At 65.0% G+C, this 55,260-nt stretch carries 53 protein-coding genes and 1 pseudogene (2 of these 54 cut by a window edge); 22 read left to right on the forward strand and 32 right to left on the reverse strand.

The annotated features are described in order from the left end of the window. Positions 1–768 carry the 5' portion of a lysophospholipid acyltransferase family protein gene (locus ACO2Q9_RS05825; protein ID WP_423309213.1) on the reverse strand. 96 nt of this gene lie to the left of the window's left edge, so 768 of the gene's 864 nt are visible here — the first part of the coding sequence; the start codon lies at positions 766–768; its stop codon lies beyond the left edge, outside the window. 178 nt (positions 769–946) lie between these two features. On the opposite strand from ACO2Q9_RS05825, the gene metK reads away from it, so the two are divergent. Continuing rightward, positions 947–2,131, forward strand: coding sequence for a methionine adenosyltransferase (gene metK / locus ACO2Q9_RS05830; RefSeq protein WP_423309215.1), 1,185 nt, complete (start codon positions 947–949; stop codon positions 2,129–2,131). 7 nt (positions 2,132–2,138) lie between these two features. On the opposite strand, the gene ACO2Q9_RS05835 is transcribed toward metK, so the two are convergent. Further along, entirely contained in the window at positions 2,139–3,077 is a 939-nt protein-coding gene (locus tag ACO2Q9_RS05835; protein WP_423309217.1) for a LysR family transcriptional regulator, read from the reverse strand. 107 nt (positions 3,078–3,184) lie between these two features. Here ACO2Q9_RS05835 and ACO2Q9_RS05840 point away from each other — a divergent pair, with 107 nt between their 5' ends. The 4 genes from ACO2Q9_RS05840 to ACO2Q9_RS05855 all read left to right on the forward strand — a co-directional run bounded on the left by ACO2Q9_RS05840 (position 3,185) and on the right by ACO2Q9_RS05855 (position 8,000). Then, on the forward strand, positions 3,185–4,420 hold the full coding sequence (locus ACO2Q9_RS05840) for an NAD(P)/FAD-dependent oxidoreductase (protein ID WP_423309219.1): 1,236 nt from the start codon (positions 3,185–3,187) through the stop codon (positions 4,418–4,420). Between the two features lie 5 nt (positions 4,421–4,425). Further along, positions 4,426–6,450: a hydantoinase B/oxoprolinase family protein gene (locus ACO2Q9_RS05845; protein WP_423309221.1), complete on the forward strand. Its 2,025-nt coding sequence runs from the start codon at positions 4,426–4,428 to the stop codon at positions 6,448–6,450. Positions 6,451–6,559: 109 nt separating this feature from the next. Further along, positions 6,560–7,570 (forward strand): Bug family tripartite tricarboxylate transporter substrate binding protein, encoded by a 1,011-nt coding sequence (locus ACO2Q9_RS05850; protein WP_423309223.1) that lies wholly within the window; start codon positions 6,560–6,562, stop codon positions 7,568–7,570. Positions 7,571–7,580: 10 nt separating this feature from the next. After that, positions 7,581–8,000, forward strand: a complete 420-nt coding sequence (locus ACO2Q9_RS05855; protein WP_423309225.1) for a RidA family protein — start codon at positions 7,581–7,583, stop codon at positions 7,998–8,000. Here ACO2Q9_RS05855 and ACO2Q9_RS05860 read toward each other — a convergent pair. Both ACO2Q9_RS05860 and ACO2Q9_RS05865 read right to left on the reverse strand, forming a co-directional pair. After that, entirely contained in the window at positions 7,988–8,614 is a 627-nt protein-coding gene (locus ACO2Q9_RS05860) for a porin family protein (protein ID WP_423309227.1), read from the reverse strand. The two genes, ACO2Q9_RS05855 and ACO2Q9_RS05860, sit on opposite strands and share 13 nt — an antisense overlap. 91 nt (positions 8,615–8,705) lie before the next feature. Next, positions 8,706–9,002 carry a hypothetical protein gene (locus tag ACO2Q9_RS05865; RefSeq protein ID WP_423309229.1) on the reverse strand — a complete coding sequence of 99 codons (297 nt, stop codon included), beginning with the start codon at positions 9,000–9,002 and terminating at the stop codon, positions 8,706–8,708. Here ACO2Q9_RS05865 and ACO2Q9_RS05870 point away from each other — a divergent pair. The 5 genes from ACO2Q9_RS05870 to ACO2Q9_RS05890 are packed head-to-tail and all read left to right on the forward strand — an operon-like array spanning position 9,001 to position 13,511. After that, positions 9,001–10,185, forward strand: a complete 1,185-nt coding sequence (locus ACO2Q9_RS05870; RefSeq protein ID WP_423309231.1) for an ABC transporter substrate-binding protein — start codon at positions 9,001–9,003, stop codon at positions 10,183–10,185. The two genes, ACO2Q9_RS05865 and ACO2Q9_RS05870, sit on opposite strands and share 2 nt — an antisense overlap. A 13-nt stretch (positions 10,186–10,198) precedes the next feature. After that, positions 10,199–11,059 (forward strand): branched-chain amino acid ABC transporter permease, encoded by an 861-nt coding sequence (locus ACO2Q9_RS05875; RefSeq protein ID WP_423309233.1) that lies wholly within the window; start codon positions 10,199–10,201, stop codon positions 11,057–11,059. A 16-nt stretch (positions 11,060–11,075) separates the two neighbouring features. Then, positions 11,076–12,041, forward strand: a complete 966-nt coding sequence (locus tag ACO2Q9_RS05880) for a branched-chain amino acid ABC transporter permease (RefSeq protein WP_423309235.1) — start codon at positions 11,076–11,078, stop codon at positions 12,039–12,041. Then, positions 12,038–12,802: an ABC transporter ATP-binding protein gene (locus ACO2Q9_RS05885; protein WP_423309237.1), complete on the forward strand. Its 765-nt coding sequence runs from the start codon at positions 12,038–12,040 to the stop codon at positions 12,800–12,802. Before ACO2Q9_RS05880 ends, ACO2Q9_RS05885 begins: the two co-directional genes overlap by 4 nt. Continuing rightward, positions 12,795–13,511: an ABC transporter ATP-binding protein gene (locus ACO2Q9_RS05890; protein WP_423309239.1), complete on the forward strand. Its 717-nt coding sequence runs from the start codon at positions 12,795–12,797 to the stop codon at positions 13,509–13,511. The genes ACO2Q9_RS05885 and ACO2Q9_RS05890 overlap by 8 nt, the downstream gene beginning before the upstream one ends. A gap of 20 nt (positions 13,512–13,531) precedes the next feature. Here ACO2Q9_RS05890 and kdsA read toward each other — a convergent pair whose 3' ends face one another. Both kdsA and ACO2Q9_RS05900 read right to left on the reverse strand, forming a co-directional pair. Further along, on the reverse strand, positions 13,532–14,380 hold the full coding sequence (kdsA, locus tag ACO2Q9_RS05895; protein WP_423309241.1) for a 3-deoxy-8-phosphooctulonate synthase: 849 nt from the start codon (positions 14,378–14,380) through the stop codon (positions 13,532–13,534). Between the two features lie 38 nt (positions 14,381–14,418). Continuing rightward, positions 14,419–14,994 (reverse strand): hypothetical protein, encoded by a 576-nt coding sequence (locus tag ACO2Q9_RS05900; protein ID WP_423309243.1) that lies wholly within the window; start codon positions 14,992–14,994, stop codon positions 14,419–14,421. A 302-nt stretch (positions 14,995–15,296) separates the two neighbouring features. On the opposite strand from ACO2Q9_RS05900, the gene groES reads away from it, so the two are divergent. Both groES and groL read left to right on the forward strand, forming a co-directional pair. Beyond that, on the forward strand, positions 15,297–15,587 hold the full coding sequence (groES, locus tag ACO2Q9_RS05905; protein WP_423309245.1) for a co-chaperone GroES: 291 nt from the start codon (positions 15,297–15,299) through the stop codon (positions 15,585–15,587). Positions 15,588–15,641: 54 nt separating this feature from the next. Beyond that, positions 15,642–17,279: a chaperonin GroEL gene (groL, locus tag ACO2Q9_RS05910; protein WP_423309247.1), complete on the forward strand. Its 1,638-nt coding sequence runs from the start codon at positions 15,642–15,644 to the stop codon at positions 17,277–17,279. A 99-nt stretch (positions 17,280–17,378) separates the two neighbouring features. Here the strand turns inward: groL and ACO2Q9_RS05915 are convergent, their stop codons facing one another. Genes ACO2Q9_RS05915 through tal form a run of 3 tightly spaced genes read right to left on the reverse strand, consistent with a single transcriptional unit; the run spans position 17,379 to position 20,538 of the window. After that, entirely contained in the window at positions 17,379–18,008 is a 630-nt protein-coding gene (locus ACO2Q9_RS05915; RefSeq protein WP_423309249.1) for an HAD family hydrolase, read from the reverse strand. A gap of 25 nt (positions 18,009–18,033) precedes the next feature. Beyond that, positions 18,034–19,581, reverse strand: coding sequence for a glucose-6-phosphate isomerase (gene pgi / locus ACO2Q9_RS05920; protein WP_423309251.1), 1,548 nt, complete (start codon positions 19,579–19,581; stop codon positions 18,034–18,036). Between the two features lie 9 nt (positions 19,582–19,590). Continuing rightward, the gene (gene tal / locus ACO2Q9_RS05925; protein ID WP_423309253.1) at positions 19,591–20,538 is read right to left on the reverse strand and encodes a transaldolase; all 948 of its coding nucleotides are present in this window, start codon (positions 20,536–20,538) and stop codon (positions 19,591–19,593) included. Positions 20,539–20,588: 50 nt separating this feature from the next. Between tal and ACO2Q9_RS05930 the strand changes: the two genes are divergently transcribed. Further along, entirely contained in the window at positions 20,589–21,248 is a 660-nt protein-coding gene (locus ACO2Q9_RS05930) for a lipocalin family protein (RefSeq protein WP_423309255.1), read from the forward strand. Between the two features lie 25 nt (positions 21,249–21,273). Here the strand turns inward: ACO2Q9_RS05930 and ACO2Q9_RS05935 are convergent, their stop codons facing one another. The 3 genes from ACO2Q9_RS05935 to ACO2Q9_RS05945 are packed head-to-tail and all read right to left on the reverse strand — an operon-like array spanning position 21,274 to position 25,579. Continuing rightward, a complete protein-coding gene (locus ACO2Q9_RS05935) occupies positions 21,274–22,341 on the reverse strand; it encodes an ABC transporter ATP-binding protein (protein ID WP_423309257.1) in 1,068 nt (355 codons plus the stop codon). Continuing rightward, entirely contained in the window at positions 22,338–24,560 is a 2,223-nt protein-coding gene (locus ACO2Q9_RS05940; RefSeq protein WP_423309259.1) for an ABC transporter permease, read from the reverse strand. Before ACO2Q9_RS05940 ends, ACO2Q9_RS05935 begins: the two co-directional genes overlap by 4 nt. Beyond that, on the reverse strand, positions 24,557–25,579 hold the full coding sequence (locus ACO2Q9_RS05945; protein WP_423309261.1) for an ABC transporter substrate-binding protein: 1,023 nt from the start codon (positions 25,577–25,579) through the stop codon (positions 24,557–24,559). Before ACO2Q9_RS05945 ends, ACO2Q9_RS05940 begins: the two co-directional genes overlap by 4 nt. Positions 25,580–25,759: 180 nt before the next feature. Here ACO2Q9_RS05945 and zwf point away from each other — a divergent pair, with 180 nt between their 5' ends. Together zwf and ACO2Q9_RS05955 are read left to right on the forward strand one after the other, a co-directional pair. Then, positions 25,760–27,214 (forward strand): glucose-6-phosphate dehydrogenase, encoded by a 1,455-nt coding sequence (gene zwf, locus ACO2Q9_RS05950; RefSeq protein ID WP_423309263.1) that lies wholly within the window; start codon positions 25,760–25,762, stop codon positions 27,212–27,214. 15 nt (positions 27,215–27,229) lie between these two features. Then, a complete protein-coding gene (locus tag ACO2Q9_RS05955; protein WP_423309265.1) occupies positions 27,230–28,075 on the forward strand; it encodes a MurR/RpiR family transcriptional regulator in 846 nt (281 codons plus the stop codon). 24 nt (positions 28,076–28,099) lie between these two features. On the opposite strand, the gene ACO2Q9_RS05960 is transcribed toward ACO2Q9_RS05955, so the two are convergent. The 9 genes from ACO2Q9_RS05960 to ACO2Q9_RS06000 form a co-directional block, all read right to left on the reverse strand. Further along, a complete protein-coding gene (locus ACO2Q9_RS05960; protein WP_423309267.1) occupies positions 28,100–29,140 on the reverse strand; it encodes an ABC transporter ATP-binding protein in 1,041 nt (346 codons plus the stop codon). Further along, positions 29,137–30,147, reverse strand: coding sequence for an ABC transporter ATP-binding protein (locus tag ACO2Q9_RS05965; protein ID WP_423309269.1), 1,011 nt, complete (start codon positions 30,145–30,147; stop codon positions 29,137–29,139). The genes ACO2Q9_RS05960 and ACO2Q9_RS05965 overlap by 4 nt, the downstream gene beginning before the upstream one ends. Positions 30,148–30,164: 17 nt before the next feature. Next, positions 30,165–31,076 (reverse strand): ABC transporter permease, encoded by a 912-nt coding sequence (locus tag ACO2Q9_RS05970; RefSeq protein WP_423309271.1) that lies wholly within the window; start codon positions 31,074–31,076, stop codon positions 30,165–30,167. 75 nt (positions 31,077–31,151) lie between these two features. Next, complete coding sequence (locus tag ACO2Q9_RS05975; RefSeq protein WP_423309273.1) at positions 31,152–32,735, reverse strand: ABC transporter substrate-binding protein; 1,584 nt, start codon at positions 32,733–32,735, stop codon at positions 31,152–31,154. A 34-nt stretch (positions 32,736–32,769) separates the two neighbouring features. Next, positions 32,770–33,984: a M20 aminoacylase family protein gene (locus tag ACO2Q9_RS05980; protein ID WP_423309275.1), complete on the reverse strand. Its 1,215-nt coding sequence runs from the start codon at positions 33,982–33,984 to the stop codon at positions 32,770–32,772. Then, positions 33,984–34,964, reverse strand: coding sequence for an ABC transporter permease (locus ACO2Q9_RS05985; protein ID WP_423309277.1), 981 nt, complete (start codon positions 34,962–34,964; stop codon positions 33,984–33,986). Before ACO2Q9_RS05985 ends, ACO2Q9_RS05980 begins: the two co-directional genes overlap by 1 nt. 68 nt (positions 34,965–35,032) lie before the next feature. After that, positions 35,033–36,610, reverse strand: coding sequence for an ABC transporter substrate-binding protein (locus ACO2Q9_RS05990; protein ID WP_423309279.1), 1,578 nt, complete (start codon positions 36,608–36,610; stop codon positions 35,033–35,035). Between the two features lie 121 nt (positions 36,611–36,731). After that, positions 36,732–37,505 carry a DUF3047 domain-containing protein gene (locus ACO2Q9_RS05995; protein ID WP_423309281.1) on the reverse strand — a complete coding sequence of 258 codons (774 nt, stop codon included), beginning with the start codon at positions 37,503–37,505 and terminating at the stop codon, positions 36,732–36,734. Positions 37,506–37,603: 98 nt separating this feature from the next. After that, positions 37,604–38,704: a porin gene (locus tag ACO2Q9_RS06000; RefSeq protein ID WP_423309283.1), complete on the reverse strand. Its 1,101-nt coding sequence runs from the start codon at positions 38,702–38,704 to the stop codon at positions 37,604–37,606. Between the two features lie 335 nt (positions 38,705–39,039). Here ACO2Q9_RS06000 and coq7 point away from each other — a divergent pair, with 335 nt between their 5' ends. Then, complete coding sequence (gene coq7 / locus ACO2Q9_RS06005) at positions 39,040–39,657, forward strand: 2-polyprenyl-3-methyl-6-methoxy-1,4-benzoquinone monooxygenase (protein ID WP_423309285.1); 618 nt, start codon at positions 39,040–39,042, stop codon at positions 39,655–39,657. A 35-nt stretch (positions 39,658–39,692) separates the two neighbouring features. On the opposite strand, the gene ACO2Q9_RS06010 is transcribed toward coq7, so the two are convergent. Then, positions 39,693–40,142: an OsmC family protein gene (locus ACO2Q9_RS06010; protein ID WP_423309950.1), complete on the reverse strand. Its 450-nt coding sequence runs from the start codon at positions 40,140–40,142 to the stop codon at positions 39,693–39,695. 239 nt (positions 40,143–40,381) lie between these two features. Here ACO2Q9_RS06010 and ilvA point away from each other — a divergent pair, with 239 nt between their 5' ends. The 3 genes from ilvA (at position 40,382) to ACO2Q9_RS06025 (ending at position 44,722) form a co-directional block, all read left to right on the forward strand. After that, a complete protein-coding gene (gene ilvA, locus ACO2Q9_RS06015; RefSeq protein WP_423309287.1) occupies positions 40,382–41,926 on the forward strand; it encodes a threonine ammonia-lyase, biosynthetic in 1,545 nt (514 codons plus the stop codon). Between the two features lie 12 nt (positions 41,927–41,938). After that, a complete protein-coding gene (locus ACO2Q9_RS06020) occupies positions 41,939–42,838 on the forward strand; it encodes a 5'-nucleotidase (protein ID WP_423309289.1) in 900 nt (299 codons plus the stop codon). A gap of 105 nt (positions 42,839–42,943) precedes the next feature. After that, positions 42,944–44,722, forward strand: a complete 1,779-nt coding sequence (locus ACO2Q9_RS06025) for an ABC transporter ATP-binding protein/permease (protein WP_423309291.1) — start codon at positions 42,944–42,946, stop codon at positions 44,720–44,722. Positions 44,723–44,724: 2 nt separating this feature from the next. Here the strand turns inward: ACO2Q9_RS06025 and queC are convergent, their stop codons facing one another. Together queC and glmS are read right to left on the reverse strand one after the other, a co-directional pair. Next, positions 44,725–45,426 carry a 7-cyano-7-deazaguanine synthase QueC gene (gene queC, locus ACO2Q9_RS06030; RefSeq protein ID WP_423309293.1) on the reverse strand — a complete coding sequence of 234 codons (702 nt, stop codon included), beginning with the start codon at positions 45,424–45,426 and terminating at the stop codon, positions 44,725–44,727. A 48-nt stretch (positions 45,427–45,474) separates the two neighbouring features. Further along, positions 45,475–47,340 (reverse strand): glutamine--fructose-6-phosphate transaminase (isomerizing), encoded by a 1,866-nt coding sequence (gene glmS, locus ACO2Q9_RS06035; protein ID WP_423309952.1) that lies wholly within the window; start codon positions 47,338–47,340, stop codon positions 45,475–45,477. 123 nt (positions 47,341–47,463) lie between these two features. Between glmS and ACO2Q9_RS06040 the strand changes: the two genes are divergently transcribed. Continuing rightward, positions 47,464–47,964 (forward strand): Lrp/AsnC family transcriptional regulator, encoded by a 501-nt coding sequence (locus ACO2Q9_RS06040; protein WP_423309295.1) that lies wholly within the window; start codon positions 47,464–47,466, stop codon positions 47,962–47,964. A gap of 12 nt (positions 47,965–47,976) precedes the next feature. Here ACO2Q9_RS06040 and glmU read toward each other — a convergent pair whose 3' ends face one another. Further along, positions 47,977–49,371: a bifunctional UDP-N-acetylglucosamine diphosphorylase/glucosamine-1-phosphate N-acetyltransferase GlmU gene (glmU, locus tag ACO2Q9_RS06045; RefSeq protein WP_423309297.1), complete on the reverse strand. Its 1,395-nt coding sequence runs from the start codon at positions 49,369–49,371 to the stop codon at positions 47,977–47,979. On the opposite strand from glmU, the gene ACO2Q9_RS06050 reads away from it, so the two are divergent. Further along, positions 49,370–50,311 carry a DUF6279 family lipoprotein gene (locus ACO2Q9_RS06050; RefSeq protein ID WP_423309299.1) on the forward strand — a complete coding sequence of 314 codons (942 nt, stop codon included), beginning with the start codon at positions 49,370–49,372 and terminating at the stop codon, positions 50,309–50,311. The genes glmU and ACO2Q9_RS06050 overlap by 2 nt on opposite strands. An 8-nt stretch (positions 50,312–50,319) precedes the next feature. On the opposite strand, the gene ACO2Q9_RS06055 is transcribed toward ACO2Q9_RS06050, so the two are convergent. The 6 genes from ACO2Q9_RS06055 to ACO2Q9_RS06080 form a co-directional block, all read right to left on the reverse strand. After that, a complete protein-coding gene (locus ACO2Q9_RS06055; protein WP_423309301.1) occupies positions 50,320–50,823 on the reverse strand; it encodes a pyridoxamine 5'-phosphate oxidase family protein in 504 nt (167 codons plus the stop codon). Between the two features lie 14 nt (positions 50,824–50,837). Further along, positions 50,838–51,044 (reverse strand): hypothetical protein, encoded by a 207-nt coding sequence (locus ACO2Q9_RS06060; protein WP_423309303.1) that lies wholly within the window; start codon positions 51,042–51,044, stop codon positions 50,838–50,840. 111 nt (positions 51,045–51,155) lie between these two features. After that, positions 51,156–51,836: a Crp/Fnr family transcriptional regulator gene (locus ACO2Q9_RS06065; RefSeq protein ID WP_423309305.1), complete on the reverse strand. Its 681-nt coding sequence runs from the start codon at positions 51,834–51,836 to the stop codon at positions 51,156–51,158. 194 nt (positions 51,837–52,030) lie between these two features. Beyond that, positions 52,031–53,020, reverse strand: coding sequence for an MBL fold metallo-hydrolase (locus ACO2Q9_RS06070; protein ID WP_423309307.1), 990 nt, complete (start codon positions 53,018–53,020; stop codon positions 52,031–52,033). A 119-nt stretch (positions 53,021–53,139) separates the two neighbouring features. Further along, positions 53,140–53,661 carry a gluconokinase gene (locus tag ACO2Q9_RS06075; RefSeq protein ID WP_423309309.1) on the reverse strand — a complete coding sequence of 174 codons (522 nt, stop codon included), beginning with the start codon at positions 53,659–53,661 and terminating at the stop codon, positions 53,140–53,142. After that, positions 53,658–54,257: a TetR/AcrR family transcriptional regulator gene (locus tag ACO2Q9_RS06080; protein ID WP_423309311.1), complete on the reverse strand. Its 600-nt coding sequence runs from the start codon at positions 54,255–54,257 to the stop codon at positions 53,658–53,660. Before ACO2Q9_RS06080 ends, ACO2Q9_RS06075 begins: the two co-directional genes overlap by 4 nt. Positions 54,258–54,468: 211 nt before the next feature. Between ACO2Q9_RS06080 and ACO2Q9_RS06085 the strand changes: the two genes are divergently transcribed. Continuing rightward, positions 54,469–54,861, forward strand: a complete 393-nt coding sequence (locus ACO2Q9_RS06085; RefSeq protein ID WP_423309954.1) for a TfoX/Sxy family protein — start codon at positions 54,469–54,471, stop codon at positions 54,859–54,861. Positions 54,862–54,959: 98 nt separating this feature from the next. Here ACO2Q9_RS06085 and ACO2Q9_RS06090 read toward each other — a convergent pair. Next, a pseudogene (locus tag ACO2Q9_RS06090) lies at positions 54,960–55,260 on the reverse strand (DUF2917 domain-containing protein); its annotated part runs 50 nt beyond the window's last position; the annotation flags it as partial.

Below are 55,260 nucleotides of genomic sequence, written 5' to 3' on the forward strand. Positions count from 1 at the left end.
GCGGATCAGGCGCTCCATTTCCGCATTCACCTGGGCCGCAGCCTGCGTCGCGTCCTCGGCCAGCGGTTCACGCAATGCGCGCAGGTGCACGACGTAGCCGCGCCCACCGGGCAGCCGCTCGCCCCACGCCAGCAGCACCGCCGTGCCCGGTTGCCGCGCCAGACGGGCGGACAGCGTCATCGTGTACGCATCCCGCCCGAAAAACGGCGCCCAGACACCGAGCCCCGAGGGCGGCACCTGGTCAGGCAACAAGCCGACCGCCTGACCGGCCTTCAGCGCCTTGAGCATCTGCTTGACACCTGCCAGTGTGGTGGGCGCCGTCTCCAGGCCGGGCCGCCCGCGTGCGCTGTCGAGCAATGGACGGAGCCAGGCCTTGCGTGCCGGGCGATAGAGCACGGTGATGGGCCCACGTGCATCGCCATACCGCCGCGCGTAGCCTTGCGCAGTGATCTCGAAGCAACCCAGATGCGGCGTGAGGAAGACGATGCCCGCTCCGACTGCATGCGCCGCGTCGATCAGCTCCGCGCCGTCCCAGTGGATGGGCACTTCGCGCCCCAGCCAGAGCCGGGGCAGCTCGGCCACCAGCCGGCCGGTCTGCCCGATGGCGGCGCGCGCATCCGCGCGGTCGCAACCGGCCTGCGCGGCATTCGCCTGAAAGCGCCGCCGATAGGTCGGCGACAGCAGCCATGCCAGCCAGCCCAGCACGCTGCCTGCGGCATGCAGCAGCGCAAGCGGAAAGACACTGGCGAGGCGAAAAAGAAGAGTCACGAAAGGTTTAGAATCGCGCGTGTCGCCGAGTTACAGGACTACTTGCAGGGCGACACGCACGACACCGCGTCAACAAGACAGCGATTGTGCCTTGCCCGAAACGGCAATCTGCTAAAGCGTTCGCCAGGCCGTGGGGTCCGGGCAGCGCGCCCGAAGACACCCCAAGGAGCTCAAGCACATGGCGAACGACTTTCTCTTCACATCGGAATCCGTCTCCGAAGGCCACCCCGACAAGGTGGCCGACCAGATTTCCGATGCCATCCTCGACGCAATCTTCGCGCAGGACCCGCGCAGCCGCGTGGCCGCCGAGACGCTGACCAACACCGGCCTGGTCGTGCTCGCGGGAGAGATCACCACCAACGCGCACGTCGACTACATCCAGGTCGCGCGCGACACCATCAAGCGCATCGGTTACGACAACACCGACTACGGCATCGACTACAAGGGCTGCGCCGTGATGGTCTGCTACGACAAGCAGTCCAACGACATCGCCCAGGGCGTGGACCATGCGAGCGACGACCACCTGAACACCGGCGCGGGCGACCAGGGCCTGATGTTCGGCTACGCCTGCGACGAAACGCCCGAGCTGATGCCCGCGCCGATTTACTACGCGCACCGCCTCGTGGAACGCCAGGCCCAACTGCGCAAGGACGGCCGCCTGCCGTTCCTGCGCCCCGACGCGAAGTCGCAGGTCACCATGCGTTATGTCGACGGCAAGCCGCACAGTATCGACACCGTGGTGCTGTCGACGCAGCACAGCCCCGACCAGAGCGAGACGCCTACCAAGATGAAGGCCTCGTTCAACGAAGCCATCATCGAGGAGATCATCAAGCCGGTTCTGCCCAAGGAATGGATCAAGGACACGCGTTACCTCATCAACCCGACCGGCCGCTTCGTCATCGGCGGCCCGCAAGGCGACTGCGGCCTGACCGGCCGCAAGATCATCGTGGACACCTACGGCGGCGCGTGCCCGCATGGCGGCGGCGCGTTCTCGGGCAAGGACCCGTCCAAGGTGGACCGCTCGGCAGCCTATGCGGCGCGCTACGTGGCCAAGAACATCGTGGCCGCCGGTCTGGCCAAGCAGTGCCAGATCCAGGTGGCCTACGCCATCGGCGTGGCCAAGCCGATGAACGTGACGGTGTACACCGAGGGCACGGGCGTGATTTCCGACGAGAAGATCGCCGCGCTGGTGAATGATCTCTTCGACCTGCGCCCCAAGGGCATCATCCAGATGCTCGACCTGCTGCGCCCGATCTACAGCAAGACGGCGGCCTACGGTCACTTCGGCCGCGAAGAGCCCGAGTTCACCTGGGAACGCACGGACAAAGCGGCTGCGCTGCGCGCAGCAGCTGGCCTGAAGTAATCGATCTTCAGTTTCCGGCCGGGGTGGTGCCGATGTCGGCGGCCACCTCGGCCGTTCCTTTTCTGGCGCTCTGTTTCATCAGTTGCGTGAAGGCGTCTGCCGCCGGTGACAGCGCCATGCCCCGGCGCTGGTAGACGAAGAACTCACGCTCGATGGCCGGTGCGCGCAGCGGCACGAAGCGCAGGTTGAAGTTGCCCGCGAAGCTGTACGCATAGTCGGGCACGGCTGCGACACCCAGCCCCGCACCGACCAGTGCCAGCGCGGTGGTGAGGTAGCCGACTTCAGTGACCGTCTGGATCGACAGCGATGCGTCGTAGTCGTGCAGCAGTTGCTCCAGATAGCGGTTGAAGTCGCTGGAATAGATCACCCATCGCTCGCCACGCAAATCGCTCCACGACACCGCCGTCCGATTGGCCAGCGGATGCGATGCCGCGCAGGCCAGGCGCATCGGCATGTTCATGAGAAAGGTGCGCGTCACATCCTCCCCCGTGGGACGCTCGGGGCCGAAGCCGATCTCGGCGTCCCCGCGACGCACCGCGGGGACGATGTCGTCGGCCGTGCCGTCGAGCACCCGCAGGCCGACGTCCGGGAACTTCGTGTCGAACTGCGCCAGCACGCCGGCCATCCAGGTGCAGGCCAGCAACTGCGGCGCGACGACACGCAGCAGGCCGCTGCGCAACGTACGCAGGTCACTCGCCCCCTCTTCCATCTGCCGCAGGTCGTCGAGCATGCGGCGCGCCAGCGGCAGCAGTTGCTGCCCGGATTCGGTCAGCGTGACCGAGTTGCGCGAGCGGTCGAACAGCCGCAGCCCGACTTCCTCCTCGAGTTGCTGCACCAGCATGCTCACAGCCGACTGCGTCAGGCTGAGCTGCCGGGCCGCAGCGGTGAAGCTGCCGGCGCGCGCCACGGTGGAGAAAGCGCGCATCTGGCGGAGGGTGATGTTCATGGATGCACCAATCTGGTTGCCAAGCACGGCTACGAATCAAATTTATTGATCCAAGTATAAAAAGAATCTGTTTGCCTGATATATCGATCGCCGACAGAATGCCCCGGATGCATATCGCCGTCATCGGGACTGGCATCGTCGGAACCTGCACTGCCGCATGGCTGCAGCGCGACGGCCACCAGATCACCTTCTTCGACCCGCGCGAGCCCGGCGAAGCCTGCTCGTTCGGCAATGCCGGTTCGCTCTCGCCCAGCGCCTGCCTGCCCGTGGGCATGCCCGGCATGTGGAAGCGCGTGCCCAGATGGCTGCTCGATCCGCTGGGGCCGCTCACCGTCCGCTGGGCGTATGCGCCGGCCGTGGTGCCCTGGCTGCTTAGCATGCTGCGGCACTCCACGCGCGAAGAGGTCACGCGCATCGCCACCGCGCTGCGCAGCCTGCTCGAACCCATCTTCGACTGCTACGACCCGCTGATCGGCGACGCCGGCGCCACGCATCTGGTGCGCCGCTCGGGTTGTCTGTATGTCTATTCGTCGCGCGAGACTGCGGCGCAATGGGCGTGGGGCATGAACCTGCGCCGCTCGCTCGGCGTGAACATGATCGACATCGGGCAGGAAGAGCTCGAATCGCTGGAGCCCGACCTCAAGGGCAAGTTCCGCTTCGGCATCCTCGCGCCGGAGAACGGCTCCACCTCGGACCCGTCGGCGCTGGTGAAGGCGCTGCATGCCCACAGCGTTGCGCGTGGCGCCCGCTCCGTCCGCCAGGCCGTCACCGGCTTCGAGCAGCAGGGCGGACAGGTCACCGGCGTGAAGACAGCCGATGGACAGGCCACGCCGGTGGACGGTGTCGTCATCGCAGCCGGCGCATGGTCGGGGCAACTGGCTGCAGTGCTCGGCACGCGCGTGCCGCTGGAGACGCAGCGCGGCTACCACGTCACCGTGCGCAGTTCCAACCTGCAGCTCAAGCACACCGTCATGGCCGTCGAGCACAACCTGATGGTCAATCCGATGGCCATGGGCCTGCGCCTGGCCGGCACCGTGGAATTCGCGGGCCTCAAGGCGCCGCCGAACTACGACCGCGCCCAGCGCCTGCTGCGCCAGGGCCAGGATCTTTTCCCGCACCTGGACACGAGCGACACCACGCAGTGGATGGGTCACCGCCCCTGCATGCCCGACAGCCTGCCGGTGATCGGCCGCACGCGCCGCGCCGACAATGCCTGGCTCGCCTTCGGCCATGGTCACATGGGCATGTGCATGGGCGCGACCACCGGTCGCGAAGTGGCGCACCTCGTGGCCGGCCGTCAGCCGCAGGTCGACCTGAAGCCGTTCAGTCCCGAGCGCTTCTGAATTCCATGAACGACGTCGCCCTCATCTGCACCCACGGCTTCGCCGATGTCCTGACGCTCGCGCGCCAGAACCGCGCCGATCCGTATGCGCTGCATGTACCGGCGTCGCCCTGGCTCGAACTGCTGCCGCCGGCATGGCGTGTCGAGGTGCGCGGGCGGATCGATGCGACGGGCCGTGAAGTCGAGGCGCTCGATGCTGCAGGCATCGACAGCACACTCGCTGCGCTGGCCGCGCTGCCCCGTCCGCCACGCGCCGTGGCCATCTGCCTGCTGTTCGCGCATCTCAATCCGGCGCATGAAGAGGCCTTGCGGGCACGCATCGCGCAACGGTTTCCCCTGACGCGGATTGCCTGCTCGCACCAGGTGAAGCCGGTTGCAGGCGAGTACGAGCGCACCGTGGCGACGCTCGGATCGCTCGGGGTTCAACTGCCCGGGCCGGTGGTGGCGGCCATGGAAGAGACATCACGCTCCGCGTTCGCACAACAACTCGAAGACATCGCCAACCAGATGCAGCAACGCCTCGTGGACGAGGCTGTCTCCACCGTCGTGCGCGAAGCCATGGACTGCGCGGCCGCGATCTTCCTGCCCGATGGCCGCATGGTTGCGCAGGCCCGCACGCTGCCCTTGCTGCTGGGCAGCCTGTCACCGGCCGTGGCAGGCCTGCTGGACTCGTTCCCGATCTCGGCCATGGACGACGGCTGCGGCTATCTCGTCAACGACCCGTGGCACGGCGGCACACACCTGCCGGACTTCACGCTCATGCGCCCCGTGCGCGTGGGCGAGAAGGTGGTCGCACTCGTCGCGTGCGTCCTGCATCACCAGGACGTGGGCGGCATCGCACCAGGCTCGGTGCCGACCAATGCCACGGACATCCTGCAGGAAGGCCTGCGCATTCCGCCGATCCAGCTGTACCGCGCGGGTGAGGCGCATCCGCGCGTGATGCGCATGCTGTGCGCCAACAGCCGCATGCCCGACAACCTGGCCGGCGACCTGCGCGCGCAGTGGCTGTGTCTTGAGCAAGGCGCGCGCATGCTCGCGCCACTCATCGCGCGCGACGCGGACGCCTTCGCCTCCGGGGCCGAAGCCGCGCTCGCACAATCGGAAGCCGCCACCCGCGCCGCGCTGAAGGCTGCACCCGATGGCGAATACGTCTTCGGCGACGCACTCGACGGCGACGGCGTGACGCTGGACGCCGTGCCACTCAAGGTGCGGATCATCAAGCAGGGCGACTCCGCCACGCTGGACCTGAGCGAGTGCGCGCCACAGACCCGGGGGCCGATGAATGCGTCGCGCGGCGCCGTGTGGGCCGCCGTCACCTACTTCGCGCGCATGCTCGCGCCGCAGGCCGCCAGCAACGACGGTTGCACCGCGCCGATCACACTCGTCACGCGCCCGGGCACCATCGTCGACCCCACCTTCCCTGCGGCGGTCAACGCGCGGACCAACCTCGTCAAGCTGCTGGCCAACGCGTTCCTGGGTGCGTGGGCGCGTGCGTTGCCTGCACACATGCCTGCCCCGAACGCGGCGGAAGTCGTCGTGCTCTCGCTCGGTGGATCGGTGGGCGACAACAAGCCGTGGCTGTTCACCGAAATCATCGCGTCTGCCGCCGGTGGTGCGCCGTGGGGCGCAGGCGGCAGCGGCGTGTCCACCGACGTGGGCAACGCACGCAACACCCCCGCCGAAGCCGTCGAGGCGCAAGCGCCGATCCGCGTGGAGCGCGTGGCACTCCGCGCGAACTCGGGCGGCGCAGGCCGTCACCGCGGCGGCGACGGCGTGGTGCGCAGCTATCGCCTGCTCGAGGGCAACGGAAGCATTTCCTATCGCGGCGAGCGGCACGGCATCGCACCCCAGGGTGCGGCCGGCGGCTTGCCGGGAACTTGTGCCGCAGCACGTATCGAACGTGCCAATGGCCAGATCGAACACCTGCCCGCCAAGGCGCGGGTGCAATGGCAGGCGGGCGACCGCCTGGTCATCGAAACCGCGGGTGCCGGTGGGTGGGGTTCCACCGCCGGCGTGGAGACACCCGCATGAGCCGCAGCGTGAAGTCGTGCGCTGCTTCCTGGCGTGCGTCGCATTGCGCGGCGCGTTGTACGTCGCCCTGCACGCCATCGTGCCTCACCTTCTCCTGGAGCCCCTGACCATGAAACAACCCCTCTCCTCCCTGAACAAGTTCACCCGCCGGGCCACCCTCGCAGCCGGCGTGGCGGCCGTCGCCGTCGCGACGTTCGCGCCGGTTGCGGCGCAGGCGCAGGCTTTCCCCACCAAGCCGATCCGCATCGTCGTGCCCTTCCCGCCCGGCGGCAGCACCGACCTGCTGGCGCGCCGCATCGGCGAAAAACTCGCGGCCGCCTGGGGCCAGCCCGTCGTCGTCGAAAACCGCGCAGGTGCCGGTGGCACCGTCGGTGCCGACTATGTGGCGAAGTCGCCCGCCGATGGCTACACGCTGCTCATGGGCGTGACCGGCAGCAATGCAATCTCGCAGGCGCTGTATCCCAAGCTGCCGTATGACGTGGTGAAGGATTTCTCGCCCGTCTCGATGGTGGTGAGCTCGCCGCTCGTGCTGGCAGTGAACCCCACGGTGAAGGCCAACACGGCTGCCGAGTTCCTCGCGCTGGCCAAGGCCAAGCCGGGCTCCGTGAGCTACGGCTCGCCCGGCAATGGCACGTCGATGCACCTGACCGGCGAGATGTACAAGCAGGCTGCCAAGGTGTCGATGGTGCACATCCCCTACCGCGGCAGTGCGGGCATGCTGACCGACCTGATGGGCGGCCAGATCGAATCCACGTTCGGCGACCTGCTGGTGCTGATGCCACAGATCGAGGCCGGCAAGGTCCGCCCGCTCGCCGTGACGTCGAAGAAGCGCCACCCGATGCTGCCCAATGTGCCGACACTGGCCGAAGCCGGTCTGCCGGAGTTCGAGGCGCTGTCGTGGCAGGGCCTGTTCGCACCCGCCGGCACACCGGCCGACGTGATGACCAAGCTCAGCACCGAAGTGAACAAGGCGCTCAAGTCGCCCGAGATCACGGACTACTTCGGCTCGCGCGGCTTCATCATCGAAGGCACGACGCCTGCGGCATTCAAGTCGTTCATCGAAGCCGAGGTCAAGAAGTGGACGACCATCGTGCAGGTCTCGGGCGCGAAGCCGGACTGATCATCGAACAATGGGCACATCGACAAAGATCGAACGCATCGGCCCGCCGGTCGTGCGCGCGGGCAATGTGCAGCCGATCTCGTCCGCCGTGGCGTGGGACCGGCTGGTCTTCGTGGCCGGCCAGGTTCCGGTGGTGAAGGGTCAGCCCGCTGCGCCCGACATGGCGGGCCAGACGCACGCGACCATCGACATGATCGAGAGCATCCTCGCCGAAGCCGGCTGCACGCTGGCCGATGTGGTGAAGACCACCGTGTGGATCACCGACGCTGCCGACTACCCGGAATTCAACGCTGCATATGCAGAGCGTTTTCCGGCGGAGTCGGCACCGGCGCGGTCCACGGTCATTGCCGGATTGATCGCGCCGGTGAAGGTGGAGATCGAGGCCGTCGCGGTACGACCCCCGCCTGGATCGAACGCTCAGAAGCGGTAGCGCACGCCGATGCTCGTGGCATCGACGTCCTGACGGCCGACGCCCGCGAAGCGGATGTCGTGACGCTCCCACTCGGCGACCACCGACCACTGCTGCGTGATGTCGAAGCTCGCGCCCAGCGAATAGGCGACGCCCCATCCGGTCTCACGGCCGGCGGCAACGCCGGAGCCCGGCGCGGACGACACGGTGCTGCGACCATAGGTCGTACCCAGTTTGCCGAAGATGCCGAAGCGGTCACCCAGGGGCACACGACCCACCAGGCTGAAGTTCAGGCCACGGGCCTTGGTGTTGCCGCCAGCGCGGTCCACGTCGCCGAAGTCGGCATAGCCGATCTCGTAGCCGAAGTTCGGGTTCACCATCGCACCGAGTGACAGACGGCCGAAGTTGTCCTTGTCGTCACCACCGCCGAGCGAATAGTCCGAGCGGCCCGCGTTCAGTCCGATGTAGCCACCGGGACCCCAGGGCGCCCAATTGCTCGCACTGCTCGCATAGCTCGGCGTGTAGGTGGATGACATGTTTTGTGCATGTGCAGCAGGTGCTGCAACAACGGCGCACGCCGCAAGGACAGGCAAAGCGGCGAAGCGCGCACGACGCAGGATGGATGTGGGTTGCATGAGATTTCCTCTGGATGGATGGGTCATATGAATCAGGACAATCGGAACAAGTCTCGCGACCTGTGAAGCCATTTCGCCAGTCAGGCCCTCTTCAACCGTCAGGCCATGTGTTCGACGCAACCATCGGTAAGCAACGCGCAGGTTCCAGCACATTCTTTTGCATCTTGCCTCTTGCAGGTGATGCGCGTACACCACATGCACGTGTGCATGCGACGCTTTGCAAGGCACTGACACAAACCTGTCGATGCGCGCACTGATCCACATCAATGGCGCAGAACTTGCAAAACTTTTCCGCCGCACCGAACGGCACTTTTTTCTTTTTCTTCCCTTCGCATCCCATCTCTTTTTTCACGCGCACATCCGCGCGATCTCCGGAGCTGTACATCATGAATCTCACACGCAAGACCATGCTCGCGACGCTGATGGCTGCGGGCCTCACGGCCCTCGTGCCCGCGCACGCTGCCGACCCGCTGAAGATCGGCCTCATCGGCACCTTCTCAGGCCCCTATGCCGACTACGGCGCGCAGTTCGACGCAGGCGTGAAGCTGTTCCTGAAGGAACGCGGCGGCAAGATCGCCGGTCGCGACGTCGAGGTGATCAACAAGGACACCGCAGGCCCCGCACCCGATGCCGCCAAGCGCATCGCGCAGGAACTGATCGTGCGCGACAAGGTGAGCGTGCTCACGGGCCTGGACTTCAGTCCCAACGCCTACGCCGTCGGCGCGATCGCCGCGCAAGCAAAGATCCCCACCGTGGTGATGAACGCATCGTCGTCGGCCATCACGACCAATTCGCCGTTCGTGGCACGTGTGTCGTTCACCGTGCAGCAGGTATCCGCACCGATGGCGCAATACATGCTGAAGCAAGGCATCAAGGAGGCCTACACCGTCGTGGCCGACTACGCGTCGGGCACCGATGCCGACACCGCGTTCGAGAAGGCCTTTACCGCGGGCGGCGGCAAGATCGTGGGCAAGCTGCGCACGCCCATGGCCAACCCCGACTTCTCGGCCTATGTGCAACGCATCAAGGACGCGAAGCCGCAATCCGTGTTCTTCTTCTTTCCCTCGGGCGTGATGCCGCCGGCCTTCCTCAAGGTGTGGAAGGAGCGCGGCATGGAAGAAGCCGGCATCAAGCTGTTCGCCACCGGCGAAGCGACGGATGACTCCTACCTGCAGGCCACCGGTGACGTCGCACTCGGCCTCGTCACCAGCCACCACTACTCGTACGCACACAAGTCGGCCAAGAACGAAAAGTTCGTGAAGGACTTCGTCGCCGAGTTCGGCACCAAGATGCGTCCGAGCTACTTCGCCATCGCGGCCTATGACGCGATGACTGCGATCGAAGCCGCTGTCGTCAAGGCCGGTGCCAACGCCAGCGGCGAGAAGATGATGGAAGCGCTCAAGGGCCTGAAGTTCGAAAGCCCGCGCGGCCCGATCGAGATCGACGCGGCCACGCGCGACATCGTGCAGACCGTCTACATCCGCAAGGTCGAGAAGGTGGGCGGCCAGCTGGTGAACGTCGAGTTCGACAAGTTCGAACGCGTCAAGGACCCGGCCAAAGAAACCAACTGAAGACGGGTCGCGCATGGGAATCGTCCTGTTCGACGGCATGGCCTACGGCATGCTGCTGTTCCTCATCGGCGTGGGCCTGTCGGTCACGATGGGCCTGATGAATTTCGTCAACCTCGCACATGGCACGTTCGCCATGGCCGGCGGTTATGCCGCTGCCGTGGCGATGAATCGCTGGGGTTTCGGGTTCGGCACTGCGATGGCTGCGGCCTTCGTGGCCGCAGCCGTGCTCGGCGCGCTGCTCGAAGTCACGCTGTACCGGCGGCTCTACCGTGCGCATCCGCTCGACCAGGTGCTTCTTTCCATCGGCATCGTCTTCGTCTCGATCGCGGTAACGACCTACTTCTTCGGCCCCAGCATCCAGCCGTTCATACTGCCCTCGTGGCTCGATGGACGCGTCTCGTTGCTGGGCCTTGAAGTGGGTCGCTACCGCCTTTTCCTCATCGTCTGCGGCCTGCTCATCTATGCAGCGCTGATACTTGCGCTGGCGCGCACGCGCTTCGGCGCGATGGTGCGCGCCTCGGTCGACAACCGGCGCGTGGCGGCCGGCACCGGCATCCACGTGCAGAAGCTGTTCCTCATGACGTTCGCACTCGGCTGCGGCCTTGCGGGCCTTGGCGGCGCACTGAGCCTCGGCATGCTCGGGCTGGAACCGAGTTTTCCGCTGAAGTACATGATCTACTTCCTCATCGTCGTGTGCGTCGGGGGTGCGGGCACCATCACCGGTCCGCTCGTCGCCGCGCTGGTAGTGGGCGTCGTCGACGTTGCAGGCAAGTACTACCTGCCGGAAGCCGGCGCCTTCCTCGTCTATGTGTTCATGGTGCTGAGCCTGCTGCTGCGGCCCAACGGACTCATCCCGCGCAAGGGCCTGGCGTGAACACGGACCTCCTGCAATGAAGACCCTCTCCATTCCACCGGTGGCCGCCCGCGCCGCCGAAGCGGTGTTCTGGCTCGCGCTCGCGTCCTGCCTGTTCCTCGTGCCTGACCGGCTCACGCTGATGAGCCAGATCCTGATCTTCGGCCTGTTCGCCGTGTCCCTGGACCTCGCGCTCGGGTATGCGGGCATCCTCACCGTCGGCCATGCGGCCTTCTTCGGCGCGGGTGCGTACGCCGCCGGCCTTCTGGCCAAGCACGGCTGGAACGAAGCATTCAGCGGGCTGCTGTTCGCCATCGTCGTCACCTGGGTACTCGGCTACCTGCTGAGCTATCTGGTGGTGCGCGGCACCGACCTTGCGCGGCTCATGATCACCATCGGCGTCTGCGTGCTGCTGGCCGAACTGGCCAACCGCCTCTCTGGCTACACCGGCGGCTCCGATGGTCTGCAGGGCATCGAGATGAAGCCCTTGCTCGGCCGGTTCGAGTTCGACTTTTTCGGCCGCACCGCTTTCATCCATGCCTATGTCGTCGTGCTCACTGCATTCATCGGCGTGCGTGTGCTGCTTGCTTCGCCGTTCGGCCTGGCGCTGCGCGGCATCCACGACAGCCGCAAGCGCATGCTGGCCATCGGCTCGCCAGTCGATGCACGTTTGCGCATGGCCTACGCATTTTCTGCCGCGCTCGCCGGGCTCGCGGGCGCATTGCTGGCACAGACGACGCAGTTTGTCGGCATCGAGTCGATCGGCTTCAACCGGTCTGCAGAAATCCTGATCATCCTGGTGCTCGGCGGCACGGGACGTGTCTATGGCGGCCTCATCGGCGCCATCGTCTACATGCTGGTGCACGACGGCTTCGCCGATCTGAACCCGCAGTACTGGATGTTCTGGCTGGGCATCTTCCTCATCGCGTCGGTGCTGCTGGCACGCGGTGGCCTCATGGGCCTGCTCGCGCGCGTGGTCCGCATCCGCAAGGAGAACGCATGAGCCCCGCCGACGATCTCATCGCCCTCAGGACCGATGCACTCGGCATCCGCTTCGGTGCATTCCGGGCCGTGCACGACGTGAGCCTGACCCTTCCGGTCGGCGCGCGCCACGCGCTGATCGGCCCCAACGGCGCCGGCAAGACCACACTGATCAACCTGCTCACCGGCATCTATCGCCCGGGCAGCGGCAGCATCGCGCTGGGTGGCCAGGACATCACGGACCACAGTGCCGACCAGCGGGCGCGCATGGGACTGGCCCGCACCTTCCAGATCAACACGCTGTTCCCGCGCCTCACCCCGCTCGAATCGGTCGTGCTGGCGATCTGCGAGCGGGAGCAAACTGCGCGTACCTGGTGGAAGCCGCTGCGCACGGACTCTGCCGCATACGACGAAGCGCGCGGGCTGCTGGCCCGCCTCAAACTGTCCGCGCTCGCGCACACGCCCGTGGCCGAACTCGCGTACGGCAAGCAGCGCCTGCTGGAAATCGCGCTCGCGCTGGCCGCGAAGCCGCGCGTGCTGCTGCTCGACGAACCTGCCGCCGGCGTGCCCGAAGACGAAAGCGGCGAACTCTTCGAGGTGATCGACGCGCTGCCCGCGGACATGAGCATCCTCTTCATCGAACACGACATGAACCTCGTCTTCCGCTTCGCGCGCCGCATCTCCGTGCTGGTGGCCGGTGAATTGCTGACCGAAGGCACGCCGGCCGAGATCGGCGACGACCCGCGCGTGCGCGAGGTTTATCTGGGGAGCACGCATGTCTGAACTGCTCGCCTTCGACCAGGTCGTCGCCGGCTACGGCGACGCCGTCGTGCTGCACAAGCTGAGTTTTTCCATTGCTGAAGGCCAGAGCCTGGCCGTCCTCGGACGCAACGGCGTCGGCAAGACCACCCTGCTCGAAACGCTCATGGGCAACACGCGCGTGAAGCAGGGGACGATCCGCTGGCGCGGCGTGGACATCACGCGCCTGCTTCCGCACCAGCGGGTGCGCGCCGGCCTGGGCTGGGTGCCACAGGAGCGTGAGGTTTTCCCCTCACTCACCGTCGAAGAAAACCTGGGCGTCGTCGCACGGCCCGGGCATTGGGGGCTGGCCCGCGTGTACGAGCTCTTTCCCCGCCTGAAGGAACGCCGCGGCAACTACGGCAACCAGCTGTCGGGCGGCGAACAGCAGATGCTGGCCATCGGCCGCGCGCTGATGACCAACCCGGCGCTGCTGCTGCTCGACGAACCGATGGAAGGCCTCGCGCCCATCGTCGTCGAGGAACTGAGCCGCGCAGTCCGTCGCCTGGGGCAGGAGGAAGGTCTGCCCTCCATCGTGGTCGAGCAGCACCCGGTGCTCGCGCTGTCGATGACCGACCAGGCCATCGTGCTGGAACGCGGCACGGTGGTGCACAGCGCCCCCAGCGCCAGGCTGGCGACGGACACCGAACGGCTGTCGCATCTGCTGGGCGTGGTCCAGAGACAGGCCGCCTGATCTGGCAGCGGCTCGCGGGGTCAGCGGATCTCGAGCGGCTCGAACGACTTCACCAGGTCGTCGACCGCCTTGACCTGCCGCAGGAAGGGCTCGAGCTTGTCCAGCGGCAGCGCGCTGGGGCCATCGCACCTGGCCTTGTCCGGGTCCGGATGCGCTTCGAGGAAGAGGCCGCCGATGCCCACAGCCATGCCGGCGCGGGCGAGGTCCACCACCTGCTGACGGCGCCCGCCCGAAGCGGCGCCGCCGGCATCGCGTTGCTGCAATGCATGCGTCACGTCGAAGATGATGGGCAGGTTGCCGGTCGTCTTCTTCATGACGCCGAACCCCAGCATGTCCACCACCAGGTTGTCGTAGCCGAAGCTCGCGCCACGTTCGCACAGCAACACCTGGTCGTTGCCGGCTTCGCGGAATTTCTCGACGATGTGCGCGACCTGGGAAGGGCTCAGGAACTGCGGCTTCTTGATGTTGACGACGCGGCCGGTCTTGGCCATGGCCACCACCAGGTCCGTCTGGCGCGCCAGAAACGCCGGTAGCTGCAGCACGTCGGCGACCTCTCCCACAGGCTGGGCCTGCCACGGCTCGTGGATGTCGGTGATGACCGGGACGCCGAAGCGCTCCTTCACCGCCCGCAGGATCTCCAGACCCTCATCCAGCCCGGGGCCGCGATAGGAGTGGATGGAGGACCGGTTCGCCTTGTCGAAGCTGGCCTTGAACACGTAGGGAATCCCCAGGCGCTGCGTGACCTGCACGTAGTGTTCGCACACTCGCAGCGCGAGGTCACGCGATTCGAGCACGTTCATGCCGCCGAACAGCACAAATGGCAGTTCGTTGCCGCAGGAAATGGAGGGGGTGATTCGGATGGTCGTCATGAAATGGGTCGTTGCGGGAAGCTGCAGCAGGCGACATCCTAGCAACTGCCGCGTGGCATGCCTTGACGAAGCTGCACCTGGCGCGGAAACGCGATCTTGCCGCCTTCCGCCAGCAGGATCATCCGGGAGGCAGACGGGCGGCTGTCTTTCGGGCCTTTCGGGGCGAGCGCCGCCCACGCCGTCAGCATGTGCTGCCCATCGCGCATCTTCCCGAACAGGTCGCAGAAGAATTTGCCGAAGTCCGGCCCGTTGCGGTCGAGCGTGAAGACGATGTTGGCCGTTTTCGGTCCGGACAGGCTCGCCGCATTCTTGATGCTGGCGGCGGTGTTGGGTGAGGCAAGAACCACGATGGCTGCATTCGCAAGCTGGGCCACCTGCCGGATGCCCGTGCGGGTCGCCCCCACGATGCTCCCGTCGGCATCCAGCTGGGCGTAGACAAACAGGATGTCCGCGCCGGGCAACTGTGGGGCAGGGACGACCCGGGACTGTGCGAACAGGGGCGCCAGTACTGCCACGTCCTCTGACACGAGGGCATCCAGCTCGGTCCCCACCAGATTGGCGAAACCGATGGTGAGGCGGACGGGTGCCGGTACTGTGGCCAGTTCAGTCGCCAAGCGGGTCGTTGAATCAGAGACAGAAGGCATTGCCACGGATGTTACATATGGTTCGCCCAGGGTCCCCGTCGCATCGCCTGCCAGCGGAGCAACTTGCTGTGCCGGCGCAACACCGTCTGCCGCCAAAGTCGCCGGACCACCCTTGCAAAGCCAATAAATGCCCTTATGATTAGCACTCGCTGGAGTTGAGTGCTAACAGGCCTTTCAGGCCGTCACCCCTCCAAAGTTAACAGGCGCTAACTTTCGTGGAAGTCGGCGCCTTTCCTTATCCCAACCCTTTGCTTCGAATTCAAGGAGATGCAATGAAACTTCGCCCTCTCGCCGATCGCGTGATCGTCAAGCGTCTGGAAAATGAAACCAAGACCGCTTCTGGCATCGTGATTCCCGACAACGCCGCCGAAAAGCCGGACCAGGGCGAAATCCTGGCCGTCGGCCCCGGCAAGACGAACGACAAGGGTGAGACCAAGGCGTTGAGCGTGAAGATCGGTGACCGCGTCCTGTTCGGCAAGTACAGCGGCCAGACCGTCAAGGTCGATGGCGACGAACTGCTGGTCATGAAGGAAGAGGACCTTTTCGCCGTCGTCGAAAAGTAAGCCCGCCCGCCTCATCCATCCATCCATTCAACTGATTCTCTGGAGTAATTCAACATGGCAGCAAAAGACGTAGTCTTCGGCGGCGAAGCCCGTGCACGCATGGTCGAGGGTGTGAACATCCTGGCCAACGCCGTCAAGGTGACCCTGGGCCCCAAGGGCCGCAACGTGGTGCTCGAGCGTTCGTTCGGCGCCCCCACCGTGACCAAGGACGGTGTGTCCGTGGCCAAGGAAATCGAACTCAAGGACAAGCTGCAGAACATGGGCGCCCAGCTCGTGAAGGAAGTGGCTTCCAAGACCTCCGACAACGCCGGTGACGGCACCACCACCGCGACCGTGCTGGCACAAGCCATCGTGCGCGAAGGCTCCAAGTACGTGGCCGCCGGCCTGAACCCGATGGACCTCAAGCGCGGCATCGACAAGGCTGTCGCAGCCCTGGTCGCCGAACTGAAGAAGGCTTCCAAGGCCACCACCACCTCCAAGGAAATCGCGCAAGTCGGCTCCATCTCGGCCAACAGCGACGAATCCATCGGCAAGATCATCGCTGACGCGATGGACAAGGTCGGCAAGGAAGGCGTGATCACCGTGGAAGACGGCAAGTCGCTGGACAACGAACTCGACGTCGTCGAAGGCATGCAGTTCGACCGTGGCTACCTGTCGCCCTACTTCATCAACAACCCGGAAAAGCAAGCCGCGATCCTGGACAACCCGTTCGTGCTGCTGTTCGACAAGAAGATCAGCAACATCCGTGACCTGCTGCCCACGCTGGAGCAGGTGGCCAAGGCCGGCCGTCCGCTGCTGATCATCGCCGAAGAAGTTGAAGGCGAAGCGCTGGCGACCCTGGTGGTCAACACCATCCGCGGCATCCTGAAGGTCGTGGCTGTGAAGGCTCCTGGCTTCGGCGACCGCCGCAAGGCCATGCTGGAAGACATCGCCATCCTGACGGGCGGCAAGGTGATCGCCGAAGAAGTCGGCCTGACGCTCGAGAAGGTCACGCTGGCTGACCTGGGCCAGGCCAAGACCATCGAAGTGGGCAAGGAAAACACCACCATCATCGACGGCGCCGGTGCTGCTGCCGACATCGAAGCCCGCGTCAAGCAAGTGCGCGTGCAGATCGAGGAAGCGACCAGCGACTACGACCGTGAGAAGCTGCAAGAGCGCGTGGCCAAGCTGGCCGGCGGTGTTGCCGTGATCAAGGTCGGCGCTGCCACCGAAGTCGAAATGAAGGAAAAGAAGGCACGCGTGGAAGACGCGCTGCACGCCACCCGCGCTGCCGTTGAAGAAGGCATCGTGGCCGGCGGCGGTGTGGCTCTGCTGCGCGCACGCCAGGCTGCCGGTGAGATCAAGGGCGACAACCCCGACCAGGACGCCGGCGTCAAGCTGATCCTGAAGGCCATCGAAGCGCCGCTGCGCGAGATCGTCTACAACGCCGGCGGCGAGCCGAGCGTGGTGGTCAACGCCGTGCTGGGTGGTAAGGGCAACTACGGCTTCAACGCCGCCAACGACACCTATGGCGACATGATCGAAATGGGTATCCTGGACCCGACCAAGGTGACGCGTACCGCGCTGCAGAACGCCGCTTCCGTGGCTTCGCTGCTGCTGACGACCGAAGCCATGGTTGCCGAAGCCCCGAAGGACGACGCGCCGGCTCCCGCAATGCCCGACATGGGCGGCATGGGTGGCATGGGCATGTAATTGCCCGGCACGCAGGCGGCGTGAAAGCGCCGCTTCATGCATGAAAAAACCCGCGAGGCTCACGCTTCGCGGGTTTTTTCTTTGGCGCGTGCGCTGTGCCTATCGCGCCTGCGGCAGCAGGGGCTGCAGCTGTGCAGCCAGCGCCTTGGTCTGCGTGCAGTGAATGGCCTGCCAGCCGACTTCACGCGCGGCGTCCACATTGGCCTGCAAGTCGTCGATGAACACGGTTTGCGCCGGCGCCAGTGCATGGCGGCTCGCAAGCAGCTCGTAGATTTCACGCTGCGGCTTGGCGAGCTTCACATCGCCCGAGAAGATGCCGCCGTCGAACCAGGACACGAACTCGTGCCGTTCTTCCAGCACACGCGCATACGGCGCGGGCATGTTGGACAGGTAGTAGAGCTTCACGTCACCCGCGCTGTCGCGGCGCTCCCGCAATTGCTGCAGCAGGGTCACCGTTTCCTCGATGGGCAACAGCCGCTCGCCGATCGGCTTGAGGAATTCCTGCAGTGCGTCACCCGGCAGCGACAGGCGCGACGACATGCTGGCAACCACGTCGTCCAGCTCATGCGTGCCACGGTCGAAGCCAGCCCAGTCTTCATGATGGAACATGGCGCGCGCCAGGTCATGCGCGGCCTGCGCCGTGGGTGTGAGATGGGGAAAGTGCCGTTGCACGAGCGCGACCGGTTGCCAGGTCAGAAGCACGGCGCCGAAGTCGAAGACGATGTTCATGTGTGCGCAATCGGGGGGCGTGTGATCAGGCGCGCAGCCGGGCGAGCAGACCGGCGGTGGACGCATCGAGGTTCGAGGCATCGCCGCTGGCAAGTCGCGGCTCGATGTCCTTGGCCAGCACCTTGCCGAGTTCCACACCCCACTGGTCGAAGCTGTTGATACCCCAGACCGCACCGCTCACGAACACGCGGTGCTCGTAAAGCGCGATCAGCGCGCCCAGCGAAGCGGCGTCGAGTCTGTCGAGCACGAAGAAGGTGCTGGGCCGGTTGCCGGGGAAATGCCTGTGCCCGCCGGCATCAGCCTTGCCTTGCAGCAGGGCTTGCGCTTGCGCCAGGGCATTGGCCAGCAGCTTGGCGTGATGTCCCTGCAGGTCATGGGCCGCGTCGCGCACGGCGATGAATTCGAGCGGTACAACGTCGGTGCCCTGGTGCAGCATCTGGAAATACGCGTGCTGGCCGTTCGTACCGGGCTCACCCCAGACCACCGGCGACGTGCCGAAAGCCAGCGCCTTGCCGTCGAGGTCGACGCGCTTGCCGTTGCTCTCCATCTCCAGCTGTTGCAGGTATGCGGGGAAGCGTCGCAGCGCGCTGTGGTACGGCGCCACACTGCGGCTCGTGAAGCCGTGGAAGTTGCGGTACCAGACGTCCAGCAAGCCAAGGCGAAGAGGAAGGTTCTGTTCCGGCGGCGCGGTGCGGAAGTGCTCATCCATCGCATGCGCGCCGGCCAGCAGTTCACGGAAGCCGTCTGCGCCGATGGCGATGGCGATCGGCAACCCGATGGCCGACCACAGCGAATAGCGTCCACCCACCCAGTCCCAGAACCCGAAGGTGGTGGAGATTCCGAACTTCGACGCGGCCTCGACGTTGGTGGTGAGCGCCGCGAAGTGACGCGCCACGTCTGTGCCGCCCTGCGATTCGAACCACTGCCGTGCCGACTGCGCGTTCGTCATCGTCTCGATGGTCGTGAAGGTTTTCGAGGCAATGAGGAACAGCGTGCTCTGCGGCTTCAGGTGCCGCAGCACGCCCGCCAGTTCATGGCCGTCGACGTTCGACACGAAGTGGAAGCGCTTCTTCGGCGTGGCAAAGGCGTCGAGTGCGATCGTCACCATCTGCGGCCCGAGGTCCGAGCCACCGATGCCGATGTTCACGACGTCGGTGATGGCATCGTCGGCGCGCTCGGCTTCGGCGTAGGCGAGCATGCGATCCAGCGTCTCGTGCACGGCGGCGCGCTCGGCACGCAGCGTGCCGCCCGGAACGCCCTTCGGCTCGCGCAGCAGGAAGTGCATCACCGCGCGGTCCTCGGTGCTGTTGATCTTCGCGCCCGCAAACATGGCATCGCGGTGCGCGAGCACGCCCGTCTGCGAAGCCAGGTCCTGCAGCAATTGCTCCGTCGCACCGTCGATCAGGTTCTTCGACAAGTCGGCAAAGACATGCGGTGCCTGCTGGCTCAGCGCGGTGAAGCGGCCTGCGTCGCCGGACAGGGCGTCACGTGCATCGAAGCTCCGGCCCTTGTCGAGATAGTGATCGGCAAGCGCCTTCCAGGCGGGCGTCTGGTCACAACGGTTCTGCTTCATGGCCACTCCTCAGGCCGCCAGCATCAGCTGCTCGAGCTTGACCGCATCGGCTGCGAAGGCGCGGATGCCCTCGGCCAGCTTCTCGGTGGCCATGGCATCCTCGTTCAGCGCATAGCGGAAACCGGCCTCGTCGTAGTTCACGGCGTCGAGGTTCATCTTCTTCGCGGCTTCGGCATCGAGCGCACGCACCACCGGCGCGTCGGCTGCGGCCAGTTGCGCCAGCAGGTCGGGACTGATCGTGAGCAGGTCTGAACCTGCAAGCGCGACGATCTGGCCGACGTTGCGGAAGCTCGCCCCCATGACTTCGGTCGCGATGCCGAAGTGCTTGTAGTGGTTGAATATCTGCCGGACCGACTGCACGCCAGGATCGTTCACACCGGCACGCGCGGCTTCGTCCCACCTGGCCCCTTCGGACTTCTTGTACCAGTCGTAGATGCGGCCGACGAAGGGCGAGATGAGTTGCACCTTCTCCTGCCCGCAGGCCACCGCCTGACAGAACGAGAAAAGCAGCGTGAGGTTGGTGTGGATTCCGCGGCGCTCCAGTTGCCCGGCGGCCTGGATGCCCTCCCACGTCGCAGCGATCTTGATCAGCACGCGGTCGATGTGGATGCCTTCGGCCTGGTAGAGCTCGATGATGCGCTCGGCCCGCGTGACGGTGGCGCTCGTATCGAAGCTCAGGCGTGCATCGACCTCGGTAGAGACGCGCCCGGGAATGATGGAGAGGATTTCGCTGCCGAAGCGCACGAGCAGCCGGTCCATGATCTCGTCGAGCTGCCGGTCCTTGAAGCGCGTGACCGTCTCCTTCAGCAGCGGCTGGTACTCGGCCTTCTGCACGGCCTTGAGGATGAGGGAGGGGTTGGTCGTCGCATCCTGCGGCTTGAATTGCGCCAGCTGGTGGAAGTCGCCGGTGTCGGCCACGACGGTGGTGAACTGCTTGAGTGCGTCGAGTTGGTTCATGTAGGCATTATCCGATGGCGGATATGAAACACCTGCGGCACACTCACGCCATGCGTACACCGCTTACTTCTCGTAAAGCCACGGCGCTGCTGGCCGCCCTGGTCCTGGCGATGCCGGCCCTGCCCGCCTCGGCGCAGTCGGCACCCGCGCAACCGGCATCCACCGGCATCGGCGCGCCGGCAAGTGCGCCGATGGCCTCGGGCGCGGGCCACCCGCTGGAGGTGGTGGCCCCCATCGAGATCCAGCGCTACATGGGGCTCTGGTACGAGCAGGCCCGCTTGCCCAACCGGTTCCAGGAGAAATGCGCCGGCCAGGTGTCCGCACGGTACAGCCTGCGTGCCGATGGACGCGTCGACGTCCTCAACCGCTGCGCCCGCGCGCCTGGCGAAGTGGAAGAGGCATTGGGTGAAGCCCGCACGGTGCCGGTGGCAGGCAAGCCCGATGCGGGCCGGCTGGAGGTGCGCTTCGCACCCGGCTGGCTGTCGTGGCTGCCTTTCGTCTGGGGCGACTACTGGATCCTCCGGCTCGAACCCGACTATTCGATGGCGCTCGTCGGCACGCCCGACCGCAAGTTCCTCTGGGTGCTGTCGCGCGAGGCACGCCCGGCCGAGACGCGCGTGCAGGCGCTTCTGGCGCACGCTCGCGAAGCCGGGTTCGACGTGGCCAAGGTGGTCCGTACGCCCATCGAACCCGCGCTTCCGCGGGACTGAGGGAATGCGGGACACCTTTCCGGGATTACGCAGCCGGCGAAACCTGGACGACGGACACGCCGTGTCCCCCGAGACCCAGCGAGACATCGCAGCCAATCGCCAGCGCCGACGTCAGGTCCGGTGAGGTCACGAAAATCGCGCCGAGCTCCGTCTCGAACGTGTATTCGAACAGGCTGCCGAGATAGGCACGCTTGGTCAGTCGCGCTGACAGGCCACTGCCCGCGCCACCGATGTGCCATGCCTCGGGCCGCACGGCGACCTTCACGGGCCCTTGCTGCACCGCATGTCGCGGCGTAATGCGGAGCGGGCCCAGATGCACCGTGCCGGACGCATCGGCAGTGGCAGGAAAAAGCATCGCCTCGCCCATGAAGCCCGCGACGAATTCCGACGCCGGATATTCATACAGTGCCTGCGGGTTGCCGCGTTGCGCGATCTCACCGCGATCCATGACGATGATCTGATCGCTGACTGCCAGCGCCTCGCTCTGGTCATGGGTGACATAAGCCACGGTGAGTTGCAGACGTTGTTGCAGCGAGCGGATCTCCTCGCGCATCTCGCGGCGCAGCCGGGCGTCGAGGTTGGAAAGCGGCTCGTCGAACAGCAGCACGGCCGGCTCCAGCACGAGCGCGCGCGCCAGCGCCACGCGCTGCTGCTGCCCACCCGACAGTTCGCTGGGCAGCCGCTCGTCGAAGCCCACGAGTCCGACGCCCTGCAATGCATCGCGTGCACGCGCTTTCGCGCGGTCCCTCGGTACACCGCTCATGTGCAGGCCATAGGACACATTCGCCAGCACGTCCATGTGCGGGAACAAGGCATAACTCTGGAACACAAGGCTGACGTTGCGATCCGCCGGGCCCAGCGTGGTGACGTCGCGTCCCTCGATGAAGATCTGGCCGGACGTGGGCGACTCCAGCCCCGCGATCATGCGCAGCGTGGTGGTCTTGCCGCAGCCCGAGGGGCCGAGGATGGTCGTCAGCGTGCCTTTGGGTACCTCGAAGCTGATGTCGCGGACTGCCAGCGGCGACGCGGCTTGCGGGCCATAGCGCTTGCTGACGTTGCGGAATTCGATGCCCGCCGAAGAAGAGGAGCTCATGTCGTGCCCTGGTTGGTTTTGACTGTCGGGGTGCTGCCCTGGCTGCTCCCGCGGCGGCCCAGCCTGCGCTCCCCGACCACCAGCTGGATGAGCGCGATGGCCAGCGACATCAGGATCATCAGCACGGTGCAGTAAGCCAGTGCGACGCCGTAATCGCCGTTGCCCACGCGCCCGATGATGTAGGTCGTGGCCAACTCGTTCTCTGCCGTGACAAGGAAGATCACCGCTGAAACCGTGGTCATGGCGCGCACGAAGCTGTAGACCAGCGCGGCGACCAGCGCCGGCTTGAGCAGTGGCAGCACAACCTTGAAGAGTGTTTGTGCGGTCGAAGCCCGCAACATGAGCGAGGCTTCGTCGAGCGACTTGTCCAGTTGCCGGAACGCTGCGGTGCCTGCACGCACGCCCACGGGCAGGTTGCGGAACATGAAGCACAGCACGATGATGAGTCCAGTGCCTGTCAGCTCGAACGGCGGCACGTTGAAAGCAAGGATGTAGCTCACGCCGAGCACCGTGCCGGGTATCGCGAATGCCAGCAGCGCCGCAAACTCGAAGAAGCCCTGCCCCTTGAATTCCGTGCGTGCCAGCAGCCACGCGATCAGCAGGCCCAGCAACGCCGTGACGGGCGAGGCAATGGCCGCGAGCTTGACCGTGGTGAAGAACGAATTCCAGGCCGTGCCCGCCCACACCAGGCCGAACTGCCCCCACTCCACGGAAAACGCGGTGCGGAAATGCGCGAAGGTGAGCGTCCAGTCGCGCCCCCAGATCTGCACGAAGCCACCCAGGAATGCGAAGACGTAGACCACAGCGGTAAAGGCCATCCATGGCACGGTCACTGCGTACAGGGTACGGCGCACCCCATCGGGCAACGCCATCGCGATGCCCGCATCGCCCTTTCCGCTGACCGTGGTGTAGCTCTGCTTGCCCAGCAGGCCGCGCTGCAACGCGAACACCACCAGCGCAAACAGCGTCAGCACCCACGCCAGCGCCGCCGCACGCCCCTGGTCGTACTGTGCCCCGACGATGGCAAAGAAGATTTCGGTGGACAGCACGCCGAACTGCCCACCCACGACGATCGGGTTGCCGAAGTCGGCCATGCTTTCGATGAAGCCGACGAGGAAGGCGTTGGCCAGCCCCGGCTTGAGCAGCGGCAAGGTCACGGTGAAGAAGGTCTTGCGCCGGTCCGCACGCAAGGTCTGCGCGGCCTCCTCGAGGCTGGGCGCAACCCCCTGCACGACGCCGCGCATGATCATGAACGCGATCGGCGTGAAGGCGAACATCTGGGCGATCCACACGCCGAACATGCCGTAGAACCAGCGTGTCGGCGCCACGCCGAAGGCGTACTCCAGGAACTGGTTGACGATGCCCGCGCGGCCAAAGAGAAGGATGAGGCCGAGGCCTACGACGAAGGGCGGCGTGATGATCGGCAGGAACGCGAGCACCTGCAACGGCTTCTTCCAGCGTACGGTGCCGCGTTCGGCCATCAGCGCCATCATCGTGCCCAGGATCGTCGTTCCCGCGGCCGTGAGTAGCCCCAGCGCCAGCGTGTTCCACGCGACGCCACAGCGCACCCCGCCCGACACGCAGCCGAGCGACCACACCCGGTCATTGCCGATGCGCGCATACAGCGCGGCGAGCGACCACTGCCCTTCCTCGTTCAGCACTGCGCCGTACATGGCCTTGATGACCGGAAACCCGATGAACAGCAGAAGCAGCGCGGAGCAGCCCAGCACGCTGGCCGCAACGAACAGGTCGCCCTTGAACCCGCCATGGCGCGCGACGCCGAATGCGGTGAGCACGATCAGTGACAGCAACGCCAGGGACGCGCCCGCGCCCATCCCGAACTGCTGCACAGCCAGTTCGCCGAACTGCCGGTTGAAGAGGTCGAAGCTCCAGCCCCGCGCCCCGATCGTGAAACCGCTGGCCAGCAGGCCCACGCTGCCGATGAGGCCGCCCGCGATCAACCATCGCGCCTGCTGCCGACCCGGCGGTTGGCCGATCGCGATCATGGCGATCACGAGCCCGGCCATGCCGATCAACAGCCATTTTCGACCGTGCAGCACGGCCTGCACGAATCCGTTTGCGGTTTCGGGCCCGGCAAAAATCTGGCCCATCACGCTGTACCAGGCGGTGTCCTGGATCGCATACCAGGGCAGCGCCACATAGGCCAACAGGCCGGTGGCGATCCACAAGCGGATCGCCACGTTCGGATTGCGGCTCATCGGGGCAGGGAATTGATTTCTGCTTCCCAACGCGCAATCAGGCGGCGGCGCTCGGCGCTGGCGCCGTACTTGGCATAGTCGTAGTTGATGAGCTTGATCTTCTTGATGTCAGGCACACGCGGATCCACCGTGGTCTGCGAGTTGCTCGACAGCTGGAACTGCTTGGCCGCGAGGCCGAACTGCTGCGCGCCGGGGGTCAGTGCCCATTCGTAGAACTTCTTGGCCGCATCCATGTTGCGGGCACCCTTGACGATGCTCATCGAGCCGATTTCGGCACCCGTGCCTTCGGACGGCGTCGCCGAGCCGACGGGGAAGCCGCCCACCGCCTCGGTGGTCACGTCGTGCACGAAGCTGATCGACACCATGGTCTCGCCCCGGGCCACCGCCTTGATCGGCGCGGTGCCGCTGCGGGTGTACTGGCTCACATTCTTGTGGAGCGCCTTGAGGTATTCGAACGCCTTGTCCTCGCCCATGATCTGGACGAGCGTCGCGATCACCGTGTACGCCGTGCCGCTGGATGCCGGATTGGCCATCTGCACTTCACCCTTGTACTCGGGCTTGAGCAGGTCGGCCCAGGCCTTTGGCGCGGTCGCCTTTTTCTTGGCGAGCAGTTCGTTGTTGAAGCCGAAACCGACGGGACCGAGATAGACGCCGACCGTGCGGAATTTCGAATCCTCGGCCTGCTTGCGCGCCCAGGGATAGAGCTGGGCCAGCGAAACCGACTTGTACTCCAGCGTCAGCCCCTGCTCTGCCGCCTGCAGGTGCGGGTCACCGGTGCCACCGAACCAGAGATCGGTCTTGGGGTTTTCCTTTTCCGCGATCAGCTGGGCGAGGGCTTCGCCCGATCCCTTGATCGACATGTTGACCTTGGTACCCGTGGTGCGCGTGTAGACGGTGGACATCATGTTGCACCAGTCGGCCTGCACGGAACAGATGATGTTCACCTGGCCCTGCGCCAGGGCACCGGCCGGAATGGCGGCGAAGGCAGCAAAGGTGGCTCCGAGGATGAGTTTTTTCATGTTTTGGGTGGTAATTTGATTACGCGTACAGCTTAGGCCTGCACACGCGGGTGGCGAATGGGGAAAACACTGAAGGCGACCGGTTACATCCCGTAAGCCACGTATTTCCGTGGATTGCCGGTCGCGCCGAAACATGGAACTAAGTTACATTGACAACCTTTCCACGTTCATCCCCTGCCCATGAGTTTCGATCTCGTCCTGTTCGGCGGCACCGGCGATCTGGCCTGGCGCAAGCTGATGCCCGCCCTGTTCCAGGCATTCCGCCACGGCACATTGCCCGAAGGCGGGCGCATCATCGGCGTGGCGCGCGACGACCTGAGCCACGAGCAATACCGGGCGCTCATCGCGTCACGTTTCGGCGGCGTCGAACTTGCCAAACGCCCGAGCGAGGACGAGTTCGCACGCTTCGCCGCGATGCTGCATTTCCTGCGCATGGACCTGTCCAGACCCGAGGACTACGCACGGCTTTCGTCCATGCTGAACGAGCGGCAGGCCGACACCGTGGTGATGTACGTCGCCACCGCGCCTTCGCTGTTCACCACGGTCTGCGAACAGCTCGCATCAGCCGGGCTGAACCAGCCGCAAGTGCGCATCGTGCTCGAGAAGCCGCTGGGTCACGACCTTGCGTCCAACCGCGCGATCAACGAGACGGTGCGGCACTCGTTCCAGGAAAAGCAGGTCTTCCGCATCGATCACTATCTGGGCAAGCCGTCGGTGCAGAACCTCTTCGCGCTGCGTTTCGGCAATGCGCTGTTCGAACCGCTGTGGCGGCGCGAAAACATCTCCAACATCCAGATCACCATCGCGGAAGATCTGGGCGTCGAGAAGCGCGGCGCGTTCTACGACCAGACCGGCGCCCTGCGCGACATGGTTCAGAACCATGCACTGCAACTGCTGTGCGCCATCGGCATGGAACCGCCGATCAACGCGCATGCCGACGCGATCCGTGACGAGAAGCTCAAGGTGCTGCGCTCGCTCAAGCCATGGACGGCAGAGACACTGTCGCAACACGTGGTGCGCGGCCAGTACACGGCGGGCGGCGTCAACGGCACGGCCGTGCCCGGCTACCGCGAGGAGTCGGGCGTCGACCCGCAAAGCCGGACGGAAACCTTCGTTGCACTGCGTACGGAAATCGCCAACTGGCGCTGGGCCGGCGTGCCGTTCTACCTGCGCACGGGCAAGCGGCTGGCGTCGCGCGACGCCCGCATCGTGGTCACCTTCCGGCCTGCGCCGCATGCGATCTTCAAGGCTCCCATGGGCGCAGCGAACCGGCTGGTGATCAACCTGCAGCCGCGCGACGGCCTCGAGCTCCATCTGCTCGCACAAGGTCAGGACAACCGCCGCAACGCCCAATCGCTGTCCCCCGTGCAGCTCGACCTGGACTTCGACCGGCGCTTCGGCTCGGAGCGCGTGGGCGCCTACGAGCGGCTGCTGCTGGACGTGATCGACGGCCGCCTGAATCTCTTCGTGCGCAGCGACGAACAGGAAGAAGCCTGGCGCTGGGTGGAACCCATCCTCGACGCCTGGAAGAGCGATGCGCAGGGGCCGCGGCCCTATGTCGCCGGCACGTGGGGACCGAGTGCGTCGAGCGCCATGATCGCGCGCGAAGGCCTGTGCTGGAGCGAAGAGGCCTGAAGGGAGCACATCGCCATGCTCGATCGCATCAAGGCCTCGCTGCCCTCGCTCGCACCCGCCGAGCAGCGCGTTGCGCAACTGGTGCTGTCGGATGCCCGCAGTTTCGCCAACCTGCCGGTGAGCGAGCTGGCTGCGCGTGCCGGCGTGAGCAAGCCCACGGTCGTGCGGTTCTGCCGCAGCATCGGCTACGACGGGCTGTCGGACTTCAAGCTCAAGCTGGCCGGCAGTGTGAGCGAGGGCGTGCCCTTCATCCACCGCAGCGTGGACCCGGACGACAAGACGGGCGACGTGGTGGTGAAGGTCATCGACAACACCGTGGCGGCGTTCCTCAAGTACCGCAACGATGCAAGCGCACATGCGATCGAGAAGGCGTCGGAGGCACTGGCCTCGACCTTCAAGACCGGTCGCCGCATCGAGTTCTTCGGCGTCGGCAATTCAGGCATCGTGGCGCAGGATGCGCAGCACAAATTCTTCCGCCTGGGCGTGACGTCCATCGCCTACAGCGACGGTCACATGCAAGTAATGAGTGCTTCGCTACTTGGCCCGGGCGATTGCGTGGTGATCATCTCGAACTCGGGCCGCACGCGCGACCTGATGGATGCGACCGACATCGCGCGCAAGAACGGCGCGACCACGATCGCCATCACGGCGAGCGGCTCGCCGTTGGCCTCGGCCGCACAGATCCATCTGGCCGCCGACCACCCCGAAGGCTACGACCGCTACAGCCCGATGGTGTCGCGCCTGATGCACCTGCTGATCATCGACATCCTGGCGACCTGCGTGGCGCTGCGCATCGGCGCGCCGCTGCAGCCGATGCTCAAGGAAATCAAGAACAACCTGCGCACGAAACGCTACGCCTGAACCAGACGCGGCGCCGGTCGACGCTCAGATGCGCCCTTCCTCCACCGCGTGGCATGCGATCTTCACGCCGGCGATATCCAGCAGTTGCGGACGCTCGGCCTTGCAGCGGTCGTTGGCGTGCGGGCAGCGGGGGTGGAACGCGCAGCCCGTCGGCGGGTTCAGCGGATTGGGCACTTCGCCCTGCACCGGCGTGCGCGCGTGTCCCGTGTCGTGCATCTTCGGGATCGCATCCAACAGCATGCGCGTATAGGGATGACGCGGGCTGGCGAACAGCGTTTTCTTGTCCGCCACTTCCACAAGACGCCCGAGGTACATCACACCGACGCGGTCGCTCACATGGCGCACCACCGCGAGGTTGTGCGAGATGAAGAGATAAGTCAGGCCCTGCTTGCGCTGCAGGTCCTTCATGATGTTGAGCACCTGCGCCTGCACGCTCACGTCCAGTGCGGAGGTGGGTTCGTCGCAGACGAGGAACTCGGGTTCGGTGGCCAGGGCCCGTGCGATGGAGATGCGCTGGCGCTGCCCACCCGAGAACTGGTGCGGGTACTTCACCATGTCCAGCGGTGAGAGGCCCACGGATTTCAGCAACTGGCCCACGCGCTCCTTCAACGCCGCGCTGTCCGTGATGAGGTCATGCTCCTTCAGCGGCTCGCCGATGATGTCTTCCACCGTCCAGCGCGGGTTCAGGCTCGCATACGGGTCCTGGAAGATCATCTGCACACGGCGGCGCAGCAGGCGACCCCTCGGTGTCTTGAACTCCTGGTGCGCATCAACGCCGTCGAACACCATCGTGCCGCGCGTCGGTTCGTACAGGCCCACGAGCAGTCGCGCCACGGTGCTCTTGCCGCAACCGGATTCGCCGACGAGTGCGAGCGTCTGGCCCTTGGGGATTTCGAAGCTCACGCCATCGACCGCACGCAACAGCGAGCGCGGCTTGCGCTCGAGCACGCGGTTGAGCCACGGCGCCGACACGTCGAAAGTCTTGGCGAGGTCCCGCGCCTGCACCAGCGGCGTGGTGGTGGAATCGGACGCCTGGGTCACCGGCGACAGGATTTCGGTGCTCATGCCACCCCCTCCACACTGGCCGTGACAGGGCTCACACGGCTCGGGGATGCAGCGTCATGCAGCCAGCAGGAAGCCATCGTCGTACCGGCATTCATGAGTTCCGGCCGCTCCACCTTGCACCGGTCGAACACCTTCGGGCAACGCGGGTTGTAGGCGCAGCCGGTGGGAATGGCATTGAGGCGCGGCATCGCGCCGTCGATCTGCTGCAACCGGTCGCGGTCGACCGCCATGTCGGGAATCGAGGCCATGAGGCCGGCGGTATACGGATGCGCGGGACGGTTGATGACATCGTGCACCGGTCCGATCTCCGCGATTCGGCCGGCGTACATCACGGCCACGCGGTCGCAAGTCTCGGCGATCACACCCATGTCGTGGGTGATCAGCATGACGGCTGCGCCGTGCTCGCGGCACACGCGCTTGAGCAACTGGATGATCTGCGCCTGGATGGACACATCGAGCGCCGTCGTCGGCTCGTCGGCAACGATGAGCTTGGGCTCGGCCGCCAGGGCCAGCGCAATCACCACGCGCTGGCGCATGCCGCCCGAGAACTGGTGCGGGTAATGGTCGATGCGCTCGGCAGCGGCGGGAATGCCGGTTTCCTTGAGCAGGTTGATGGCACGCTCGCGCGCTTCGGCCGCCGTCACCGGCAGGTGCGTCTGGATCGTCTCGGTGAGCTGCCGACCGATCGTGTACAGCGGATTCAGCGACGTCAGCGGGTCCTGGAAGATCGCGCCGATCTTGCGGCCGCGGATGCGGCGCATCTTTTCGTACGGCAGGTTGTCGATGCGTTCCCCCTCGAGCAGGATCTGCCCGGAACCCACGCGACCCGGTGGCTCCAGCAGGCCGATGATGGAAGCACCGGTGAGCGACTTGCCCGCACCGGATTCACCCACCACGCCCAGGATTTCCCCGGGCGCGATGTCGAAGGAAATGTCGTCGAGCGCGCGCAGCGTGCCGCGACGGCCCGGGAATTCGACGACAAGGTTCTTGACTTGCAGAAGACTCATGGGTTGTTTCTCCTGCCTCATCTCAACCTCGGATTGAGCGCATCGCGCAGCCAGTCGCCCAGCAGGTTCACCGACAGCGCGATGAGCACCAGCATGACGCCGGGGAACACGGTGATCCACCATTCGCCGGAGAACAGGTAGTCGTTGCCCACACGGATCAGCGTGCCCAGCGACGGCGATGTCGGCGGCACGCCGACGCCCAGGAACGACAGCGTGGCCTCGGTGATGATGGCCGTGGCCACCTGGATGGTCGCCAGCACCAGCACCGGGCCCATGACGTTGGGCAGCACGTGCCGGAACATGATGCGCAGCGGCGCGACACCGGTCACACGCGCGGCCTGCACGTATTCCTTGCTGCGCTCGACCATGGTGGAGCCGCGCACCGTGCGCGCATACTGCACCCAGCCGGTGAGCGTGATGGAGACGATGAGCACGCCGAAGGCGAGCGACTCGTGTGCGTTGGGAAAGAGCGCACGGCCCACGCCAGCGATCAGCAGCGCGACGAGGATGGGCGGGAAGCTCAGCATCACGTCGCACAGGCGCATGAGCACTGTGTCGATCGTGCCGCCGATGAAGCCGGCCAGCAGGCCGAAGGCCACGCCGATGATGACCGAGAGCACCACCGACACCACGCCCACCACGAGCGAGATGCGGGCGCCGTAGATCAGCGCGGAAAGGATGTCCCGGCCCTGGTCGTCGGTGCCGAGAAGGTATTTGGTCGTACCGTCCTTTTCCCAGGCGGGTGGAAGGCGGGCGTCGCTCAGCTCGAGCGTCGTGAGGTCGAACGGATTGTGCGGCGCGACCCAGCCGGCAAAGATGGAGCAGAAGATGCAGATGAACGCGAGCACAGCGGCCGTCACGGCCACCGGGGACGTGCGGAAACTGTAGAAGACATCACTGTCCAGCCAGCGGGCGATTGTTTTATTCATCGTGGGAACGGAAGCGCGGGAGAGGAGCACGGGCCGCGCCTGTGGCGCAGGCCCGTGCGGGTACGTGAGTGCCGGTTACTTGCTGATGCTCATGTACTTGAAGGGCATGAAGTTGTCAGCCAGTTGCACCAGCGAAGCCTTCTTGCTCACGCCCCAGGCCAGCGTCTGCTGATGCAGCGGCAGGTGGCCGATGTCGGCGGAATGCGCGTCGAACGCTTCCTTGATCATCGCGGCGCGCTTGGTCTTGTCGGTCTCGGCCTGGATCTTCCTGGTCAGGTCGTCGAGCTTGGCGTTGCAGTAGGAACCCAGGTTGAACTGGCCGGTGCCCTTGTCGTCGGGGCATGCCATCAGCGCATTCAGCGCGTTGTGCGCGTCGTATGTGGTCGGGGTCCAGCCGAGCAGGTAGAAGCTGGTGTCGCGGCGCAGGATCTTCGGGAAGTAGGTGCCCTTGGTTTCGGCGGCGAGGTTGATCTTCACACCCACGCGCGCCAGGTTGGCGGCGACGGCCTGGCAGATGCGCGCGTCGTTGACGTAGCGGTCGTTCGGGCAGTTCATGGTGACTTCGAAGCCACTCGGATAGCCCGCTTCGGCCAGCAGCTTCTTGGACGCTTCGGGGTCGTACGGCAGGCGCTTGTTCTGCTCGGCCATGAAGCCGTTGATGCCGGGGCCCACCATCAGCGCGGTCGGGTTGGCTGCATCACGCATCACGGTCTTCTTGATGCCTTCGATGTCGATGGCCTGGTAGAAGGCCTGGCGGACACGCTTGTCCTTGAACGGATTCTTGCCCTTGACGCTGGAGTACAGCAGTTCGTCGCGCTTCTGGTCCATGCCCAGGAAGATGGTACGCAGCTCGGGGCCGGCAATCACACGGGCACCGGCCGAGGCGTTGATGCGGTCCACGTCCTGCAGCGGCACGGGTTCCATCACATCCACTTCACCGGACAGCAATGCAGCAACGCGCGTGGCGTCGTTGGCGATCGGCGTGAAGATGACTTCCTGCACGTTGCCATCGATCTTGCCCCAGTAGTTGCCGTTGCGCACGAACGTGGAACGCACGTTCGGCTGGCGTTCACGCAGGCGGTATGGGCCGGTGCCGTTGGCGCGGAACGACGCGGCGTTCTCGATGCCCTTGCGGCGGTCCACCGGACGCGTGGCCTGGTTGGTCTCGCACCACTTCTTGCTCATGATGTACGTGGTCGACAGCGCGTCCGGAAGGATGGGGAACGGCGTCTTGGTTTCGATCTCGACGACGAAATCGTTGACCTTGCGCACTTCCTTGATGTCGTTCACGTTGCTGCGCAGGTCCGAGCCTTCGCCGGCCACGCGTGCCAGCGTGAAGACGACGTCGTCGGCCGTAAACGGCGTGCCGTCATGGAACTGCACGCCCTTGCGCAGTTCGAAACGCCACACGGTGGGCGACGTCTGCTTCCACGAGGTGGCCAGTGCAGGTGCGAGGGCGAGGTCCTTGCCACGGCCGACGAGCGGCTCGTAGACGTTGCCCGTGACGCTCAGTTGCAGCGATTCATTCAGCGAGTGCGGGTCCATCGACAGCGAGTCGCCCTGGTTGGCGATGCGGATGGTCTGCGCACCTGCCAGCAGGCTGGCGGTGCCCAGCAAGCACGCGACGGCACCGGCAACGAGTCTGGATCGGTATTTCATGTAATGGCTCCTTGGCTACGATGGAAAGGGTCGGTCAAACGGATTCGAGCGGCATGGTCCGCTCGGCCAGGCTCGCGTGCAACGCGGCGCCCAGCGGCAGGATGTCGTCGTTGAAGTCATAGCGGCTGTTGTGAAGGAAACAGCTTCCTTCGCCGCCTTGCCCGATGCGCAGGTAAGCACCGGGCTTGACCTGCAGCATGAACGAGAAATCCTCGGCGCCCATGCTGGGCTCCATGTCGCGCACGACGTGCTCGGCTCCCACCAGCGACTCGGCGACGTAGGCAGCGAAAGCGGCTTCTGCCGGGGTGTTGATCGTGGCGGGATAGATGCGCTCGTACTTCACGGCAGCCGTCGCGCCGAAGCCCAGCGCAATCGCGCCGCAGAGTTCGGACAGGCGGCGTTCCACCAGGTCCTGCGTGTCGGGGCTGAAGGTGCGCACCGTGCCGACGAGCGTCGCCTTGCCGGGGATGACGCTCATCGCGCCAAGGTCGCCGGCCTGCATCGCACACAGGCTGACGACCGCGCTGTCGATGGGACGCACGTTGCGCGAGACGATGCTCTGCACCGCCGTGATGATGTGGGCCGACACGACGACCGGATCGACGGTGAGGTACGCATGCGCGCCGTGGCCGCCCTTGCCCGTGACTTCGATCGTGATGCGGTCGGCCGCAGCCATCATCGGGCCGGGGTTCACACCGACCATGCCGGGGCGCATGGACGGCCAGTTGTGCATGCCGTAGACGGACTGCACGGGGAAGCGGTCGAACAGGCCGTCCTCGATCATCACGCGCGCGCCGGCAAAGCCCTCTTCGCCCGGCTGGAAGATCATGATGGCCGTGCCGTCGAAGTTGCGCGTCTGCGCGAGGTAGCGGGCCGCGCCCATGAGCATGGTGGTGTGGCCGTCGTGGCCACAGCCGTGCATCAGGCCCTGCTTGCCCGACTTCCATGCGAAGTCGTTGAGCTCGGACATGGGCAACGCGTCCATGTCGGCGCGCAGGCCGATCATGCGACCGCTGGTATTTTTCTTTCCGCGGATGACGGCGACGACACCCGTCTTGCCGATGCCGGTGTGGATTTCATCGACACCGCAGACGCGCAGCGCTTCGGCCACGCGGCCCGCGGTGTAGACCTCTTCGAAGCCGAGCTCGGGGTGCGCGTGCAGGTCACGACGGAACGCCGTGAGCTCCGGGTGGAACTCGGCAATCTGTGCAAATACGCGGCCATTGGCCTTCAGTCGCGGCGCGAGCATCAGTGTCCCCCGGCCTTGCCCACGCGCAGGCGCGGGTCAACGGCGAAATACAACAGATCCACCACGAGGTTGATGACCACGAAGATCAGCGCGATCAGGCAGAGGTAGGCCGCCATCACGGGAATGTCGGCGAAGGTCACGGCCTGGATGAACAGCAACCCCATGCCGGGCCATTGGAACACGGTCTCGGTGATGATGGCAAATGCGATCAGGCCACCCAGTTGCAGGCCGGTGATGGTCATCACCGGTACCAGCGTGTTCTTCAGCGCATGGCCGAAATGGATGGCGCGGTTCGACAGACCCCGTGCGCGCGCGAACTTGATGTAGTCGGTGCGCAGCACTTCCAGCATTTCGGCGCGCACCAGCCGCATGATCAGCGTGAGCTGGAAGATGGCGAGCGTGACCGCCGGCAGTGTGACGTGGTGCCAACCCTTGGGCGTGAGCAGCCCCGAGGTCCACCAGCCAAGCTGCACCGTGTCGCCACGGCCGAAGCTCGGAAACCAGCCCAGGTGCACCGCAAAAACGAGGATGAGCAGGATGCCGATGAGGAAGGTCGGCAGTGACACGCCCAGCAGCGACAGCGTCATGAACATCTGGCTCATGAACGTGCCGCGGCGCAACGCCGCATAAACCCCCATCGGAATGCCGATGAGCAGCGCGAGCAGGGCTGCAACCAGCGCGAGCTCGAGCGTGGCGGGGAACCGTTCGGCAATGAGGCGGGACACTTTCGCCCCCTGGCGCAGGCTCAGGCCGAACTCGCCCTGCACTGCATTCATGAGGAAATGCCCGAACTGAACGAAGAAAGGCTTGTCGAGGCCGAGGTCGGCACGCAATTCGCGGATCTGCTCGGGCGTGGCGTCCTGCCCGAGCAGGAACACCACGGGGTCACCGACGTACTGGAAAAGAAGGAACGCGATGAACGCGACCGAGACCATGACGATCACGGCCTGGATCAGGCGGCGCAGGATGAACGCAAGCATTGTTCTGGATACAGGGAAAAGGCCATGCTAGCAGAGCAAGGCCTGTGCCCACCCACGTCGTTCGATCGTCAGTTCACCGTGATGAGACGCCAGTCCAGGCGGTTGTCCGCGCGGTGGACGACGCTCACGTTCTTCTTCAGCGCCCAGGGGATGATCTGGTTGTGCAGCGGGATGTTCGCGACCGTGTCGTTCTGCAGCTGCAAGCCCTCCGTCAGCAGGCGGTTACGCACTGGCAGGTCGGTTTCGGTCTTGATGCGGTCGACGATGTAGTCCATGCGCTGGTTGCTGTAACGGCCCACGTTGTAGTTGCCGTCACCCCCCGTGCCCACGGTACGCACCAGCGATTGCAGGCTGTACAGCGCATCGAAGGTCGGCACGCCCCAGCCGAGCATGTAGATGCTGGCTTCGTAACGCTGGATCATCGGGAAGTAAGTCACCAGCGGCAGCGTGCGCAGCTTGGCCTTCACGCCGACTTTGGCCCACATGGCGGTCACGGCCTGGCAGATTTCCTCGTCGTTGATGTAGCGGTTGTTCGGGCAGGCAAAGTCGACCTCGAAGCCGTTCGGGTAACCGGCATCGGCCAGCAGCTTCTTCGAAACGTTCTGGTCGTACGGGAAGCGCTTGTGCACGTCTTCGGTCCAGCCGGCCACTTGCGGCGCGACGATGGAGCCCGTGGGCTGGCTCAGGCCGCGCATGGTCACGCGGGTCAGTGCGTCGATGTCGATGGCCTGGTAGAGCGCCTTGCGCACGCGGACGTCCTTCAGCGGGTTCTTGCCCTTCACGTCGGAGCCGGGCAGTTCGTCGCGGAACTGGTCCATACCCAGGAAGATGGTGCGGTTCTCGACGCCGTCGATCACCTTGAGGTTGGCGTTGCCGCGCAGGCGCCCCAGATCCTGCGGGCTCGGGTCGAGGATGAAGTCCACTTCACCCGACAGCAGCGCGGCCACGCGCGTGGCTTCGGACTTGATCGGGGTGTAGATGATTTCGGTGACGTTGGTCGGGATGCTGCCCCAGTAGTTGGGATTCTTCACCAGCACGAGCTTCTGGTCGGGCTGCCATTCCTTCACCATGTACGGGCCGGTGCCCATGGCGTTGCGGTGGGCGAAGGTTTCGTCCTTGGTGCGGATGTCCTTCGGTTCGACCGACTTGTTCTTCTCTGCCCAGGCCTTGCTCATGATGCGCAGCTCGGTCAGCTGGTTGAGCAGCACGGGGTTCGGGCCCTTCATGATGAAGTCCACCGTCGTGTCGTTCACCTTGACGACGCGGTCGATGCCCTGCGTGTAGACCGTGTAGTTGGAGGTCTTGGCCATGGCGCGGGTGATCGAATACACCACGTCGTCAGCGGTGAAGGCCGTGCCGTCGCTGAACTTCACGCCGGAGCGCAGCGTGAAGCGCACCTGCGTGGGCGACATTTCGCGCCATGCGGTTGCGAGCTGGGGTTCGGGCTTGAATGTCTGGCTGTTGTAATAAACCAGCGAGTCGTACACCGCCGCATGCACGCCATTGCCGAGCGCGTTGTTCTGCGAGTGGATGTCGAAGGTCGGGATGTCGCTCGCGCTCGACCACTTGAACGTCTTCGCCTGCACGGCAGGCACAGCCACGACCGCGGCCAGCGCCGCGCACAGCATTGCTTTTCTGAACCCCATGACTCATTCCCTCAATTAGTTGAAACGGCCACTATGCACAGCGGCGCGTTGACCGTCAAAGGGGGTTTTCCTGTTGTGGGGATATTTCAGCGGCGTGACAGCGCCGCCCCGTGCATGACGCTCAAGGGACGCGATCGGCCGCCAGCAATTTGACCGGCCCGTACCAGGCCGAAGCCCGGCTTTGCGTGTTGTCCGCATCCGTCATGATGCCGATGCCGATCAGCGCGCCAGGGGGCTCGCCGAAGGCTTTCTCGAAGTCGGCGCGGATGTCGCGCTCGTAGTCCATCCACTGGTTCAGCCGGTTCGGACCGGACTCCACCACGAGCTTGCGGATGCGGTCGGTCCGTGGATTGATGATCACCGTTCCGGGAGCGCGTTTCGTGCACCACACGTACATGAGCGTGGCGTAAGGCATCTCTTCGCCGGTGAGCGTGCGGGCGAGCTCGGACAGCATGGCGTTGCGCGCGGAGAACTTCGAGCGGTCGCCGTCAAATGCCAGAACCAGTCGCACAGGGGCATCGTCGTAATCGCGCACGGCCATGTCGGCGTCGGCGATGAGCTCGGGCACCTTCCACGAAAAGCGCACCTTGCCGATGTCGGCCGGCTGCACCTGCACCTTGCGCCTGAGCATGCTGGCCGATGCGTGTGCCGTGGCGGCCATCGCATCGCGACCGTCGATGCGCGTGTAACCGAAGTGCGTCGGCGTCTTTCCGGGGAAGGACTGGTGATGCCAGGGCGAGTCACCCGACTTCAACTGGCTCCACGCGGCAGCCATTGCATCGGCACCGGGCGCGATGGCGATTTCGCGCGGCGCAGACGCGCAACCCACGAGCAGGCCCGCGAAAACCGCAGACACCAGTACGCCAACCCAATGCGAACACCACCGATGCTTCATGTGAACACCAAACCCCTTACCCAAAGAAAAAAGCCGCCCGGCTTGCGCCGGACGGCTTTTAGTCTTCAGCTTCTCGGCTGGCTCACGCCAGCGTTGAATTAGAAGGAGTGGCGAACGCCGAACTCGTAGCCCTTGGAGTTGGCATTTGCCAGACCACCAGCCAGGCCGCCGACCGCGAAGCCCAGACCGTTCTTGTTGCTGATACGTGCGTACGTAGCATACAGAGCGGTGCGCTTGGACAGGTTGTGCACGTAGCCCAGAGCGATCTTGTTGGCGGAGCCGTCAGCGGTCAGGACGCCGCTGTCGCTGACCTTGGAGTAGGCAGCGCGGATTTCACCAGCACCGACCGGCACGGACACACCGAGCAGCCAGCCGTCGAGGTCAACAGAGCCCAGGCCGAGAGTGCCCGAGTCCACGTCAACGCGGCCCCATTCACCCATGATCTTGGCAACGCCGAGGTCGTACGAAGCACCCAGGTTCACCGTTTGGGTGTCGCCGATGCCACCTGCTACGCCAGAGGTTTCACCCCAAGCCAGAGCCACGTTGACCGGACCAGCTTGGTAACCGAAACGCAGACCCTTGTATTGCCCAACGCTACCAGCAGCGGGAGCGGTTTGCTCGTCGAAGCCATATTGCACTTGGCCGTAGAAGCCGCCGATGTTGGAGGGCAGGAAGTAGCCAACAGTGTTGCTAGAGCGAACATAGGTGCTATAGCCAGCTGCGGTGTGCGTTGCACCAGCGGCCGTCGAGAACAGGTTGGTACCAACGCCGTTGGTGCCGAACGGATCGAACACGGTGTCGTTCCAGAAGGTCGGGGTGAAGTCACGACCGATACGGATTTCACCGAAACCGCCGGACAGGCTAACTGTCGAACGACGGTTGAAGGTCAGGCCGCCACCACCGGAGCCAGAGGCTGCGGTGCCGTTGGTGTTGGTCGTGCCGAACGAACCGTTGTCGTTGTTGATACCGGCTTCGAGCCAGAAGCTGGCCGACAGACCGCCGCCCAGATCTTCAACGCCGCGGAAACCCAGGCGGCTGGAGTTGTAACCGGAGTTCACGAGGCCGGTGGCGCTTGCGCCGCCGCTGGTGGACTGGTGACCGACGGCCGCGTCAACGATACCGAACAGGGTCACCGACGATTGTGCAGAAGCAACACCGGCAACAGCCAGGGCAGCCAGAGCAACTAGGGATTTTTTCATTGCAAGTTTCTCCAAGGTTAAACATAGGGCTCCGGTTCGAGGAGGGCTTGCACCCCCACCGGATCCCCGGGCCAACCTCCGTTTAGGAAGTTGATGCAATTGCACCAGACGGCGCCTGCGAGCGCAAAGAAATTAGGCGGAATATTGCGCGCGGACAGCCGTTTCGTTGCAGGGCTGCAACATGGATTGGCGCAGACGACAAAGCAGAGAATTGCAGGGCTGCGCAAGCAAGATTCACGCCCGACGAAGCCGGGCAATCTAGACTTCATGACCCTGTATTGCAATGCACAATGGTTCAATCCCGTACGACTTTGTTACAAACTACGCCCGCTGTCATGGACAAGCTTCTGAATCTCGCCGATTCCGCACTTCGAACCGTTTTTTCGCATCCCCGGAGCGGCCGACCGACGCCGACGCCATCCGTCGCGCAGGGAGCACTCGCGCCCCGGGAAAAACAACTGTCGGGCGCCCTCATGCGCGTGAATCATGTGGGCGAAGTCTGCGCGCAGGCGCTTTACACGGGTCAAGCCGCCGCAACGCGAAATGGAGCCCTGCGCGAGCAACTGGAGCATGCAGCGCGAGAAGAAACCGATCATCTGGCCTGGACACGCCAGCGACTGGATGAGTTGGACAGTCGCCCGTCGCTGCTCAATCCGCTTTGGTATGCAGGCGCTTTCGCGCTAGGTTTCGTGGCGGGCCGGATCAGCGATCGCGCGAGCTTGGGCTTCGTGGTCGAGACCGAGCGACAGGTGGAGGCGCATCTGCAGGGTCATCTGACACGCCTGCCTGCCAACGATCACGCCTCGCGTGCCGTCGTCGCCCAGATGAAGGAAGATGAGGCCCGTCACGCCGACCAGGCGCAAGAAGCAGGAGCCATGGAACTGCCTCCTCCCATCAAGGCTGCAATGAAAGCAGCCGCCAAGGTCATGACCACCACGGCCCACTACATCTGAGCTGAGCGCGCTTGGCGGGAGTGCCCCTCCGGGATTCAAGCTTCCTTGAGTTCGAAACTCGTGGTCATTGCCGCCGTCTTCGCCAACATCGCGCTGGCCGAGCAGTATTTCTCGTGACTGAGCGCCACCGCTCGCTCCACCGCTGCTGGAGGAATGGCCTTGCCCACCACGGTGAAATGCATGTGGATCGACGTGAACACCTTCGGATCTTCCGTAGCACGTTCGGCCGTCAGCTTGACGCTGCAACCCTGGACCTGATGACGCCCGCGTCGCAGGATCAGCACGACGTCATACGCCGTGCAGCCCCCCGTCCCGGCAAGGACCGTCTCCATGGGGCGGGGCGCCAGATTCTGGCCACCGTGTTCGGGTTTCGCCGCATCCGGCGCTCCATCCATCATCAGCGTGTGCCCGCTGCCCGTCTCGGCCAGAAAACCCATGCCGGAGCGCGTGCCTGCGGCACCCGTCCAGCTGACCGTGCATTCCATAGTCATACCTTCGCTCCCATCAATCGTGTATCTGCACAATAAATTCAGCTAATACTGTGCGATTCGTCTCATATTGAGACGTCCACACATGTTGCAACGCAACAAATTATCGCTACACTTGCGGCATGCGTGTTCATTCACGCGCCCATTGTCTCCTCCACCCTCCTCCTTTGGTGGATTTAGCCCCGAGTCGCAAGACTCGGGGCTTTTTTCTTTCCGCCGCTATCATCTGCCGCCAAATGGCCAAGAATCTGTCGCCTGCCGACTACCTCAAGAAAATCCTCACGGCGCGCGTTTATGACGTCGCTGTCGAGTCCGCACTCGAACCCGCAAAAAACCTGAGTCGGCGGCTGCACAACAAAGTGCTGCTCAAGCGCGAAGACCAGCAGCCGGTCTTCAGCTTCAAGCTGCGTGGCGCGTACAACAAGATGGCGCATCTGACGCCAGAACAACTCAAGCGCGGCGTGATCTGCGCCTCGGCCGGCAATCACGCACAGGGTGTGGCGCTCGGCGCCAACAAGCTCGGGACGCGTGCCGTCATCGTGATGCCTGTGACGACACCCCAACTCAAGATCGATGCCGTCCGCGCGCTGGGCGGCGACGTGGTCCTGCATGGCGACAGCTACTCGGACGCCTATCTGCATGCCGCACAACTCGAAAAGAAGAAGGGCCTGACGTTCGTCCATCCGTTCGACGATCCGGACGTGATCGCGGGCCAGGGCACGATCGCGATGGAGATCCTTCGCCAGCATCAGGGGCCGCTGGACGCTGTGTTCGTCGCGATCGGAGGCGGCGGCCTCGTCTCGGGCGTGGCCAACTACATCAAGGCCGTGCGACCCGAAATCCGCGTCATCGGCGTGCAGATGAACGACTCGGACGCGATGATGCAGTCCGTCGCCGCGAAAAAGCGCGTCACGCTGGCCGACGTCGGCCTGTTCTCCGACGGCACGGCTGTGAAGCTCGTGGGCGAGGAAACCTTCCGCGTGGCGAAGGGGCTGGTGGACGAGTTCATCACGGTCGATACAGACGCGGTGTGCGCGGCAATCAAGGACGTGTTTGTCGACACGCGCAGCATCGTGGAGCCGGCGGGCGCGATGGCGGTCGCCGCCATCAAGGAATACGTATCGCGTCACAAGAAGCGTGGCGAGACCTATGCCGCCATCCTGTGCGGTGCGAACATGAACTTCGACCGGCTGCGGTTCGTGGCCGAGCGCGCGGAGGTCGGCGAAGAACGCGAAGCGCTTTTCGCCGTGACCATCCCCGAAGAGCGCGGCAGCTTCCGTCGCTTTTGCGAACTCATCGGTACGCTGCCCGGCGGCACGCGCAACGTCACCGAATTCAACTACCGCATCAGCGATGCGTCGAAGGCCCACGTGTTCGTCGGCCTCACCACATCGGCCAAGGGCGAGTCGCTGAAGATCGCCAACAGCTTCAACAAGCACGGCTTCGACACGCTGGACCTCACGCACGACGACCTGGCGAAAGAGCACATCCGCTACATGGTGGGCGGGCACTCCAAGCTCGCGCACGATGAACGCTTGCTGCGATTCATATTTCCCGAACGCCCCGGCGCGCTGATGAAATTCCTCAGCCTCATGAAGCCCAACTGGAACATCAGCCTGTTCCACTACCGCAACCAGGGTGCAGACTACGGCCGCATCCTCGTCGGGCTGCAAGTGCCGGAAGCGGAGAACAAGGCCTTCCAGAAATTCCTGGACACCCTGGGATATCCGTATGTTGAGGAAACCGGCAATCCGGCATACCGGTTGTTCCTCCAGGCCTGAAAAGGAAGCGACATGGGTGTTTCCCTCAAAGGCAAGCTGGTCGTCGCGATCTCTTCGCGCGCCCTGTTCGACTTCGAGGAAGAAAATCGCATCTTCGAGCAAGGCGACGACCGTGCCTACATGAAGCTGCAGCTCGACCGGCTGGAGATACCCGCCAAGCCCGGTGTGGCGTTCTCGCTGGTGAAGAAGCTGCTGGCTTTCAATGACACGAGCACGCAACGCGTGGAGGTGGTCATCCTTTCGCGCAACGACCCCGTGTCGGGCATGCGCGTGTTCCGCTCCTCCCAGCATTACGGACTGCCCATCCAGCGCGGCAGCTTCACGCGAGGGCAGCCGCCATGGCGCTATCTCAAGCCGCTCAATGCCAATCTTTTCCTTTCGACGCACCTGAGCGATGTGCGCGCTGCGCTCGACGCGGGCGTGCCGGCCGCACAGGTGTATCCGCAATCCAGCCATGCTTCGGATGCGCACCCGCATGAAGTGCGCATCGCGTTCGACGGTGACGCGGTGCTGTTTTCCGACGAAGCGGAACGCGTGTACCAGGCCGAAGGGCTGGACGCGTTCCAGCGGCACGAAGCCACGAAGGCAGGCCTGCCCTTGCCCGAAGGCCCCTTCAAACCACTGCTGCAGGCCCTGCACCGCCTGCAGCAGGAAGGCACCCCTTCGATGCGCGTGCGCACCGCCTTGGTGACAGCGCGCAGCGCGCCCGCACACGAACGCGCGATCCGCACGCTGATGGACTGGAACATCGAGGTGGATGAAGCCATGTTCCTCGGCGGCCTGCCCAAGGGTGAATTCCTGCGCGAGTTCGAGCCCGACTTCTTCTTCGACGACCAGACCGGCCACGTCGATTCAGCCGCGCTGCATGTGCCGTCCGGCCACGTGGCCAGCGGCATCAGCAATCAGGGCTGAGTGCCGAATGACCGATTGGCCGTGCGGCCAACCGGGACCCGCGAAATCTTCAGCCCGTTCTAAGCCTGTGCGGCTACGATGCACGCGCACACCCACGAGGTACCCATGCGCATTCTGGACAAGTTCTCGCAGGCCGCCGTCACGACGCGCCGTATCTGGGCCCTGTCGGCCCCTTACTTCAAGTCGGAGGACAAATGGCGGGCGCGGGCGCTGCTGACGGCCATCATCCTGCTCAACCTGGGGGCCGTCTACATGCTGGTCCTGAACAACGAGTGGTTCCGCCTCTTCTACGACGCCCTGGAAAAACGTGATCAGGCGACGTTCTGGACACAACTCGGGCGGTTCGTCTGGATCGCGTTCGCGTACATCGTCATTGCGGTGTATCGCGCCTACCTTACGCAGCTGCTCGAAATACGCTGGCGTGAATGGCTGACCAAGCATTACCTTCAGCGCTGGCTGACAGGGCAGGCGTTCTACCGGCTGGAGCTCGCGCGGTTCTCCGGCACGAACCAAGCCGACGCAGACAACCCCGACCAGCGTATCCAGGAAGACCTCAACCTCTTCACGTCGTACACGATCTCCCTCTCGATGGGGATACTCAATGCCCTGGTGACGCTCGCAAGCTTCGCGGGCATCCTCTGGGCGCTCAGCGGTGCTTTCTCCTTCAACATGGGAGGGACGGAGTACGCGATCCCCGGCTTCATGGTGTGGGCGGCCTTGCTGTACTGCATTGTCGGAAGCGTTCTCACGCATTACATCGGCCGTTCGCAGATCGGGTTGAACTTCCGCCAGCAGAAACTCGAGGCCGATTTCCGGCACCGCCTGGTCCGGGTGCGCGAGTACAGCGAATCGATCGCACTGGACAAGGGGGAAGCCGTTGAAAAGCAGCAGCTCGACACCCGCTTTTCCAGCGTGCTGATCAACTACCTGCAACTGCTCAAGGCACAGAAGAACCTCGCCTGGTTCACCAATTTCTTCGGACAGGCCGCCGCGGTTTTCCCGTTCATCGTGGCAGCGCCCCGCTTCTTCGGCGGGGGCATACAGCTCGGCGAACTGATGCAGATCGTCACTGCCTTCGGCCGTGTGCAGGACTCGCTCAGCTGGCTCGTCGACAACTACAGCACCATCGCCGCCTGGCGCGCGACGACAGACCGGCTCACGAGTTTCGAGGACGCGGTCACGCGGGCACAGCAACAAGAGGCCGCCGTGCTGCATCCGGAAACCGGCACGGACTTGCAGGCCAGCGGACTGTCGCTGCAGCTTCCGGACGGCAGCGTGCTGCTATCGAACGCATCGCTCAACGCCAGCGCGGGCGATACCGTGCTGCTGCAAGGTCCGTCCGGCAGCGGGAAGTCCACACTGTTCCGCGTGTTCTCGGGCCTGTGGCCATTCGCACGGGGCCGCGTGCGCATGCCCGAAGGCGCGATGTTCATCCCGCAGCGGGCCTACTTCCCCGACGGCCGCCTGCGCGACGCGCTGGCGTATCCGGAATCGGCGACCGCGTACACCGACGAGGCGTTGGCACAGGCGCTGGACGACGCCTTGCTGCCGCAACTCAAGTCACGCCTTGACGACGAGGATGCGTGGGGCCAGAAGCTCTCTGGTGGCGAGCAACAGCGCCTGGCAATCGCGCGCGTGTTGCTCAAGAAGCCCCGCTGGATTTTTGCCGACGAAGCCACGAGTGCGCTGGACGAGCCTGCGGAAAAGCAGCTTTACCAGAAGCTCATCGAACAGGTGCGGCAGGCGGGCGGCGGACTCGTGTCGATCGCACACCGGCCGGGCGTTGCGGCCTTTCACCAGCGGCGATGGATGCTGGAAGCCGCACCGGCGGACAACCCCGCCAGCCACGCGCCGAAACACGTCTTGCGCGAAGCAGCTGCGTAGATTCAGGTCTGCGAGGCGCTGTAGCGCTCGAAGCCCCGCGCGCGCAGTTCGCACGCCGGGCACTCGCCACAGCCGTAGCCCCAGGAATGGCGATGCTCGCGGTCGCCGCTGTAGCAGGTGTGGGTTTCCTCGAGGATCAGGTCCACCAGCTTCTGGCCGCCGAGATCGTGGGCCATCTGCCAGGTGGCGGCCTTGTCGATCCACATCAGCGGCGTCTCGATCGTCGTGCGGCGGTCCATGCCCAGCGACAGCGCAAGCTGCATTGCCTTCATGGTGTCGTCACGACAGTCCGGGTAGCCGGAGTAGTCGGTCTCGCACACGCCCGTGACGATGACTTCCAGTCCGCGGCGATAGGCGAGCGCGCCGGCCAGCGTGAGGAACATCAGGTTGCGCCCCGGCACGAACGTATTGGGCAGACCCGTCTGCTCCATCTGGAACGCCATGTCGCGTGTGAGCGAGGTCTCGCTCACGTCACCCAGCACGCTGAGGTCGAGCACGTGGTCCTGCCCCAGTCGCGCACCCCACTTCGGAAAGCTTTCGCGGAATGCGTCGAGCACCACGAGCCGCTGCTGCAGTTCCACCAAATGCCGCTGGCCATAGTCGAAGCCGATGGTTTCCACGCGCTGGTAGCGCGCAAGTGCATGGGCCAGGCAGGTCGTGGAGTCCTGGCCGCCGGAAAAAAGGACGAGGGCAGTGCTGTGCATGGAATTCTTGTTTCGCGGGAAGTTTGCATTGTGCCGTTGCCGGCACGCTCACTCCACCGTCACGCTCTTCGCCAGGTTGCGGGGCTTGTCAACGTCGGTGCCGCGCAGGCATGCGGTGTGATACGCCAGCAACTGCAACGGCACCACGTGCAGCAACGGGCTGAGTGCGCCGTAGTGCTCGGGCATGCGGATGACGCGGATGCCTTCCCCGCTTTCGATGCGTGTGTCGGCGTCGGCCAGCACGTACAGCAGGCCACCCCTCGCGCGCACTTCCTGCATGTTGCTCTTGAGCTTTTCGAGCAACGCGTCGTTGGGTGCGACGGTCACCACCGGCATCTGCGCGGTGACGAGCGCGAGCGGCCCATGCTTGAGTTCGCCGGCCGGATACGCCTCGGCGTGGATGTAGCTGATCTCCTTGAGCTTGAGCGCGCCTTCGAGGGCAATGGGGTAATGCAGCCCGCGCCCGAGGAACAGCGCGTTCTCCATGCGCACGAAATCCTCTGCCCAGCCGATGACTTGCGGCTCGAGCGCCAGCACGGCCTGGAGCGCGACGGGCAAGTGGCGCATCGCCTTCAGGTGTGCGGCTTCCTGCTCGTCACTCAGGCGGCCCTTCGACTGCGCGAGCGCCAGCGTCAGCAGGAACAGGCCCGCCAGTTGCGTGGTGAATGCCTTGGTCGAGGCCACACCGATTTCCACGCCGGCGCGCGTGATGTATGCGAGTTCCGTCTCGCGCACCATGGCGCTCGTCGCGACGTTGCAGATGGTCAGGGTGTGCGTCATGCCCAGGCCCTGCGCGTGGCGCAGCGCGGCCAGGGTGTCTGCGGTTTCGCCGGACTGCGTGATCGTCACCACCAGCGTCTTCGGGTCGGGCACCGATTCACGGTAGCGGTATTCGCTGGCGATCTCGACCTGTGTGGGGATCTTCGCGATGCCCTCCAGCCAGTACTTGGCCGCGCAACCACTGTAGTAGCTCGTGCCACACGCGAGGATGAGCACCTTGTCGATTTCCTTGAACACGCGCCAGGCTGCGGCATTCGCACCGTCGAACAGTTCCGGCACGATCCCTTCCACACCTTCCAGCGTGTCGGCAATCGCGCGCGGCTGCTCGAAGATCTCCTTCTGCATGTAGTGGCGGTAGGGCCCGAGTTCGGCCGCGCCGCTGTGCGCCTGGACCGTGCGCACCTCGCGCGTGACCGGCTTGTGTGCGCGGTCGACGATCCAGTGGCGACCGAGCTGCAGGTCCACCACATCGCCTTCTTCCAGGTAGACGATCTGGTCCGTCACACCCGCCAGCGCCATCGCGTCGCTCGCCAGGAAGTTCTCGCCGCCTTCCTTGCCCACGCCCAGGATCAGCGGAGAACCGGCGCGGGAACCGACGACGCGATGCGGCTCGTCCTTGTGGAACACGGCAATCGCGTAGGCGCCCTGCAGTTGCACCACGGCCGCCTTCACCGCCTCGAACAGGTCGCCGTCGTACAGCGAATCGACCAGATGCGCGATGACCTCGGTGTCGGTCTGGCTCGCAAACACATAGCCCTTCGCCTGCAGCGCGGCACGCAGTTCTTCGTGGTTCTCGATGATGCCGTTGTGCACCAGCGCCACGCGACCGGGCCGTGCCGCTGCGGCGTCTGCACCCGGGCCATGGCTGAAGTGCGGGTGCGCGTTGTGCACCGCCGGTGCGCCATGCGTGGCCCAGCGCGTGTGCGCGATGCCGGTATGGCCTTCCAGCCTGCTGGTGGTCACCTGCTCCAGCAGCTCGGCCACGCGCGAGGTGCTGCGCGCACGCTGGAGACCGCCACCCGCATGCACCGCAACGCCGCAGGAGTCATAGCCGCGGTATTCGAGCCGCTGCAGGCCCTGCACGAGGATGGGGACGATGTTTCGCGTGGAAACCGAGCCGACGATGCCGCACATGGTGGATGCCTTCAATTGGTATGCCGTGGATCGTAGTCAAGGCTTGATGGAATTAAGTTTTGATTCAGTCCAATTTTTCACGAAAAATTTCTCGATGATCATGAATTGAACGAAAATTCAAGAATGTCTTCATTTTTGAAATCATCAGACATCGACGATTCTGACTTGAGGCTGCTCGCCCTGCTGCAGAACGATGCCAGTCCCAGCAACCAGGCACTGGCCGAACTGGCGGGCATGTCGCCGCCCACCTGCCTGCGCCGGGTCAGGCGATTGCGGGAGTCAGGTCTGATCGAACGGCAGGTGGCCCTGCTCAGCGCGGACAAGCTTGCGCCATTGCTCGGCCACGGATTGACCGCGATCGTGGAGATTTCGCTGGATCGCCAAGACGCGGCCAGCCTCGACGCCTTCGAGCAGCGCGTGTCGGGCGACGACGCCGTCCAGCAGTGCTACCGCGTCTCGCCGGGGCCGGACTTCGTGCTCATCGTTGCCGCGCCGGACATGCCCGGCTACCTCGCGCTGGCACAGCGGCTTTTCACCAGCGACGCGAATGTGCGCAACGTGAAGGCGTTCTTCAGCGTGAAACGCGCGAAGTTCGCGCCGCGCATCCCGCTCATACGCGACTGACCCGGCTCGCGCTCAGCCCTTCGGTTTCTTCTGAGGCCGCTGCCAGTTGGCAATGCCCACCTGCTTGCCGCGTGCCACGCTCAAGGCTCCCGGCTCGGTGCTCCTGGTGATCGTCGACCCCGCGCCGACGGTGCCACCGGCGCCGATGGTCACGGGCGCGACCAGCACGCAATTGCTGCCCACATGCACGTCGTCGCCGATCACGGTGCGGTGCTTGTTCGCGCCGTCGTAGTTGGCGGTGATGCTGCCGGCGCCGTAGTTCACGCGCGCGCCCACGGTCGCGTCGCCCAGGTAAGCGAGATGGTTCGCCTTGGCGCCCGCGGCCAGCGTGGAGTTCTTCACCTCCACGAAGTTGCCGATGTGCACCTCGGCACCCAGTTGTGCACCTGGCCGCAGTCGCGCGAAAGGCCCCACCAGCGCGCCGGACCCGACCTGCACGCCGAGCCGCTCGCCGTCGATGTGCGTGAACGGGTGGATGACCGCGCCCGCGTCGATGCGCGCATTCGCGATCACGCAGTTCGCGCCGATGCGCACGCCCTCACCAAGCGTCACTTCGCCCTCGAAGACGCAATTCACGTCGATCTCCACATCCTGCGCGCAATCGAGCCGACCGCGCAGGTCGAAGCGCGCCGGGTCGCTGATGCGCACGCCCTGCTCCATCAGCCTGTGTGCCTGCCGGAGCTGCCATGCGCGTTCCAGCGCCGCGAGCTGCACCGGACTGTTGACGCCCTCTACCTGCAACGCATCGTCCGTCTTCACGGCCACGACGCTGTCGCCGTCATCCACCGCGAATTTCACGATGTCGGTCAGGTAGAACTCGCCTTGTGCGTTGTCGGGCGTGAGCCGTTGCAACCACGCCTTGAGTTTTGCGGTCGGCACGGCCATTACGCCGGTGTAGATCTCGCGGATCGCGCGCTGGGCGGCAGAGGCGTCCTTGTGTTCGACGATGGCGCGCACGGCATCCCCCTCACGCACGATCCGGCCGTAACCCGTCGGGTCAGGCAGGTCCACCGTCAGCAGGCTGAGGTGGCGGCCATCGCATGCCGTCAACAATTGCCCGAGCGTGACGACCGAAATCAGCGGTACGTCGCCATTGAGGATGAGCGTGACACCGTCGTTCTCCAGCAGCGGCGCAGCCTGCAGCACGGCATGGCCGGTCCCGAGTTGCGGCTCCTGCTTCGCATAGGCCAGCGGAATGCCGGGGTAGGCCTGCGCCAGTGCGTCTTCGACCTGCGCCGCGCCATGACCTGTGACCACCGCAATCCGGCGAACTTTCAATTGGGTAACAGTGTCCACCACATGTTTCAGCAGCGCGCGGCCGGCGAGTTGGTGCAACACTTTGGGTTTGCTGCTTTTCATCCGCGTGCCCTTGCCCGCGGCCATGATCACCACATCGACTGTTGCCATGACTGTTGTTCCTGTGAATGCCAAACCCGTGCGGCGCATGAAAACACCGGGCGGGGGCGCTTTCCGCGCCATGGGCCGGATTATCGGCCTGCCCGCGTTCGCGCTGGCGGCCGTGCTGGGTCTGGCAGGTTGCAGCGCCATCAAGCTGGCCTACAGCAGCGCGCCCAATATCACCTACCTGTGGATCGACGGGTATCTCGACCTGAACGACACCCAGTCGCCTCAGGTGAAAGAGGAGCTTTCCTCGCTCCATCAGTGGCACCGGACGGTCGAGTTGCCTCGCTATGCGGATCTCGTGCAGCGCGCTTCCACCATGGCGACGGGCGAAGTCTCGGCACAGCAGGTTTGTGCCTTCGTGGACGAGGCCCGCTCGCGCGTGCTGGCGCTCACCGCCCACGCCGAACCCGCGGCAGCCACGCTGGCCACCAGCCTGACGCCGGCGCAGCTCAGGCATCTGGAACGCAAGTACGAGAGCAACAACAAGGACTACCGCAAGGAATGGCTGGACGCGAGCCCGAAAGAGCAGAAAGAGTTGCGCTACAAGCAGGTGCTGGACCGCAGTGAAATGATCTATGGGCGATTGGACCGTGCGCAACGCGACGCCATCCGCCGCGAGGTGGACGCGTCGAGTTTCGACCCCGTCGTGAGCTATGCCGAGCGCCAGCGCCGGCAACGCGACGCCCTCGCAACCTTGCGGCAACTGATGGATACCAAGCCGGCCCCGGCGCAGGCGCGCGCGGTGATCCGCGGCTACATGGAGCGCACGCTCGAATCACCTGATCCGGCCTACCGCACCTATGCGAAGAAATTGCAGCAGGAAAGCTGTGTCAGCTTTGCGCAGGCGCATGCCACCACGACACCGCAGCAACGCGACACGGCGCAAAAGCGCCTCAGAGCCTACGAACGGGATTTGCGTGAAATGGCCGCTGCCGTGGATTGACGCGGCACTCAGACCACTGCCGCAGGAAATTGCGGATTGAGCACCTTGCCGTTTTCCGCGTCGAGCTGCGCGGCGACGGGTGCGCGGTATGGCAGGCGCACCATGCATTTGGTGCTGGCGTCCCAGAACTCGGCATCGTCGACGTCCACGCGCAGCAGCATGAGCGACGGGTCGTCCGGCCCATCGGGAAACCAGGGCTCGGCCAGCGCAGACCAGAGACTCAGGATCTTTTCGCGCTCGTGCAGCAGCGTCGCGCGGCCCGATACCGAGACATAGGATGCGCTGTCAGGCCGGGCAAACGCGACGTTCACCCTGCCCTGTGCGGCCTCCTTGTCCGGCGTGAGCCTGGTGAAGTACCAGAGGCTGCCGTCGGCGTCCATCTCCAGGGGCAGCATCGGACGGCTGGACAGTCGGCCCGTCCCGTCGTCCCAGGTCAACATGCCAACCCCGATCTGATCGATCAGATCGGCGATCTTCTGCATGCCTTCGGTCTGTTGCTCGGCCCGTTTCATGACCTTCCCTCACGTCACTCACCCTGCAGTTTGTAGGAAGGGACGGACTGCCACGCATCGCCGGAGCCGATGTCGATGCGGCCATCGTCGCCCATCTGGCGGGCGTGCTGACCACGTGGCTGGTAATCGCCGCCGCCACTGGCTTGCTGTTGCTGGCGGTCCATGAACCTCCGGGGTTGCTGTTGCATGCCCGCGCCAGCGTGCGAATGTGTCTGCCTCATGCCGTACTCCTTTGCATCATCACCACAGCTTAGGAGGAGGCTTCAGCCGCCCCTGTCATCCGCTGTGAGGGTTACGTGTCGGACATGTCCGACAGCGGTGCACGCAAGGTGTTACAGCAACGGCACGCGTCGGTTCGGCCGGTCCACCCACTCGGCGATACGTTGCAGCGCCTTCGGATTGACCAGGCGCAGCTTGCCGCCCTGCAACTCATGGATGCCCAGTTTCTGCAGGCGCCGCAGGGTCTTGTTGGTGTGCACGAGCGACAGACCCAGGGCATCGGCCATGTGCTGCTGCACCAGCGGGAATTCCGCCCATCCATCCTCGACGAGTCCGATGCGCTGCGCGCGCTGGTGCAGGTGGATGAGCAGCATGGCCACGCGCTCCATGGCGTTGCGGCGGCCGGCGGTCAAGAGGTTCTCGTCGACCAGTTGCTCCTCACGCGCTGCGAGCCAGGTGATGTCGTAGCCCATCTCCGGCTTCGTGCGGAACAGATCCCAAAGCTTCTCGCGTGGGAACTCGCAGAACGAAATGTCGGTGAGCGCTTCCACGCCGTGCGTGGATTGGTCGACGAACTCGTCCTGCAGTCCGACGAGATCGCCCGGCAGCAGGAAATTGAGGATCTGCCGACGGCCGTCGCTCAGTGTCTTGAAGCGGAAGGCCCAGCCGGAATACAGCGTGTAGAGCTTCGTGCTCGCGCGGAATTCAGGGATCAGCGTCTCACCCGCCGGCAGCGTATCGACGCCCGAGCGGAAGGCTTCGATGAAGGCAAGGTCCTCCTTGCCAACCGGCATGAACACACCGGTGCGCCGCAAACGGCACTGCGCGCATGCGCCGGGACAGGTTCCGGCGGCTGGCGGCGGTGCAGGCAGTGGGCTCGGAATCGGTGGCGTGGGAATCACGCGGGAAAGTGTAACGGCGTGTCCGGATTTGCCAATGTCTTTTCACATGCAAGACAAGGCAAGCCCGAAAACTCAATCAAAAACATTCAAGCCTGCAACGCAGCCCACATTTCCTTGTCGCGTTCGGCCGTCCAGATGCGCGGGTTCTTGATGCCCTTGGCTTCGTCGTAGGCGCGGCTCACGTCGAACGGCAGGCAGTGTTCGTAGATGAACACGTGGCCGAAGATCGGGTCCATCGACTTGCGCGTGTGCGCCATGGACTGCTTGAGGTCCAGGTTCTGCGCGGCCGCTTCCTTCGCAGCCTTGAACAGGGTCTCGACCCACAGCTTCGTGTAGTCGAGCGCCTTGTTGACGTTGTCCCTGCCCTTCATGGCTTCGCCGCGGCCAGGAACGATGGCTTCGGCGCCGAGTGCACGCAGTGCTTCCAGCGTGGCCGGCCATTCCTCGAGTTGCGCGTCGCCGGTGTAGACGCCGGCTTCGTATTCCACGAGGTCGCCGGAGAAGAGCACTTTCTCCTCTTCCACCCACGCAATGGTGTCGCCGCGGGTGTGCCCCTGGCCCGGGTGCCAGACCTGCACTTTCACGCCACCCAAATCGAGCGTGAGCTTGCCCGGCACCTCACCCTTGACCGGGTTGCCGCCACCGATGACCAAAGTCGGCCAGGTCAGCCCGGGCACGGACTCGGCATTGCGGAACAGGCGCGGGAAGCGCTCCATCTCGCTCTGCATGTCCTCGGCGCCGCGCTCGATGATGAGGTCCAGCGTGCCCTGGCTGGCGATGATTTCCGTCGCACCTTCGGCGAAGTAGGCGCTCGCGCCCAGCACGCGCACCGCGTGATAGTGGGTCAGCAGCACGTACTTGATGGGCTTGTCGCTCACCGTGCGGATGCGGGCGATCAGGTCTTGCGCCATCGCGGGCGTGGCCGTCGCGTCGCTGACCATGATGAACTTGTCGCCAATGATGACGCCCGAATTCGGGTCGCCTTCGGCGGTGTAGGCCCAGCAATGCTCGCTGAGTTGCTCGAACGTGATTTTCTTGTCGGCCAGGTCGGCCTGGCTGGCGAAGGCTTTGGACATGCGGGGCGTCTCCTTGAAGCGGCGGATTTTACCTAACCGTAATCGATTACGGATTGTTGAATCACGAATGACCCGGCCATGATCCGGTCATGATGCGGACAAGCCCTGTGTCGGCAAGCTTACCGGCGGTCGGAAGTCGCGATCCAGCCCGCACCCCGCGCCGCCAGTTCGTCCAGCGGCAGCGCGCCATCCAGCACCAGCACGCCCGGCTCCGCGCCCGGGTCCTGCAGCGCTTCGAACTGGCTCTCGACAAGGCTTGGCGGATAAAAGTGTCCGGGTCGCTGCGCCACACGCCGCAGCGATTCCGCCGCTTCGATGGAGAGGAACACGAACCGCAGGTCCGGCACCGCTGCGCGCAGCGTGTCGCGGTAGGCCCTCTTGAGTGCCGAACAGGCCAGCACCGCGCCGCCGGGTCGACCGGCCAGTTCGGACGCCAGCAACGCGAGCCAGCCCGCACGGTCGGCATCGGTGAGCGCGATGCCGTCGCGCATCTTGCGGATGTTGCCGGCCGGATGGAAATCGTCGCCCTCGATCATCGGCAGGCCCATGAGCGCGGCCATGCGCCGGCCCACGGCCGACTTGCCGCAACCGGCCACGCCCATCACGACGACGTGCGCCGGCGACACGGCAGCACCCGTCAAGGCGACAGCCCCTTGTCGATCACCGAGACCACCTCCTCGGCGAAGGCTGCATAACTCATCGGCCCGCCGGGGCGCAGCCAGGTGAACGTCCAGTTGATCATGCCGAACAGCATCATCGTCACCGCCGTCTGGTTGGAGGCCTTCAGGCGCTTCGGATAAGCGCGACGCAGGAAACGCGTGACGGCGGAGACCACGTCGCGCTGGCGGTCGAGGATGAGGTCGCGCTGCGCTTCGCCCAGGAACTTGGTGTCGTGCAGCAAGGCGATGTGGCGCGTGGCCGACGTTTCGTATTCCTGCAGGAAGGCGCGGATCAGCTCGTGCAGCGCGGCCCGGTCGTCCAGGTTGCGGCGCTGTGCGGTGGCCTCGGCCTGCGCGATGATGGCCAGCAACTGCTGGGTGTAGCGGTCCAGCAGGTCGAACAGGATGGCTTCCTTGCTCTCGTAATAGTGGTAGAGCCGCGCCTTGCTGGCACCGCAAGCGAGCGCGATGTCGTTCATGCTGGCGGCGGGATAGCTCCGGTCCGCGAAGCACTGCGCCGCAACCTCGAGGATCTCTTCGCGCTTGAGTTCGTGCGTCGCTGATTTGGGGCGGGCCATGCGGGGCATTATCGGCGGACGCAGGAAATGTCAGCAGGCTGCATCGGGCCGCCGTCCTTGCGCTGCATCGCCCCTTTGCAGCAGTGCCTGTGACTGCTATGGTGGCCGCATGCCTGCCCGTACCCCCTCGCCGAAAGCCAGACCGCAGGACGAGTTTGCCAGCTACTGCTGCGAGCTGCTGTCCGTGGTCGGGCCCTGCACGCCTCGCCGCATGTTCGGTGGTTGGGGCATCAGCACCGGCGGCCTGACCTTCGCGATCATCGCGTGGGAGACGCTCTACCTGAAAGTGGAACCCGGCACCGAAGCGCCGTGGGTCGCCGCAGGGTGCAAGCCCTTCGTCTACGAGGCGAAGGGCCGCACCATGCAGATGGGCTACTACACCGCGCCGGACAGCGCGATGGAGTCCCGCGAGCAGATGGTGCCCTGGGCGCGCCTGGCACTCGAAGCCGCGCTCAAGGTCAAGGCACGCGCACCTGCCCCCCGCGCTTCACGCGAGCCTCGCGGAAGCAAGCCCGCCAGCGGCAAGCGCACCAGCGCGCCCATCAGGCGAACCACCGCACCCGCGCCGAAAACCAGCGCCAGCCGCAAGTCAGCCAAGGGCTGAGCCACCGAGGCGGCCCATCGGACCGGCTCCGCCACGGGCTCCTGCACATAGTCCCAGCTGAACCAGGCCGAGGCCTGCACCTTCGGGCCCCAGGACTCGATGACGATGCGCTGGCCGGCCGCGATCTCGATGGCCTCACCGGGCATCAGCACCTGATCGCCCTGCGCGTTGGCGGCGCCGGCGTGCGGGCCGTCGATGGTGGCCCAGACCCGGCCATGCGCAATCCGGAGCACCCCCGGCTTGCGCGGGCGCAGCGTCACGGCGCGGCCTGCGGCCAGCTTCCAGCAGCCGGACAGGGACGACGAAGAGGACGATTGCACGGGCATGTCGAGCGTGTTCATGAAAAGCTCCATTGAAGTTGAAATGGCATGGATCGGGAATGAATGATCGTTGCCACCC

Source organism: Variovorax sp. VNK109, from assembly GCF_049445855.1.
In the GTDB taxonomy this organism is placed as follows: Bacteria; Pseudomonadota; Gammaproteobacteria; order Burkholderiales; family Burkholderiaceae_C; genus JAGOCV01.

Bases quoted from the DNA above. Each gene is read 5' to 3' on its own strand.
- ACO2Q9_RS05855 (WP_423309225.1), top strand. From the start codon at position 7,581: ATGGGCACATCGACAAAGATCGAACGCATCGGCCCGCCGGTCGTGCGC.
- ACO2Q9_RS05865 (WP_423309229.1), bottom strand. From the start codon at position 9,002: ATGATGTACAGCTCCGGAGATCGCGCGGATGTGCGCGTGAAAAAAGAG.
- ACO2Q9_RS05860 (WP_423309227.1), bottom strand. From the start codon at position 8,614: ATGCAACCCACATCCATCCTGCGTCGTGCGCGCTTCGCCGCTTTGCCT.
- ACO2Q9_RS05930 (WP_423309255.1), top strand. From the start codon at position 20,589: ATGCGTACACCGCTTACTTCTCGTAAAGCCACGGCGCTGCTGGCCGCC.
- groES (WP_423309245.1), top strand. From the start codon at position 15,297: ATGAAACTTCGCCCTCTCGCCGATCGCGTGATCGTCAAGCGTCTGGAA.
- ACO2Q9_RS05890 (WP_423309239.1), top strand. From the start codon at position 12,795: ATGTCTGAACTGCTCGCCTTCGACCAGGTCGTCGCCGGCTACGGCGAC.
- ACO2Q9_RS05880 (WP_423309235.1), top strand. From the start codon at position 11,076: ATGAAGACCCTCTCCATTCCACCGGTGGCCGCCCGCGCCGCCGAAGCG.
- zwf (WP_423309263.1), top strand. From the start codon at position 25,760: ATGAGTTTCGATCTCGTCCTGTTCGGCGGCACCGGCGATCTGGCCTGG.
- tal (WP_423309253.1), bottom strand. From the start codon at position 20,538: ATGAACCAACTCGACGCACTCAAGCAGTTCACCACCGTCGTGGCCGAC.
- ACO2Q9_RS05995 (WP_423309281.1), bottom strand. From the start codon at position 37,505: ATGAAGCATCGGTGGTGTTCGCATTGGGTTGGCGTACTGGTGTCTGCG.
- ACO2Q9_RS06080 (WP_423309311.1), bottom strand. From the start codon at position 54,257: ATGGCCCGCCCCAAATCAGCGACGCACGAACTCAAGCGCGAAGAGATC.
- ACO2Q9_RS06070 (WP_423309307.1), bottom strand. From the start codon at position 53,020: ATGTCCAAAGCCTTCGCCAGCCAGGCCGACCTGGCCGACAAGAAAATC.
- ACO2Q9_RS06060 (WP_423309303.1), bottom strand. From the start codon at position 51,044: ATGAGGCAGACACATTCGCACGCTGGCGCGGGCATGCAACAGCAACCC.
- ACO2Q9_RS05965 (WP_423309269.1), bottom strand. From the start codon at position 30,147: ATGAGTCTTCTGCAAGTCAAGAACCTTGTCGTCGAATTCCCGGGCCGT.
- ACO2Q9_RS06050 (WP_423309299.1), top strand. From the start codon at position 49,370: ATGACTGTTGTTCCTGTGAATGCCAAACCCGTGCGGCGCATGAAAACA.
- ACO2Q9_RS05960 (WP_423309267.1), bottom strand. From the start codon at position 29,140: ATGAGCACCGAAATCCTGTCGCCGGTGACCCAGGCGTCCGATTCCACC.
- ACO2Q9_RS05840 (WP_423309219.1), top strand. From the start codon at position 3,185: ATGCATATCGCCGTCATCGGGACTGGCATCGTCGGAACCTGCACTGCC.
- ACO2Q9_RS05990 (WP_423309279.1), bottom strand. From the start codon at position 36,610: ATGGGGTTCAGAAAAGCAATGCTGTGCGCGGCGCTGGCCGCGGTCGTG.
- ACO2Q9_RS05915 (WP_423309249.1), bottom strand. From the start codon at position 18,008: ATGAACATCGTCTTCGACTTCGGCGCCGTGCTTCTGACCTGGCAACCG.
- ACO2Q9_RS05875 (WP_423309233.1), top strand. From the start codon at position 10,199: ATGGGAATCGTCCTGTTCGACGGCATGGCCTACGGCATGCTGCTGTTC.
- ilvA (WP_423309287.1), top strand. From the start codon at position 40,382: ATGGCCAAGAATCTGTCGCCTGCCGACTACCTCAAGAAAATCCTCACG.
- ACO2Q9_RS05975 (WP_423309273.1), bottom strand. From the start codon at position 32,735: ATGAAATACCGATCCAGACTCGTTGCCGGTGCCGTCGCGTGCTTGCTG.
- metK (WP_423309215.1), top strand. From the start codon at position 947: ATGGCGAACGACTTTCTCTTCACATCGGAATCCGTCTCCGAAGGCCAC.
- ACO2Q9_RS06000 (WP_423309283.1), bottom strand. From the start codon at position 38,704: ATGAAAAAATCCCTAGTTGCTCTGGCTGCCCTGGCTGTTGCCGGTGTT.
- ACO2Q9_RS05870 (WP_423309231.1), top strand. From the start codon at position 9,001: ATGAATCTCACACGCAAGACCATGCTCGCGACGCTGATGGCTGCGGGC.
- ACO2Q9_RS05935 (WP_423309257.1), bottom strand. From the start codon at position 22,341: ATGAGCTCCTCTTCTTCGGCGGGCATCGAATTCCGCAACGTCAGCAAG.
- groL (WP_423309247.1), top strand. From the start codon at position 15,642: ATGGCAGCAAAAGACGTAGTCTTCGGCGGCGAAGCCCGTGCACGCATG.
- ACO2Q9_RS05835 (WP_423309217.1), bottom strand. From the start codon at position 3,077: ATGAACATCACCCTCCGCCAGATGCGCGCTTTCTCCACCGTGGCGCGC.
- ACO2Q9_RS05985 (WP_423309277.1), bottom strand. From the start codon at position 34,964: ATGCTTGCGTTCATCCTGCGCCGCCTGATCCAGGCCGTGATCGTCATG.
- ACO2Q9_RS06020 (WP_423309289.1), top strand. From the start codon at position 41,939: ATGGGTGTTTCCCTCAAAGGCAAGCTGGTCGTCGCGATCTCTTCGCGC.
- glmU (WP_423309297.1), bottom strand. From the start codon at position 49,371: ATGGCAACAGTCGATGTGGTGATCATGGCCGCGGGCAAGGGCACGCGG.
- ACO2Q9_RS05940 (WP_423309259.1), bottom strand. From the start codon at position 24,560: ATGAGCCGCAATCCGAACGTGGCGATCCGCTTGTGGATCGCCACCGGC.
- ACO2Q9_RS05845 (WP_423309221.1), top strand. From the start codon at position 4,426: ATGAACGACGTCGCCCTCATCTGCACCCACGGCTTCGCCGATGTCCTG.
- coq7 (WP_423309285.1), top strand. From the start codon at position 39,040: ATGGACAAGCTTCTGAATCTCGCCGATTCCGCACTTCGAACCGTTTTT.
- ACO2Q9_RS06085 (WP_423309954.1), top strand. From the start codon at position 54,469: ATGTTCGGTGGTTGGGGCATCAGCACCGGCGGCCTGACCTTCGCGATC.
- ACO2Q9_RS06040 (WP_423309295.1), top strand. From the start codon at position 47,464: ATGTCTTCATTTTTGAAATCATCAGACATCGACGATTCTGACTTGAGG.
- glmS (WP_423309952.1), bottom strand. From the start codon at position 47,340: ATGTGCGGCATCGTCGGCTCGGTTTCCACGCGAAACATCGTCCCCATC.
- ACO2Q9_RS05955 (WP_423309265.1), top strand. From the start codon at position 27,230: ATGCTCGATCGCATCAAGGCCTCGCTGCCCTCGCTCGCACCCGCCGAG.
- pgi (WP_423309251.1), bottom strand. From the start codon at position 19,581: ATGAAGCAGAACCGTTGTGACCAGACGCCCGCCTGGAAGGCGCTTGCC.
- ACO2Q9_RS05970 (WP_423309271.1), bottom strand. From the start codon at position 31,076: ATGAATAAAACAATCGCCCGCTGGCTGGACAGTGATGTCTTCTACAGT.
- ACO2Q9_RS06055 (WP_423309301.1), bottom strand. From the start codon at position 50,823: ATGAAACGGGCCGAGCAACAGACCGAAGGCATGCAGAAGATCGCCGAT.
- ACO2Q9_RS06025 (WP_423309291.1), top strand. From the start codon at position 42,944: ATGCGCATTCTGGACAAGTTCTCGCAGGCCGCCGTCACGACGCGCCGT.
- ACO2Q9_RS06065 (WP_423309305.1), bottom strand. From the start codon at position 51,836: ATGCCGGTTGGCAAGGAGGACCTTGCCTTCATCGAAGCCTTCCGCTCG.
- ACO2Q9_RS05885 (WP_423309237.1), top strand. From the start codon at position 12,038: ATGAGCCCCGCCGACGATCTCATCGCCCTCAGGACCGATGCACTCGGC.
- kdsA (WP_423309241.1), bottom strand. From the start codon at position 14,380: ATGACGACCATCCGAATCACCCCCTCCATTTCCTGCGGCAACGAACTG.
- queC (WP_423309293.1), bottom strand. From the start codon at position 45,426: ATGCACAGCACTGCCCTCGTCCTTTTTTCCGGCGGCCAGGACTCCACG.
- ACO2Q9_RS05980 (WP_423309275.1), bottom strand. From the start codon at position 33,984: ATGCTCGCGCCGCGACTGAAGGCCAATGGCCGCGTATTTGCACAGATT.
- ACO2Q9_RS05945 (WP_423309261.1), bottom strand. From the start codon at position 25,579: ATGAAAAAACTCATCCTCGGAGCCACCTTTGCTGCCTTCGCCGCCATT.
- ACO2Q9_RS05850 (WP_423309223.1), top strand. From the start codon at position 6,560: ATGAAACAACCCCTCTCCTCCCTGAACAAGTTCACCCGCCGGGCCACC.
- ACO2Q9_RS06010 (WP_423309950.1), bottom strand. From the start codon at position 40,142: ATGGAATGCACGGTCAGCTGGACGGGTGCCGCAGGCACGCGCTCCGGC.